We start from the raw sequence: 53,669 nt of genomic DNA, 5'->3' as shown, positions 1-53,669 counted from the left end.
TCACCATCGCAATCCCCACGAGAAAACCCGTGGGAAGAGGCACTGATCGCTGCCCCCCGAGTTGGAGCGTGTGGCGATCCTGAAGGTTCTGGGCTCCAAGGCAGAGCAGCAGCAGCAGCAGCAGGCCACCGCCAAAGCTGATCAGCAGAAGACGCAGGCGAATCAACACAGCACAACCGTCGACGGGCTCAGTTTGACGTGCCCTGGTGCAAGAGGGCATACAGGCGTCGTCTGGACAGCCCTGTGGTCTGGGCCAGTTGACGTGCAGCGTCACTGGCGCTTGCACCCTCGTCCTGCAACGCCTGCAGCTGCCTGAGCAGCTCATCGTCGTTGGGTTCTTCCACGTTCTGCGACGGTGCTCCCCCCAGCACAATCGTGCATTCCCCCTGGGGTTGGTGCTGCTGAAAGTGCAGCAGGGCGCGATCCACCGTCGGCCCCACCTGCTCTTCATGGCGTTTGGTCAGTTCCCGTGCCACCTGCAGAGGACGTTCTCCTCCGCAGTGGTGCTGGAGTTCTTCGAGCAACGTGATCAGGCGGTGCGGCGCTTCGTACAGCACCGTTGTGCGGGGTTCATGGCTGATGGCTTCGAGGCGGGCCCGCCGTTCCTTGCCTTTGGCCGGCAGAAATCCTTCGAAGCAGAAGCGTCCGCTGGGCAGGCCACTGCTCACCAGAGCAGTGGTGGCGGCGCAGGGGCCAGGGATGCAGATCACGGGATGGCCGGCCTGGTGCGCTGCGGCCACCAGCTCTTCACCGGGGTCGCTGATGCCCGGCAGCCCGGCATCACTGATCACCGCCAGGCTTTGCCCCTCCGCCAGCAGATCCAGCAGTTGGGGCACGCGGGTGCGGGTGTTGTGCTGATGAAAGGACAGCTTGCGGCCGCCCGCTCCAAGGCTGCTGAGCAGCTGTCCGCTATGCCGGGTGTCTTCACAGGCGATCACATCGACGCTGCGGAGCAAGTCACGGGCGCGTGGTGACAGGTCCCCCAGATGACCAATGGGAGTGCCCACCAGATAAAGGCTGCCGCCGCTTGGTTCATCCCGCTGCATCACAATGGCGAGCGCCTCTGTTGATCATGATGCCCAGCTCTGCCGTCCTCCCCGCTGGCGTTGACAAGGAGGCTCTGCTGACGGAATTGCGTCGCTTGAGTTGGGGTGCCGCCGACATCCTGCGGGCCTATGCCCGCGGCGAGCAGCCTCCGCATGGTTTCCCCAAGGCGTTAAGTGTCGATGAAGGCGGAGAGGGCCCCGTCTCTGCAGCTGATCTGGCCGTGAACAAGTGGTTGCTGGATGGGCTGTCGGCCGCGTTCCCCAAGGCCGACTGGACGCTGCTCAGCGAGGAGACCGCCAAGGAGCAGCTCACGGAAGGCCAACCGCTGCCGGCGGAGTGGCTGTGGATTCTCGATCCCCTGGATGGCACCAAGGATTTCCTGCAGGGCACAGGCGAATACGCCGTTCATCTGGCCCTGGTGCGCGACAAGCGACCGGTGATGGGCGTTGTGCTTCTGCCGGAAGCCGATGAACTTTGGATCGGCATCGTTGGTGAGGGTGCCTGGTGTGAAGACCGTCAGGGTGAGCGGTCGCCGGTTCGCTTCAGCGACAGAACCGAGGTTTCAGATCTGATCCTGGTGGCCAGCCGCAGCCACCGCGATGACCGTTTGGTCAAGCTCATTGATGCCCTCAATCTCGGCGGTTCCAAAGCCGTGGGCAGCGTTGGCTTCAAGGTGGCCACGATCCTGAGAGGCGAAACCGACCTCTACGTTTCCCTCTCCGGCAAGAGCGCTCCCAAGGATTGGGACATGGCTGCTCCGGAGGCGGTGTTGCTGGCGGCCGGTGGTCGTTTCACCCATGCCGATCAAGCCGACCTCACGTACAACACCGGCGATGTGCGTCAGGCGGGCTGTCTGATCGCCAGTCATGGAAAAGCCCACGCCGAGCTCGGAGAGCGTGCGACGCGGGTCATGGCCGAGATCGATCCCGGCTTTCAGGTCTGAGACCTGATCAGCTGAGCGGTGCCACCGGGGTGGGTTGAGGCTCCACTTCGGCGGCATCGCCGGCCTGGGGCACGCCCCGCAGGGTGAGGTTGATGCGGCCGCGGTTGTCGATTTCGCGCACCCGCACGGTCACCTCGTCGCCCACCTTCACCACGTCTTCGACCTTCTCGACGCGAGCTTCGGAGAGCTGCGAGATGTGGATCATGCCTTCCTTGCCAGGGAGGATCTCCACGAAGGCGCCGATCGGGATGATCCGGGTGATCGAACCGGAGAACACCTCACCCTCGTTCACCTTGCGGGTCAGGCCTTCGATGATCTTCTGGGCTTCTTCAGCCGCAGCACCATCGTGGGACGCGATGGTCACGATGCCACCGTCCTCGATGTCGATCTTGGTGTTGGTGCGCTCGGTGATGCCCTTGATCGTGCGTCCACCGGGGCCAATCACGGTGCCGATCAGCTCGGGATCAATCCGGAAACTGAGCAGACGTGGGGCATGGGGAGACAGGTTGTCGCGAGGGGTGTCGATCGCCTCGAGCATCTTCTCGAGGATGTGGAGCCGTGCCGGACGTGCCTGGTTGACGGCTTCAGCCACCGTCTTCACCGAGAGGCCGGTGATCTTCATGTCCATCTGCAGGGCGGTGATGCCCTTTTCGCTGCCGGCCACCTTGAAGTCCATGTCGCCGAGGAAGTCCTCGATGCCTTGGATGTCGGTGAGGATCCGCACCTCATCGCCCTCTTTGATCAGACCCATGGCTGCGCCACTCACCGGAGCCTTCAGAGGCACACCGGCATCCATCAGCGACAGGGTGCTGCCGCAGACGGAACCCATCGAGGTGGAGCCATTGGAGCTGAGCACTTCGCTCACAACACGCACCACGTAGGGGAAGGTGTCCTTCTCGGGAAGCACCGGAAGAATGGCGCGTTCGGCCAGGGCGCCATGGCCGATCTCACGACGACCGGGAGAGCGCATCGGCCGCGTTTCACCGACGGAGTAGGGAGGGAAGTTGTAGTGGTGCAGGTACAGCTTCTCGGTGTTGGGATGGAGGTCGTCCATCTCCTGGGCATCGCTGGGGGTGCCCAGGGTTGCGGTGGAGAGCACCTGGGTGAGTCCGCGTTGGAACAGACCTGAACCATGCACCCGGCGCGGCAGGACGCCGGCCATGGCGCTGATCTGGCGAACCTCGTCGAGGCCGCGTCCATCCACACGCTTGCCGTCTTTGAGAATCTGCTGGCGCATCAACTTCTTGGTCAGCGCCTTGAAGCTGTTGCCGAGCAGTTTCGGGCTGCTGGCCAGGGCTTGGCGAACGGCATGGTCGTCCTTCAGACCTGCGATGGTCTCGGACACTTCGCCCTTCACGGTTTCCAGGGCTGTGTCCCGCTCGTCCTTGCTCTGATCAAATTTGCTGAGGACAGCGCTGATCGCCTTGGTGCACTGCTTCTCGAGATAGGCAGGAACAGTGCTGTCTTCCTCCGGCTTCTCCGGCTTCACCTGGGTGATGCCCAGATCCTTTAGCAGCTGTTCCTGTGCCTTGATCAGTTCGCAGATCGCTTCGTAGCCGAAATCAATCGCCTCGATCACGTCTTGCTCAGGCAGCTGGTTGGCGCCGGCCTCAACCATCACCACGCCGTCAGGGGTGCCGGCGACCACCAGGTCCAGATCACCCCGTTCGATCTCGCGATAACTCGGGTTCAGCACGAAGTCATCCCCGAGCAGACCCACCCGCACGGCGGCCATCGGGCCGTTGAAGGGGATGCCCGCCAGCAGCGTGGCAATCGATGCGCCCGTCACCGCAAGAACATCAGCGGGGACCCGCTCATCAAGGGACAGGCAGGTGGCCACCACTTGCAGGTCGTCGCGCAGCCAGCTGGGGAACAGTGGCCGCATCGGGCGGTCAATCAGTCGGGCCGTGAGCGTGGCCCGTTCGGGGGGGCGGCTCTCACGACGCATGTAGCTGCCGGGAATGCGGCCAGCTGCATAAAGCCGCTCCTCGTAATCGCAGATCAGCGGCAGGAAATCAATGCCTTCTCGTCCGCCTGAACGGGTTGCGGTCACAAGCACGGCGGTGTCGCCACACTCCACCAAGACGGATCCTCCCGCCTGAGGGGCGAAGCGCCCGGTGGTCAGTCGAATCTCGCGTCCGTCAAAGGAGATCGACTGGGTTTGTCCTTGCACGACGTCTTATGTCCTTTTGTCAATCCCAAGTCTGACATTTCATGGCTGCTCTTCACAAGAAAGGGGAGGCCAAGCCTCCCCCTCACGACGCCATGGCGACAAGCTGATCACCAGCTGGACTTGACCACGCCGGGCAGTTCACCTTTGTGGGCGCGCTCACGCAGCTGGTTACGGCAGAGACCGAAATCGCGATAGACGCCGCGGGGCTTGCCGGTGGCCCAGCAGCGGTTGCGCACACGGATGCGTGCGCTGTTGCGGGGCAGAGCCTGAATCTTGCGATGGATTTCCAGGCGATCCATCGGATCTTCGGCTGCGTTGAAGGCTGCCATCAGTGCTGCGCGCTTGGCCGCATAGCGCTCAACCGTTTTCTTGCGCTTCACATCGCGAGCGATCATCGACTTCTTGGCCATGCAGCTGAGGGCAGCGAGTGAACGAATCGTCAACGATACATGGGCGCCATCACCTTCCTACCGACCCATCAATTGCTGGACCACCGGTAGCTGGCTGGTGTCACGCACGATCAGCACAAGCGTGAGCCCCACCAACAAAAGAAAACCGGATTGCACGAAGGCCATTTGGATCCGTTCGGACACCGGACGCCCCCGAACGGATTGAATCGCCAGCATCATCATCTGCCAGCCATCGAGCAGCGGCAGCGGCAGTGAATTGAGCACCGCCAGATTGATGGAGATCAGGGCTGAGAAGAGCACCAACCCGGATCCCCCCTGCTGGCTGAGCTGAGCTCCCATCTCAACGATCTTGACGGGGCCACTCACCTGCCCCGCCGTGGCGCGGAAGTTGGTCAGGAGGCCGGCGTAGCCACGCACGGTTTGCTGCAGCATTTGGCTGAATTGCGAGCCGGTGGTGAGCACCAGTTCACCGGGATTGCGCACGGGGCGCATCTCCCCACTGATGTTGGCCTGCAGCTGGGCGCCGATTTTTCCTGTGCCCTCTTGATCGTCGGGGATGAGTTCAAGGGTGGACGTCTTGTCTCCTCGCTTTCGCTCCACAAGGATGGCTCGCTCGGGTGCTGCTTTCACATCCCGAACCATCGCTTCAACGCCCCGTTGTCCTGCAGCAATGGGTTGGGCATTCAGGCTGAGGATCTGGTCACCGGCACGAAGCCCGGAGCGGGCGGCAGCGCCACCCGGTTGCACCTGCACCACCAGAACCCCCGGATCCGGCGCAGCGGGAACGCCCACAAACGCTGCCTGAGCGAACAGCACCACCAGTGCCAAGGCCAGGTTGGCCAACACCCCCGCAGCCACCACCAGGGCTTGCTGGGGGATGGGCCGGTTGCGCAGCAGATCCGGATCATCAGCCGGGATCGTGCTCTCCTTATCGTCGTCAGGGAAGGCGACGAAACCACCCAGGGGCAGCAGCCGCAGGGCATAGGTCACCCCACGCCGTTGACGCTTGATCAGGGCCGGGCCAAAGCCAATGGAAAAACCGCTGACGCGGATGCCCTGGAGAGTGGCAGCGAGGAAATGGCCGGCCTCATGCACCACGATCAGCAGGGCGAGCACCAGAAGGGCGGCCAACACGTTCATATGTCCGTCAGGAGTCCAGTCGGATCATTCTGGCTGGAGTCGCTCGCGGCCGACGTAGGGCACCAGCGCTTTGGGCAGCAGGACGCTGCCGTCGGGCTGTTGGCCGTTCTCCAACAGGGCCGCCATGGTTCTGCCGACGGCCAGGCCACTGCCGTTCAGGGTGTGAACCAACTTTGTGGCCTTGCCCTCCTTGGTGCGAATGGAGGACCGTCGCGCCTGGAAATCGCCACAGACGCTGCAACTGGAGATTTCCCGGTAAGCCCCCGCCCCCGGCAGCCACACCTCCAGGTCGTAGGTCCGGCGGGCGGAAAAGCCGAGGTCGGCGGTGCAGAGGTCCAAGACCCGATAGGGCAGCTCCAGCGCCTGAAGCACGGCCTCTGCATCGGCCGTGATCTGTTGGTGCGCCTCTTCGGAGTGATCGGGGTGCACAAACCAGTACAGCTCCACCTTGTTGAATTGGTGCAGGCGGATCAGGCCACGGGTGTCGCGGCCGTAGCTGCCGGCCTCACGGCGGAAGCAGGGGCTGTAGGCGGCATAGCGCAGGGGCAGTTGATCTGCCGGGATGATTTCATCCCGGTGCAGGGAGGTCACGGGCACCTCAGCGGTCGGTGTCAGCCAGAGGTCGTCCTCCGCGCAACGGAAGCTTTCCTCGGCGAACTTGGGCAGTTGTCCTGATCCGGTGAGGCTGGCGCTGTTCACCAGCACAGGGGGCAGCACCTCGCGGTAGCCCTTGCTCGTGTGGAGGTCGAGCATGAAATTGATCAGGCCACGCTCCAGCCGTGCCCCCTGGCCCATCAGCGTGACAAAACGGCTCTGCGCGATGCGGACGGAGCGCTCGGTGTCGAACAGCTGTAACCGCTCAGCGATCTGCCAGTGCTCGTCGAGGTTGTCATCAACCCGAGGGGTTCCCCAGCGGCGCACTTCAACGTTGTCGTCTTCGCTGCGTCCATCAGGGCAGGCCTCTGAAGGGAGGTTGGGGAACCCCAGCAGCTGCTGCTTGAGCTCACTGGAGAGCTGCTTTTCCTCCTCCTCCAGCACCGCCACCTTCTGCTTGATGGCATTGCCCTGTTGGCGGAGTTCGGCGACCTCGTCGCCCTTGGGATCAGCGCCCGACTTGATGCGTTGGCCAACCTCCTTGCCGATCCGGTTGCCTTCCGCCTGCAAGCCGCTGCGTTGTTGCTCCAGATCGCGCTGCTGCTGGGCAATCAGCTGCAGTTTGCTGAGATCAACAGCCTTACCTCGTCGCCCCAGTTGCTGGGCGATCGTTTCGGGGTTGTCACGCACAAGGCGCTGATCGAGCACGGTTTCAGGGGCGTCAGCGCCGGCAGCCTATGGCAGTCCGTTTCAGAGCACCTGGCCGACCATCACCGCCGCGATGCCCGAGAACAGGGTGATGCCAAGGGCGGTGAGGGGGCTTTGCCCCTGGGCCACGGCCATGGTCGTGATCACACCGGCACCAAGGCAGGCCACGCAGAGCTGAGTGGCGATGTCGTTGCGGCTCTCCACGTTGGTCCTGCTGTTGTTGGGACCGTAGGGAGCGCGCCGGCCAGCGCCTTACTCAAGGCGGGCGTTCGTTACGCCGCGTCAGGCTTCGTTACCTGCAGCAATAGAGGCGGGGCGGGCACGGCCGCCGGCAGCCCACTGCTTCAGCCGCTCGAGCTGTTCGCTGGCGGTGCGGGAGAGGGGGATGAGCTGGGAGGCCGCTCCAATCAGATCAGGCTCCGTCAACTCACGGTTGTCGGCGAAGGCCAGGTGCATCGCTTCGATCACGGTCTGCTCCAGCTCGGCACCTGAAAAGCCCTCACTGCGACTCACCACCGTGTCCAGGGGAAGCTTCAGCCCCGGTCGTCTCCGTTCCAGATGCAGCTCAAGAATGCTGTGGCGCTCAGCGCTGCTGGGCAGATCGAGCATGAAGATCTCATCGAAACGTCCCTTGCGCAGCAGCTCCGGTGGCAGCTTCTCAACGCCGTTGGCGGTGGCCACCACGAACACCGGTGACTGTTTCTCCGCCATCCAGGTGAGCACGTTGGCCAGAACCCTCTGGGTTGTGCCGCCGTCACTGCGGCCATCCCCGCCGAAGCCCTTGTCGATCTCATCGATCCAGAGCACGCAGGGTGCCATGGCTTCAGCCCGTTGGATCATCTCGCGGGTGCGTGCCTCGCTGGCCCCCACCAAGCCCGCGAACAGCCGCCCCACATCCAGCCGTAACAAGGGCATTGACCAACTGCAGGCAATGGCCTTGGCCGTGAGTGATTTGCCGGTGCCTTGAGGACCCACGAGCAGGACGCCACGGGGCAGAGGCAGTCCGAAACGCCGGGCATCTTCCGAGAAGGCCCGGTGCCGTTGGTTCAGCCAGGTCTTGAGACCATCGAGGCCTCCGATGGCTTCGGTGCCCGCATCGCTGCGACAGAACTCCAGCACCTCACTGCGGGCAATCGTCTGGCGTTTTTCGTCCAGAACGTCCTGCAGATCCTCAGATCCCAACTGGCCGCGGCGGGCCAGGGCCCGGGCGGCCACCTGGCGTACACGCATCTCGCTGAGCCCGCTGCAGGCCTGAGCCAATTCATCCAGGACAGGAGCTGGCAGGGGGCTGCCGCTGCTGGTGCCGATGCTGCTGATCAGCCGACGCAGGTCGTTGTTGTCGGGAAGGGGGAGATCGAGAAGCGTGAGGCTTTCTTCCAGATCACCGGGGGGGGTCCATTGCCCGCAGCACAACACCAGGGTGTGCGGTGTGCTGCGCAGCGATCCTTCGAGATTGCGCAGCATCCGGGCAACGCCCGGGTCATCGCAGAAACGATGAAAATCCTTGGCCAGCAAAAGGGTTGGGCTGCCCGCATCCCGTTGCTGGAGCCACTGCAGCATGGCCATCGGTTGACGGCTCCCCTGGCCGTCGGCATTCACCGGACCGCTGATGCCATCGATGAAATTCCAGCAGACCAGCTGGCGTGCAAGCCGCTGAGCGGCTTCTCCCAGCAGGCTCTCCACCCGGGCTTCTTCATTGCTCCGCACCCAGATCAGGGGTGTGCGCGCACGCACCAGAAGGTCGATCTGATGTCCCCACGTGGCACTGCTCATGGCTGATCGATCTGCTGCTGAAGCTGCTGCAGGGCCTGCCAGCGGGGATCCACAGCCTTTGTCTTGGTGTCTGGGATCACGGGCTGCTGCTGGAGGCCTGGTGGGCCTGGGCAGTGGTCACCGCAGTGGTTGACGACCGGCAACAGCAGGTTGAGCTGTTCGAAGGCCCATTGCTGGGGGTCAAATTGACCGCGTGGATCGAGAACATCCACCAGCCCTTCCATTTCGGCCACCTCTCCGGAAAGCTCCAGCTCGTCGGCCGTCGGTTGCTCGTTTCCCAGCCAGATCAGCTCGGAAGGCGTGCAGCTGAGCTTCTGATTGAACTGATTCAGGCAGCGATCGCAGCAGAGGGTGACGATCGTGTTGAGTCTCCCCTCAACCGCCAAGACGTTGCCGCGGTGCTCTGCGGAAACATGGCCTCGCACTGGTGTGAGCGAGGGCAGCTCATCGAGCTCACCCTCAACCTCCCAGACTTTCGCGGTGCCGAGGGCCCGGAGCTCCTGGAGGGGAACAGGCTCCAGTGCCTCGATCACTTGCCCTTCGGTTCAAAGGGCAGGCGTGAGCCGCCTGAGGTGGCAGAGACCGTGACTGTTTTCTGGGCCATTTGCTGATCCAGAATTTTCTGCAGGTTGTCGGGCAATGCCTCTTTCGTGAGGATGAAGGTTTGCAGGCCTTGGAAGATGTTGGCGATCAGCATGTAGAGCAGAACGCCGGCGGGGAGTGGGAAGAACAAGAACATCCCCGTGATCATCACCGGGGTGATTTTGTTGGCCGTGGCCTGCTGAGGGTTGGCAGGCATACCCATGCCCGACAGCAGTTGGGAGATGAACAGGGTGATGCCGAAGCCGGCAACGAGAATGGCGATGTCCCAGTTGATGGCACCGTCGGCATAGAAGCCGACCTGGCCCAGGGCTTTGATGAACAGGAAGCCGCTGCGGGCTGCCAGGCCCGGAATCTTCGCTTCAACGGTGGCATCACCAGCGGCGAGGGCCGTGATCGTGCCGTCCTTGCTGACGCTGACGATGTCATCACCTTTGGTCACGGCCCATGTGGGGGCGAAGCGTCCAGGGTTCTCAACATCCGTGAGCACGTCGCTGAAAGCGCGGCCGTCCTTCGTATGAAGGTTCACGGTGGCGCTGTCGCCAACGCCGATCTTGGTGCCCCGCGGCAGGCTGGCGATCACCGGCACATGGTCGGTTTCACCAATGAAGATGGAATGGCTGGCGCTGTTGAACGGTTTGGGTTCAACGGCAGCGATCTGGTCTGCCGGCAACACCTTCATGTTCAAGGTGTAGGGGACGTCGGCGAACGGTGACCCCCGCAGGGTTGCAAACAGTGCAAACAGGATCGGCATCTGCACCAGCAGCGGCAGGCATCCCGCCAGGGGGCTGCCGAATTCCTTCATCACATTGCCCAGCTCCTCCTGCTGTTTCTGAGGATTGTTGGCATACCGGCTTTTGATCTCAGCCTGACGTTTCTGAATCACCGGTTGGGCGATGCGCATGCGCCGAGCGCTGCGAATCGATCCTGCGCTCAGGGGGTAGAGCGCGATCCGGATCACGAGGGTGAGGGCGACGATGGCCAGGCCATAGCTCGGAACCAATCCGTAGAAGAAGTCCAGGATTGGAATCAGCAGGTTGTCGGAGATGTATCCGATCACGTTGAAGAAACGGGGGGGCGGGACGTTGTGAGGCCAGTGTGCATGAACAGCTGCAATCAGGCGGCGAAACCTTCAGTGCTTTTCTCTTGGGCTTTGGTCCCGCGGCTGCTGATGCGTTCGAGGATGTAGGCCTCAACTTCCCGGAATCGGGGCATCGAGCGCAGTTCGAGCCTGGCGCCGTCCTTGAGCACCAACACCATGTCTCCCCAGGCACCAAAGCCCCGGGGCACGGTGCGCACTTCGCTGATCTGTGAATACACCACCTGGGTTTTGTCTTTGCCCATCCAGCCCCCCGTCACCGAGATGCGGCGACTGGTGATGCGGAAGCGCAGCCAAAGGGCCCGAACAACAGCTCCGATGGTGAAGGGAAGGCCGATCAGCGTGAAGCCAAGCAGGATGTTGAAGATCAGATCCCCGCGGGCTGGTCCACCGTCGTAGTGGACATCTTCCTGAATGCTGGTCATGGATCCAGTCCGGCGCTTCTCAGAAGACTGTCGCATTCTTCGAGCAACTGTGTGGGTTCGGCTTCCGCGGCTTCCGGGCGAAGACTGATCAACAACCACCGTCCCGCCAGGTCGTTTCGCTGTTCAAAACGAAGACGCAGGTGATCGTGCAGAAGCCGCCTGAGGCGGTTCCGCTTGACGGAACGCTTGCTCACCTTGTTGCTGATCACCAGGGCGCAGCGGCAGGTTCTTTCCTGGATGCCCCGCAACTCCCGGCGAAGCAAGTTGGAATCACCTGCAGCAACGCGCAGAACCATCAAGGTTCCGTGTTGGCGCTTGGAAGACCGGTGCAAACGGTTGAAGCATCGATGCCCGCGCAATCGCATGGAGGCGGGAAGGACCATCAACCAATCCTGTTTGGGGATGCCGAGGCTGGGATGAATCCTCTGGATTCATCCCACACCATCAAGCGGCGAGGCGAGCGCGGCCACGCTTGCGGCGCGTGCGGATCACGCGACGGCCGGTGTGGGAGCGCATCCGTACACGGAAACCCGAGACGCGCTTCCTCTTGCGGTTTGTTCCCCCGAGGGTGCGCTTGGTCATGGACGTCTCCTGGCTACCGGCCGATCTGAGTCTGGGATTTTATCAGTCAGTCCACATCGATCAGCCAGCTGCCGCGGTAGCCGGACATCGGCACATCGCCGGGGGCCTGCACCAGGGCGTTGAACTGATACATGCGCTTCCCCTGGGGGTTGAACAGCTTGATGTGAAGCGAGTAGTCCCCGTCTGAAGGCAGCGGCGTGTCGGGGAAGACCACGATTTCTGTTTGGTCTTTGTTGACCTCGATCACCGCCGGGATCTCTTCGAGGCACTTGCTGCGGCGCATCATGCTGCCAACGCTGGTGCGGCAAATGCGCATGCGGTGGGGCTTGAGCTTGGCGTCGAAGTAGTCCGGAACGGTGACGGTGAGTTTGAGAATCGCGGTCTTGCGATCCTTTTCGCGCAGGGTGAGGTACCACTCCGAGCGGTCGTTTTCGATGCTGGAGGTTTGGTAGTAGTACAGCTTCCGGTAGTCCCGGTCGTTGTCCCAGCGGAATTCCATCAGCCCCGGTGTGCCCTGGGCGTGGGCGATCTGCTCGGGAGTTCCGGTGAGTGCTGAGCCCATCAACAGAGCTGCAGCGGTGCCGGCTCCAGCAAGCAAGCGTCTGATGGTGGAACGGGCCATGGGAAGGATCTTGATGATGGGATTCTCCTGAGTCCAACCAGTGGGGGGTGATCTCAGGGGTCGGAGGCTGATCTGTCAGTTGTGACCAGATCTGTCTGGACGGAGCCGCTGTGCGTCGCCCTGATAAGGATGCACGGGTAGCCGGTCCTGTGGGATCCAGGCGTGGGCCAGAACACGGATGCAGCGGGGGAGGTCGCCTTGAACAGCCATTTGCTGGCAATCCAGCAAAGCCACCGTGTCCCAGCCGGGCCGCCGTCGTGCAATGGCCGCCGGAAAACAGGCGTCGAGATCGGCGGTGACCGAGAAGGTCACCGACACCAGCTGATCGGGGGTCAGATCATTGCGATCGACAAGGGCGTCAATCAGGGCACTGACCGCCGCATGGATGGCCTCCGTGCTGTTCTCCGTGCAGGTGGTGGCCCCGCGCAGGCCTCTCAGAACAAGGGGTGAGCTGGTCATGGGCGGTATAGCCAAAGCACCTGACCGCTCCCCATCAATTCAATCGAGAGTCGCTGCTGCAGTTGATGCAGGAGCTGGGACCCAGGCAGCAAGCCACTGAGCTTGCGGCGTTGCTTGCCCAGGGTGACGGGGCGAATGTCGTCCGCGTCGAGATCGGCCAGTTGCGCCGCGAGGCGACGGGCATGGTCTTCGTCGCCGAGTTCATCCACCAAGCCCAGCGCCTGTGCCTGTTCTCCGCTGAACACCCGTCCATCGGCGAAGCGCTTCACCGTTTCCAGCTCAAGGTTTCGTCCCTGCGCCACAACACCAACGAACTGGCCATAGCTGCTGTCGATCAGCTCCTGAAGCAATGCACGTTCGGCATCGCTCAGCGGACGATCCGGGGAAAGGATGTCCTTGAACGGACCGCTCTTCACCGTGTCGAAGCGAATCCCGATCTTTTCGAACACCCGTGAGAGGTCGTTGCCCCGCAGGATCACCCCGATGGAACCGGTGATCGTGCCGGGATTGGCGACGATTTTCTCCGCAGCCACACCGATGTAGACGCCGCCGGAGGCGGAGATGTTGCCGAAGCTGGCCACCACGCGACAGCCCTGTTCCCGGAGCCGCAGCAGGGCTGAATGAATTTCCTGGCTGTCTCCAACCGTGCCGCCGGGGCTGTCAATGCGCAGCAGCAGTGCTGGAAATTCCCTTTGCTTCACTTCCCGCAGCGCTTTGAGCACCCGCTTCCGCGTGGCACCGGTGATGGGGCCATCAACAACGATGCGCGCCATCCGTCGTCGGGATTTTCGCCGCCAGGGCCAGATCATGTTGCGCATCTGCATCGCTCCAGATCTTAAAAAGAGCACCCCAGCGCCCATCCATGCCGTCGTTGCGACTCTGGTTTCTGATGGTGTTGCCCTTCGCGCTCTGGGGAACGGCGATGACCGCCATGGCGCCATTGCTCGCCAGTGCAGGGCCTTGGCTGGTTGCTGGCTTACGCCTTGTGCCCGCCGGTTTGGCTCTTCTGATCTGGGGGCAGTGCACCGGCCGAGGCCTGGCGATCGATTCCCGTGATCGGCCTTGGTTCCTCCTGTTCACCCTGGTGGATGCCACCTTGTTTCAAGGCCTGTTGGCGCGGGGGTTGGAGGGCACAGGCGCGGGTCTCGGTTCCGTCCTGATTGATTGCCAACCTCTGTTGGTGGCCCTGATGGCACGCGCGTTGTTCATGGAGTCGATCAATCCCATCGGCTGGATGGGGCTGGCCATCGGTTTGGCTGGAATCGTCTGCATCGGACTGCCCGCCGAGCTTCTGGGGCACTGGTGGTTGCTGGCGGATCCGCCGGTACTGCAGCAGTTGTTTCAGCCCGGTGAGGGCTGGATGTTGCTGGCGGCCGTCGCCATGGCAGCTGGGACGGTGTTGATTCGCTTTGCCTCACGCCACAGTGATCCGGTCAGCGTTACGGCCTGGCACATGGTGCTGGGGGGACTTCCCTTGCTTGGGGTTCATGCCCTGCAGCGCACGGATGCCGGCTTGGCCTGGACGGCAACGGACTGGGCGCGCATGGGGTACGCAAGTTTGCTCGGAAGCGCCCTGGCCTACGGATTGTTCTTCTGGTTCGCCAATCAGCGCGATCTCACCAGTTTCAGCAGCCTTGGATTTCTCACCCCTGTGTTTGCCTTGGCCACCGGAGGTTGGTTGCTGGGAGAGCGCCTTGATCTGCTCCAGTGGATTGGTGTTGTGATGGTGCTCGTGTCGGTGATCTTCGTGAGTCAACGTCGCCGGTTCTGGGAGCCGCTGCCGCTTGCGGACCCCTCCTCATGACGGAGTCCCCGCTTCACCTCGTCATCGTCAATACGCCCATCGGGGCCCTCGGTAGTGGTGAGGGTGGAGGTGTGGAGCTCACCCTCCGATCCTTGGTGCAGGGATTGGTGCGGCGTGGCCACAGGCTCACGGTTGTGGCCGCCAAGGGCTCCACACTCCCCGTCGACTGCAGCGGAGTTGAGTTGCTGGAGGTGGAGGGTGTGAACCAGCCCAGCTGGCAGCACGCCGCCGAGCATGCGCCGGTCGAAATTCCCCGTAATGGGCTTCTGCCGGCTCTCTGGGAGGCCGCGCTCGATGTGGGTCAGTCCGCCGACGCCGTGATCAACGGTGGCTACGACTGGTTGCCGCTGTGGCTGACGCAACGGGTCAGCGCCAGGCTCTTTCATCTCGTGAGCATGGGGGATGTGGCTGCGGTGATGCGCGATGTGATCGAAGCCGTCGCCGCCTGGGATCCCCGTCGCCTTGCTTTTCACACCCACCGCCAGGCCGCTGATTTCCGGCTGCCTTCTCTGCCCAGTGTTGTGGGCAACGGATTTGATCTCAGCAACTACACCTTCCAAGGGCAGACCAATGGCCCATTGGGTTGGGCGGGCCGCATCGCTCCGGAAAAGGGGCTGGAGGATGCTGCTGCTGCCGCTGCCGCCCTGGGTGAACAGCTTCTGGTTTGGGGGCTGCGTGAGGACGACGCCTATGCGCGGCAGGTCGAGTCGAGTGTTCCCAAGGGCACGATCGACTGGCGTGGATTTCGATCCACCCGGGAGCTGCAGCAGGAGATGGGCCACTGCCGCGCTCTGATCAACACACCGAAATGGAATGAGGCTTACGGCAATGTTGTGGTTGAAGCCCTTGCCTGTGGTGTTCCGGTCGTCGCCTATGACCGTGGTGGACCAGGGGAGCTGATCTGTTCCGGTCGCACAGGCTGGTTGGTGCCGCCCGACGATGTTGCTGCCCTCACGGAGGCGCTTCGGCGCGTCGACAGCATTGAGCGCTCCCTCTGCCGCAGCTGGGCTGAAGAGCACGCCTCCTGTCAGGTCTTCAGTCAGCGTGTGGAAGCGTGGGTTCGAACAGGACTGACGGCGGATGTCAGCATCAACCGCAGGAGCTGAGGGTCCCTTGCCGGTCAATGTTTCAGGACGCCAGCGACGCCAGGTTCTGGCACTTGTGCTGACCCTGGGACTCTTTATCACCTTTTGGCGGTTGGGATCCACCGGTGTGGTGGATGAAACTCCGCCGTTGTTTGCCGCAGCCGGACGGGCCATGGCTGACACCGGCGATTGGCTGACGCCTCGGGTGAACGGCTTGCCCCGTTACGACAAACCGCCCCTGGTGTACTGGCTGATGGGGTTCGGTTATGCCTGGCCCGGACGCGAGGTTTGGGATCCTCTCGGCAGTTGGGCGGCACGGCTTCCTTCCGCCCTGGCCACGCTCGGACTGATGCTTGGCCTCGCCGATACGGTGCTGCGCTGGCCGTTCTCCGGCGATGCCCGTCCGCGTTTGACGGCACTGATTGCACCGCTGGCCTTTGCCTTCTCGCCGCTGGTGCTCGTCTGGAGCCGCACCGCGGTGAGTGATGCCCTGCTGTGTGGCCTGCTGAGTCTCAGCCTGTTGCTGCAGTGGAGGCGTTTTGCCGCCCCCCAAGAGGTGGCCTGGTGGCCAGCCTGGGTGATCCTCGGATTCGCAGTGCTGGCCAAGGGGCCTGTTGCTGTGGTGCTGTCAGGTCTCGCTCTGCTGATGTTTGGAGCGTTGCGACGGGATCTTGTTCAACCCTGGCGGCGGTTGCGCCCGCTGCCCGGGTTGCTGATCACCGCTCTGATCAGCCTTCCCTGGTATGCCCTGGAGTTGCTGGTGGAAGGACAGCCCTTCTGGGACAGCTTTTTCGGCTACCACAACCTTCAACGCTTCACCTCCGTGGTGAACGATCACCTGCAGCCCTGGTGGTTTTTCGGCCCGGTGATGCTCGTGGCTGCCTTGCCCTTCACGCCCTACCTGCTGATTGGCCTGGCACGGGTGCCCCGATCTCGGATCGCTCCGGAGCATTCGTTGCATCAATTCGCAGCGTGCTGGCTGTTGGCGGTGCTGCTGCTGTTCACCACCGCAGCCACCAAGCTCCCCAGTTATTGGTTGCCCGCCACCCCCGCGGCGGCCCTGTTGGTGGCCCAGGCCACGGTCAGCTCCACGGTGGGCTCTTCGCGCTGGCAACGGATGGCCTGGGCAACTTGCCTGGCCTTGATCGCCGTCCTGGCTGCTGGGTTCTGGCTGGGATCGCTCTGGGTTCCCTTGATCGAGGATCCAGAGATGCCGACGCTGTCGGTGGATTTGCTCGCCAGCGGTTTGTTGAAGTGGGCTGCGGTCTGGTTCGGCGCTGCAGCCGTGCTTGGAGCCGGTCTGTTGCTTCAGCGTCGTGCTGCCGCCCAGGCCATGCTGGCCATGCAGGGCTGTCTGCTCGGATTTCATCTCACGGCTCTGGTTCCCATCGCTGAACTCGCCGATCGTCTGCGTCAGCAGCCCGTGCGTGACGCGGCCTCGCTGATGCTGTCGCAACAGCGCCGTGGAGAGCCCATGGTCATGGTTGGCGCCATGAAGCCATCCCTGCACTTCTATACAGGCCAAGTGATCCTCTACGAAGGCCAATCCGATGGTGCATTGGTCAACATTGCGGATCGCCTGGCCCATGAACAGCGCCGCGGCTGGAGTGGATATCCCCTCGGGAGCCCCGGTGCCTCCAGAACCGTGCTGGTGCTGATCGACCGCGGCACGGCAGAACGGGATCATTGGAGGAACCTGCAGCCTGAGCTGCTGGGACAGATCGGGATCTACGATGTGTGGCGTCTGGACCGCAATCGCCTTGAGCAACGGGCACAAACCCTAATGGCTGATGGCGTCGATGCCGATTGGTGGGAGCCGCGTCCGGAGCGCTATTGAGTTATGGAGCCCTAAGAGGGCGACAAGGTCTGGCGATGGCAAAAACCGCAGTGCCCCCAGAGCTTGATTTCTCCGTTGGGCGCTGGTCGGCCACAGTCCGGGCACGTCCCCATGCCGTGCACATCGGTGCGGCTCGGATGTTTGGCCCAAATGCTGGCTTCGCTCTCCAGCACAGGGGATTGGAGGGAGTGGTGTTGCTGAATGCGCAGATCACGCACCGCGTGGCCGGCTTGGTGCAGGGCGCTGATCAGTTGAGGCTTGTTGTAGAGGAGAGCCTGGCGCCATTGAGGATGGCTGGCTCCCACGGTCAGCACCCCGCGTTGCAGCGATAAGGGGCGACAGTGCGGTGCCAGTTGCGCTCCCGCAACTCTCGGCCAGTCCTGCCAGAGCGCTGCCAGATGGTCGTCCTTGCGCCACTCCCCCTGAAGTGCGCCGAGGCAGGTTTTCAAGGGTTCTGCCGGTGTTGGCGCAGCTGACTGCAGCAGCTCCAGGCCCGGAAGGCGACGCCGTTGGGATTCAGGTGCAACCGCCATGGGTTGATCCTAGGCAGAACTGCTGCAGGAACCTCGCTAATCTCAGCGCGTCTGAGGCCAAGTCATGGGTTTCTTTGATCGGCTGAGCAGGCTGGTTCGTGCTAACGCCAACGCTGCCGTCAGCAGCATGGAGGACCCGGCCAAGATCCTCGATCAATCCGTCGCTGACATGCAGGCGGATCTGGTCAAGTTGCGTCAGGCGGTTGCCCTGGCGATCGCGAGTCAGAAGCGACTGACCAGCCAGGCTGAGCAGGCTGCAGCTCAATCCAAGACCTGGTACGAGCGTGCTGAGCTGGCGTTGAAGAAGGGTGAGGAATCCCTGGCTCGGGAAGCATTGACCCGCCGCAAGACGTTCCAGGAGACAGCAACCTCGCTGACGGCCCAGGTGCAGGCCCAAGACGGCCAGGTGGAATCGCTCAAGAAGAGTCTGGTTGCCCTCGAAGGAAAGATCGCTGAGGCCAAGACCAAGAAGGACATGCTCAAGGCCAGGGCCCAGGCGGCCAAGGCCCAGCAGCAGTTGCAAAGTGCCGTCGGCAGCATCGGCACTGATTCCGCCATGGCGGCCTTCGAGCGAATGGAGGAAAAGGTGGAGGCCCTGGAGGCCACCGGCCAGGCTGCGGCTGAGCTGGCTGGATCTGATCTGGAGAGTCAGTTCGCGGCTTTGGAAAGCGTTGGCGGTGTTGATGATGATCTCGAGGCGTTGCGCGCTCAGCTGAAGGGAGGCCCGGAAGCCGTTGCTCTTCCTGCGTCTGAGACCTCCGAGGCCGTGAAGCCCGTGCAGGTGGAAGAGGTGGATGCTGAACTCGAAGACTTGAAACGATCCATCGACAAGCTCTGATCAACCCAGGAAAGTCGTCCGGCTTTCCATAGGATCAGTTCAGTCATTTGAGTGCCTTGGCTGGAGCTGTTGCCGATTTCACCGACGCTGGTTTTGAACGTGAAGTTCTCAAGGCTTCCGGCACGGTCCTCGTCGATTTCTGGGCTGCCTGGTGCGGCCCCTGCCGACTGATCGCACCGTTGATGGATTGGGTGGCGAGCGACTACGGCGATCGCGTCAGCGTCGGCAAGCTCGAGGTGGATTCCAATCCTCAGACCCGTGACGCTTACCAGGTTCAGGGCATCCCCACACTGATCCTCTTCCGCAACGGTGAAGTGGTGGCGCGGCATGAAGGTGCCATCGCCAAACCGCAACTGCAGTCCTTCCTGGATGCCAACCTCTAAGCGGCTTGCCTCACTGGGCAGCGCTGTTTTTGCCCGTGTTGATGCCGCCAAACAGGCTTATTGGCTCGAGGCGTCCTCTTCGGTCCGTCCGGATCTGGTGGATCTCTCCATCGGATCCTCTGATCTTCGGCCTCCCACGGCGTTGTTGGACTCCATGGCCTCAGCGGTCATGGAGTCCAGCAGCAGCTCCTATTGCCTTCAAGCCGGACTGAGGCCTTTTCATGCCGCCGTCGCGGACTGGTGTCGGCATCGCTTCGACGTTGCCGTGGATCCTGATCATGAGGTCCAGTTGTTGGTGGGATCCCAGGAAGGAACCGCCCATCTGCCGCTGGCGGTGCTGGATCCGGGTGACGCCGCCCTGCATCTGGACCCCTGTTATCCGTCCCATACCGGTGGATTGCACCTGGCGGGAGCCCGGACCAAGGCGCTGGCCCTTTCCCCTGAAAACGACTGGCGGCCAGACCTGACGACCATCAGCCCCCAGCTCTGGGATCAACTGAAGTTGTTCGTTTTGGGGTACCCCCACAACCCTTCAGCCCGGGTGGGGGATCAGGAGGATCTCAATCGCATCACGGCTATCGCAGCTCGGCACGACGTGGTGATCGCTCACGACAATCCCTATGTGGATCTTGCCCTGGATGGAGAGCCTCCCTCGCTGTTGCAGGCTCCGAACTGGAGGGAGTGCGGCATTGAATTCTTCTCCCTTTCGAAGGGCTGGTGCCTTGGGGGATTCAGACTCGGTTTTGCAGTTGGTGCGGCACCGCTGATTGCCGCCCTGCGTAGCGCCAAGGCCGTCATCGATTTCAACCAGAGCCTGGCTCTGCAACAGGGTGCGATTCAGGCCTTGCAACGCTTCCCCGATTGGCCGCGGCAACTGCATCCGACCTATCGCGAACGACGGGATCGTGTGGTCGAGACCCTCAGGGCACGCGGTTGGTCGGTTCCCTGTCCAGAGATGGCGATGTACCTCTGGTTCCCCTTGCCTGATGCGGCCCATCGTCGGGGCTGGAGTGATGAAGATGCCGCGAGTGAACTGCTTCAGCGCAGTGGTGTCGCCTTGACCCCTGGGTCTGGGTTTGGTGGCGGCGGTCGCCAGTGGCTGCGCATGGCGCTTGTACGGCCAGTGAATGAATTGGTGGACGCTGCATCGCGTCTCGCGGATGCGATGGATGACTGATCCACGCATGCCGCAACATCGATTCCCACACTTCGGTGGTGGTCGGTTGATGGCGACGTATCGCCGCCTCGCTGGTGCCTCGGCACGGCACTGGTCCATCCGTCATGTGCCTGTGTGCAGCAGCACGGAGGAGCTGCTGGGGGCCTGGTTGCGCGATCAGCCTTCATTGATGGGACCTCGCGCCGTCATTGCCACCCACCAGCGCCGGGGAGTCGGCCAATGGGGGCGCGCCTGGGTTTCTCCGCCAGGTGGTGTCTGGATCAGTGCTGCTTTGCCTTGGCGGAGCCAAGGGTCCGGTCAGGCCGGCTTGCTTGGCTTGGCGCTGGCCCTTTCGGTGGTGCAACGGCTTGAGCAGCAGGGCCTTTCGGTTCAGATCAAATGGCCCAACGACCTGTTCGTGAACGGCCGCAAATTGGCGGGCCTTCTACCAGGTGTGGTGCAGCGGGGCTCCCAGCTGCGTTTGCTACGCATCGGCCTGGGCCTGAATGTGCGGAATGCAGTTCCTGGCCATGCCATTGCCCTGAGAAGGCTTCAAGGGCAGCAGGCTGCGGATCCGATCCGATGGACGGCGGAGGTTTTGCTGGCCTTCGATCATTGTCACGACGAAGGAGGCGATGGGGCCTGGTGCCTCGATGGCGTTCAGGCCAGGCTCTGGTCGGATCAGCTGGTCCATCCTCAAGACGGTCAGATCTGGCGGATTGCTGGCCTTGAACGCGATGGAGGGCTGCGGTTGCGTCAGGGTTCAAGGACTGAAACTTGGCGCCGCTGGCCCTGAGTTGGTGTCCCATCCATAGGATTCCTGAGCACAGCCGTCTTGTCCGTTGCTGGCTTGGTTCGCGCTGATCTGGATGTTGGTTCCAGCCGCGGCTGCGCAGGGTTTTGATCAGTCGCTCGATGGTCTGGTTCGCCAACGGGTGATCACGTCCCAGGAGCGCAAGCTGCTTCGGGGCGGTGGCGCGGCGGTTCCCATCGAACGAAGCCGTTTTAAGGAGGCCTGTCGCACCGGTGCTCTGTCCAGGCAGGACTGTGCTTCCGGGGTGGCCAGGCGTCCGCCGGGGGCACCGGCCTTAGCACGGGTTCGCATGATCCCCTCCCGCCAACCGTTGCGTGTTCCCGTGTCAGCGCTTCTCGCCCCCGATGGCGGCACCTTTCGGCTGGAATCCGTCTTTGCGGTCACGCCCCGTCCGCTGCCAACTCCTGGCAATGGCGACAGTCAACTGCTCTTCCCGGTGGCTGGAGACGCTTTGAAAAGCAGTGGGTTTGGTTGGCGTCTGCATCCGATCCTGGGGAGCTGGCTGATGCATGCCGGGCGGGACTTTGCGGCACCGGAGGGCACACCGGTGGTGGCTGCTCTCTCGGGGCAGGTCTTAAGCAGTGGTCTTGCCGGTGGGTATAGCGTCGCCATCGAACTGGAACACGCCGAGCCATTGCGCCGCACCCTCTATGGCCAGCTCTCGGAGATCTACGTGCGACCCGGTCAACCGGTGCGCCAGGGAGAGGTGATTGGCCGCGTCGGCAGCACAGGTCTCAGCACAGGGCCGCACCTGCATTTCGAGTTGCGCACACCCTCGCGGGCCGGTTGGCAGGCCGTTGATCCAGGGGATCTGGATCTTTCCGCCGTGATGCGTGCCAACAACGATCCTGTTTCGCTCCTGTTCGGCCAGGTGTTGCGCAGCCTTGAACGGGATCAGCCCTAGCCCAGAGCGATGCCGAGCGAAACAGAGACGTCAGTTCGTCTGTTCCCGGAAGATGAATCCAACACCGCGCACGGTGTGGATGAGGGTTGGCGCGTCCTCCAGTTCGACTTTTTGACGCAGGTAGCGGATATAGACATCGAGAAGATTGTCGTCCCCATAAAAATTTTCTCCCCAAACACCGTGCATGATTCCCTGGCGTTCAAGCACGCGGCCTGCACCCCGCATCGGTGATTTCAGCACTTATCAGCTGCTGAATGCGCGGATCATCCTCCACGACTGCAACACGAAGAGCCTTGGGGGTCTCCTCCATTAGCGCAGGGGCACTGCACTCATTGTGGGCATCCAGTGAGCGCGCGACCATCCTGGAATCGAGCAATGCGTTGTGCTCGGGCCGCCACATCGTCCTCATGGGTCACCATCACCAGGGTGATGCCCTGTTGGTGGAGTTCATCAAACAGTTCCAGCACCTCGGCGGTGGTGCTGGAGTCCAGAGCCCCTGTGGGTTCGTCCGCCAGCAGCAGACTGGGGCGGTTGATGATGGCCCGGGCGATCGCCACTCGTTGTTGCTGCCCTCCGGAGAGCTGATTGGGCTTGTTCTCCAAACGCTGCGCTAGACCAACGCGGCGCAGGGCCGATTGGGCACGCTCGATCCGTTCCTCCCTGGGCACCCCCGCATAGATCATCGGCAGCATCACGTTCTCCATGGCGCTGGCGTGGCCGAGCAGATGGAACTGCTGAAAGACAAACCCGAGCGAGCGGTTGCGAACGTCGGCTAAGGCATCGTCATCCAACAGTTCAACGGCCGTGCCATTGAGCCGGTAGGTGCCACTGGTGGGCCGGTCGAGGCAGCCAAGGATGTTCATCGCCGTGCTCTTGCCTGAGCCGCTGGCCCCCATCACCGCCAGGTAATCCCCCTCCTGAACGGTGAGATTCAGTTGGTCAAGGGCTTTGACTTCGAGATCACCAGATCCGTAGATCTTGCTGATCCCCCTGAGCTCAGCAACCGGCTGCTGCACAGCCTCAGCCAAGACCCTTCAGACTTGACAGGGCGATGGCCTGCTGAAGCAATGGCGTTCCTGCAACCGCTGTGTTGGCCCACTGGAACAGGGGATTGGAGAGGATCCCGCCAACGGCGGTGATCGCCACACATCCAATCAGGGCAACCCGAAGCGGCTGCATCCCCATCAACGACCAATTCACCTCGGGGTAGGCCTTGACCACATCGGAGGCCTCCTGGGGTTCCTTCACCACCATCATTTTGATGACGGAGATGTAGTAGTAGATCGACACCACGGAGGTGACCAGGCCAACCACTACCAGCAGGTATTCGTGGTTCGCCCAGCCGGCAAAGAACAGATAGATCTTTCCGAAGAAACCCAGCATTGGCGGAATGCCACCAAGAGAAAGCAGGCAAAGACTCAGGCCGAGGGTGATCAGGGGATCCTTTTGGTAAAGCCCCGCGTAATCAGAAATTCGATCGCTTCCTGTGCGGATCGAGAAGAGGATGATGCAGGCGAAGGCGCCCAGGTTCATGAACAGGTAGGCCGCCATGTACAGAACCATGGCCGCGAAACCGTCCTCGGTGCCGCAGACCATGCCGATCATCACGAAGCCGGCCTGGCCGATCGAGCTGTAGGCCAGCATGCGCTTCATCGAGGTTTGGGCGAGGGCAACAACGTTGCCCAGGGTCATGCTCAACACCGCCAGAACGGTGAACAGCAATTTCCATTGATCGTCAAAGGCACCAAAGCAACCCACCAGGATGCGAAGGGCCAGGGCGAATCCGGCCGCTTTGGAACCCACGGAAAGGAACGCCACCACAGGGGTTGGTGAGCCTTCGTAGACGTCAGGCGTCCACTGGTGAAAGGGAACGGCTGCGATCTTGAACGCAACGGTGGCCAAGACGAACACCAGGGCCAAAGCAGCCAGAGGTGTGTTGCTGGTTTGCAGAGCCAGGCCGATGGTGTCGAGGCTGGTGCTGCCGCTCAGGCCGTACAGCAGGGAAGAGCCGTACAGGAAAACAGCAGCGGCTGCCGATCCCACGAGCAGATATTTGAGTGCTGCTTCCGAGCTGCGGGCATCCCGCTTCATGTAGCCCGACAGCAGATAGCTGGCGACGGAGAGCGTCTCCAGCGAGATGAACACACTCACCAGATCCGTTGCCCCGCAAAGGAGCATGGCGCCGAGGGTTGCGGCGAGGAGGATGGCGGCGTACTCGCCAACGGGTGTGCCGCTCTTCTCCGCGTAACGCCAGCTGATCAGCAGCGACAGAAGCGTGGACAAGGCAATCACAGCCCGGAACGCCACCGCCAGGTTGTCGGCGAGGAAGGCTCCAAGGAACGAGGGCTCCAGCGGTGCGTTCCACTGCAGTGCCAGCAGCACCAGGGAGGTCCCCAGGCCCACATAACAAATCGGCGGCACCCAACGTGTGGCGACCTTTTCGCCGGCCAGGTCCACCAAGAGGGTGGCGATCATCGCCAGCAGAACTGCAGCTTCGGGCAGTACGGCGGAGGCGTTGAGAGAGAGATTCAGCAGCTCACCAGGGGCAGCCGTGGCCTGGGTGGCGAGAAGGAAAGCACCCATGTCGGGCATGGCAGCCTGGAACCGTTGCGCTGGGGCGACTGTAGCGGCGCTTGACGCGCCGACGGTCATGCAGAGCGCTGCTCGGTGCGATAAAGAAGGGGAACGGTTTACCTGCCGCTAGTGGCGCACACCCTCGTCATCGTTGAGAGCCCCACGAAGGCCAAGACCATCCGTGGCTTCCTTCCCAAGGGATTCAAGGTCGAAGCCTCCATGGGGCATGTCCGCGACCTTCCCAACAACGCCAGCGAGATTCCGGCATCGGCCAAGGGGCAGAAATGGGCCAACCTCGGTGTGAACACCGACGCGGATTTCGAGCCGCTGTACGTGGTTCCGAAGGACAAGAAGAAGACGGTTCGCGAACTCAAGGACGCCCTCAAGGGTGCTGATCAGTTGCTCCTGGCGACGGACGAAGACCGTGAAGGCGAAAGCATCAGTTGGCACCTCCTCCAGCTGCTGGCGCCGAAGGTGCCGGTGAAGCGCATGGTGTTTCACGAGATCACCAAGGAGGCCATCGGCAAGGCCCTGGATCAGACCCGCGACCTGGACATGGAGCTGGTCCATGCCCAGGAAACCCGGCGGATTTTGGATCGCCTTGTGGGGTACACCCTGTCCCCTCTCCTCTGGAAAAAGGTGGCCTGGGGACTCTCCGCCGGGCGGGTGCAGTCCGTTGCGGTTCGGCTCCTGGTTCAACGGGAACGGGCCCGCCGCGCCTTCCGCAGCGGCAGTTACTGGGACCTCAAGGCCCAGCTTGAGCAGTCGGGCAGTGCCTTTGAGGCCAAGCTGACCCATGTGGGTGGCCAGCGGATCGCCACCGGTAACGACTTCGACGAGAGCACCGGCGGGCTGAAGGCGGGCAGTGCCGTGCGGCTGCTCAGCGAGAGCGAGGCCAAGGCGTTGGCTGAATCCGTGCGAACCAGCGCCTGGACTGTGGATGCGGTGGAGGAGAAGCCCACCGTGCGCAAGCCGGTGCCTCCCTTCACCACCAGCACCCTCCAACAGGAGGCGAATCGCAAGCTGCGCCTCTCAGCCAGGGAAACCATGCGCTGTGCCCAGGGGCTCTACGAACGCGGTTTCATCACCTACATGCGGACCGACTCGGTTCACTTGTCGGATCAGGCGATCAACGCATCCCGCAACTGCGTGGAGAGCCTTTACGGCAAGGAGTATCTGAGCAAAGGGCCGCGGCAGTTCAGCACCAAAGCCCGCAATGCCCAGGAGGCCCATGAAGCGATTCGTCCATCGGGCGAAAGCTTCCGAACCCCCGGTGAAACCGGTCTGGATGGGCGAGATCTGGCGGTGTATGAGCTGATCTGGAAGCGCACCGTGGCCAGCCAGATGGCTGAAGCCAGGCTCACGATGCTCTCGGTGGATCTCAGCTCAGGCGAGGCCAGTTTCCGGGCCAGCGGCAAGCGCATCGACTTCCCCGGTTTCTTCCGCGCCTACGTGGAAGGCAGCGATGATCCCGATGCGGCCCTTGAGGGTCAGGAAGTGTTGCTGCCGGCGTTGAGCGTTGGCGATGCACCGGAGCCGAAGACCGTTGAGCCCCTTGGCCATCAGACCCAGCCGCCGGCACGGTTCAGCGAGGCATCGCTGGTGAAGATGCTGGAAAAGGAGGGCATCGGCCGGCCGTCGACCTACGCCTCGATCATTGGAACGATCGTGGATCGCGGCTACGCCACGCTGTTGGGCAACGCCCTTACCCCCAGCTTCACCGCCTTTGCTGTGACGGCGTTGCTCGAGGAGCATTTCCCTGAACTGGTGGACACCAGCTTCACCGCTCGAATGGAGAACACCCTCGATGAGATCTCCCACGGCAAGGTGCAGTGGTTGCCTTACCTGGAGGGCTTCTTCAAGGGTGATGAAGGCCTGGAAAACCAGGTGCAGCAACGGGAAGGGGATATTGACCCCGGTGCATCCCGCACCATCGATCTGGAGGGCTTGTCCTCCGTGGTTCGCATCGGCCGCTTTGGCGCCTACCTGGAGGCCAAACGGGTCAGCGACGACGGTGAGGAAGAGCTGATCAAGGCCACCTTGCCCCGGGAGATCACTCCGGCTGATCTGGATGAAGAGCAGGCCGAACTGATCCTCAAACAGAAGGCCGACGGCCCCGAAGCCATCGGTGAGGATCCGGAAACGGGGGATTTGGTCTACCTGCTCTTCGGCCAGTACGGGCCTTATGTGCAGCGGGGCCAGGTGAGTGATGAGAACCCAAAGCCCAAACGTGCCTCTCTGCCCAAGGGGCAGAAGCCGGAGGATCTCACCCTGGAGGATGCCCTCGGATTGCTCCGCTTGCCGCGTCTTCTCGGCGAACATCCTGATGGTGGGCGCATTCAGGCGGGGCTGGGCCGCTTTGGCCCTTACGTCGTCTGGGACAAGGGCAAGGGCGAAAAGGATTACCGATCGCTCAAGGGGGATGACGATGTTCTGGCGGTGGGGCTGAGCCGTGCCCTTGAGCTGCTGGCCATGCCCAAACGGGGTCGGGGTGGACGCACCGCCCTCAAGGACCTCGGTAAGCCGGAGGGCAGTGATGAAACGATTCAGGTCTATGACGGTCCTTACGGCCTGTATGTCAAACAGGGCAAGGTGAATGCCTCGCTGCCGGAAGGCAAGGGCGCTGACGATGTGACCCTTGAGGAGGCGGTGGAACTGCTTGCCGCCAAGGCAGCATCGAAGAAGGGCGGTCGTAAAACCGCCGCGAAAAAACCAGCTGCCAAGAAACCAGCCGCCAAGAAACCCCCCGCCACCACCAAGACCGGTCGGCTCAGAGCCAGTGCGGTGCGGGTGATCAAGCCGGCTGACAACTGATGGCCCGTCTGCTTTGGCTGCTGCCTGTGGGGCTCCTGCAGGCCTGTGCCGGCACACCGGTCGCTGAACAGTTGGAGCGCTCCTTCGCGGTGCCTGAAGCCAGGCCGGCCCAGGCAGCTGCGCCCGTACCGGTTGTGAAGACCAGCCCAGCAGTTGTCAGCCCATCGGTTGCCAGCCCTACTGCTGAGGGCCTCTCAACGCCGGCGGCCGAGGCTGTTTCCCTGCCTGAGGCAACGGATGCTCCTGATCCCGTTCCACAGCCAAAACCGCGGACGGTGTCATCCCAAGGTCTGCCCCAGGCGCCCTACCGGATCACCATCCGTTTGGCCGGAGCCGACCCTGCCGCTCCTGCTGAAGCCGTCACCCGCGCCCTGCGTGAGGCGGATGTTGGCTTTGCGGTGGAACGGATTGAGCGGGTTGAACCATGACCGACGTGACCCCCCGGTTGAGCCGCCAGCAGGCTCTGAGGCTGGTTGAGGGGGCATATCTCGCGGCAGCGACTGGGCTGATCTGGTTGGCTCTGTACTACTTGCCGGTGGGTGGTGCGCTGTTCCGTCTGGCCCTTCCCTTGCCCCTGATCCTGCTGCAGTTGCGTCGTGGCAACCGTTCCGGTGCAGAGGGTCTGCTGCTCTCTGTGCTTCTGCTCACCGCCTTGATGGGCCCTTTGCGTGGACCTCTGCTGCTGTTTCCCTACGGCCTTTTGTCGCTCTGGCTGGGCTGGAGCTGGTGCCGGGGGATCAGCTGGTGGCTGAGCTGGTCAGGGGGCGTTGTTCTGGGAACAGCAGGGTTTTTGGTGCGCGTTCTGGTGCTTTCGTTGCTGGTGGGAGAAAACCTCTGGGTCGTGATCACCCGGGCCGGTTCCGCTCTGCTCGAGCGCTTGATCGCGGTACTGCATCTGCCGATCACACCGGATCTCACCCAGGTGCAGTTGATGGCGTTGCTGTTGGTGGTGGTTCAGGAGGTCATCTATGTGCTGTCTCTTCATGCTTTGGCGTACTGGATCTTTCCCCGCCTGAAATCACCGATTCCGGAGCCCCCGAGGCTGCTGCATGGACTCATTGCCCTCGATCCCCTCTGAAGCCTCGGTGTTGCCTGAGGGCTGCCAGCAGCTGGGAGGTCTCGGTGCACGAACGTTGGACGCAGCGGCACTTCGTCCCTGGACCTCCAACGATCAACCGCTGGATCTTTTGCTCGTTCTGGCGGCCACACATACGGCTGAGCATGAAGGGATTTCAGCCGCTGGCTCCACCGTGGCTTCGCGGCGCTACACCGCCCTGGCTGATGCGGAGCTACTGATTCACGGGCCGGCGCGGCAGCGCCGTTGGCCTCTGCCGCCTCTGCCCGCTGGCGTCTCCCCCGCCCTGCTCAGCCATGTCGCGGCGCGACGCTTGACGTTGAGGCCGCAGGTGGCGGCCCTCGGCTTGGCTCAGAAACCCGATTTCCCTCACCTGCACATCGAGCCCCTGGACCAAGGCCCCTCGGCCTGCCTGTCCAGTGGTGCGGCGATGCCATTGCCGCGTGTGCAGCATTTGTGGCGACAGGGAGAGCTGCTGGGGCGGGGGTTGCAACGCCCCTTGGTGGTGGCGGAGTGTGTTCCAGGGGGCACCACAACCGCTCAAGCGGTGTTGACGGCCCTCGGCGTGGAGGTTGCCCATCTGATCAGCGGTAGTGCTCTTCATCCGCCGCAGCAACTCAAGAAAGATCTCGTTGTCCGAGGGCTTCAGCGGGCCTCGCTTGGTGCGCATCCTTCGGCCGAGCAGATCCTGGCCGCTGTTGGTGACCCTTTTCAGGCCTTCACTGCAGGGGTGGTGGTGGGTGCGGTGTCCGCGGGACAACCGTTGTTGCTGGGGGGCGGTTGCCAGATGCTGGCTGTTCTGGCCTTGGCGATGCAGGCTTTGCCCGCCCGTCAGCGGGACCAGCTGGCGGCCCAGGTGCTGATCGGCACCACCGGTTGGCTTGCTGATGAGGGTGCGGATCTGGCAGGTCAGTCCCCCTTCGGCGGGCTGGTGGATGCCACTGCGAGCCACCTGGCTGCTGCCCTCTCCGTTCTGGCCTGCGGCGTGCGTTTTCACAGCAGCACCCATCAACCCTTACGGGACTACGAACGGGGCTATGTGAAAGAAGGCGTGGGGGCCGGCGCTCTTTTGCTGCTTGCCCAGTTGCGTGGATGCTCGTGTGCCGATCTGGTGCTGGATTGTGAGCACGCCCTGGAGCAGCTGCTCAGCCGCCCCGTAACGTCAAGCCCATGAACGTCTGGAGAGAGCGGTTGGGTCCCCTGCGCCGGCGCCAAGTGCTCCAGATGATCGGGGCGACGGGAACCGTGCTGCTGGCGGGCTGTCGTCCGGCGACATCCGCGCCAACCCTGATGGCTCCGGCTGGGGTTTTGCCGAAAGCGTGGGCTGATGCCTTGCCCAAGCCATGGAGCCTGACGCTGGCTCCAGCCCAGCAGGACTGGAGGCCGGCGGATCAGGCGCGTGCCGATGTGTTGGTGATCGGTGATGGATGGCTTGATGCCCATCCAGCGGACACGCTCCAGCCCATTGCCTCTGAACCGCTCCTGAGCCAGTTGGATGGTCAGGCCAAGGCTCTGCTGGCCAGCCTCGGTGCTCTTCAGGATCGGGTGTTGCCGCTGGCCGTCAGCCCCTGGGTGATGCTGCTGCGGGATGACGCGGCCATGACCCAGGCGGGGTGGCCCCTGTTGCTGGATTCCGCCATGGCAGGGCGTGTGGTGCTTCCCGCCAGCCCCCGCTTGGTCATGAGCCTGGCGGACCATTTGGGCGGAGGCCAGGCTTTGCCTGCGCTGCGTCGCCAGGCCCTCACCTATGACGACCGTCAAGCCACCAACTGGTTGCTTAAGGGTGAGGCCAAGGTGGTGGTTCTTCCCCTGAGCCGCTGCATCGCTCTGTTGGGGCGTGATCCCCGTCTTCGGGCGATCCTGCCTGCCTCCGGCGCCCCCTTGCACTGGACTGTTCTGCTTAGGCCGGAGGCCAGTCGTGAACCTGTTCCCCAGCGCTGGGTCGAGCAGGGATGGCGGGATCCCCTGCGTCGCCGCTTGGTGCAGCAGGGATGGCGGGCTCCGATTGCATCGCCGGGGCTGATGGTGGATCAGAACGCCCTATCGGCGCGTCTGCGGCCTCTGCTCTTTCCTTCCGCAGACACCTGGTCGCGTTGCTGGTCGCTGCCACCGCTGTTGCCCGAAGATCGGAGCGCCCTGGAAGAGCGCTGGCGTGATTCAGCTCCAGAGCCGCCGTCGCGGTGAAGCCTTCAATCGTTGGTGGGTGTCCGCCAGCAAATCAGGAATGGGCAAGTGATGCGGGCAACGGGGAAGGCACTCCCCACAGCGTTCACAGGCGGAGGCGTCGTGCTCTTCCCACCAGTGGCCGGCACGGCCAATGAGGTTGTAGCGCTCCTGCGCAAATTCGGTGAGCCCATGGCCAATGGCCAGATTGCGCAGCCGCAAGAGTTCGGGGATCGGAACCTCGTTCGGACAGGGAAGGCAGGCCTGGCACTGCTTGCAATGCTCCTGGCCAAGCCGTTCCTGCTGCCGAAGCTCTGCCGTGATCAGAGCCTGTTGCTCGGCCTGGCTGAGGGGCCCATCCCCCTGCGCCAGGGTTGCGGCGAGTTGAAGATCCCCTGCAGCTGCGGCGCCAACGGTCAGGGTGCTGATGCCCTGTGCCAGCAGGAACCGGTAGGCCAGCTCGAGGGGGGCAAAGGGGGTGCAGTCCTCCACCAGTGTTGGGCTGGGGGCCTGGAGGCGACCGCCTTTGTCGGCAGGGGAGATCGCCATCACACCGAGGCCGTGCGCCAGGGCCCAACGGGCCAGGGGCAGACGCTGGGGATCCAGCCAATGCAGGTGCAGGCTGCAGAACCTGAAGCGCTGGCTGCGCAGCGCCCGATCGATCAGCGGGTTGCTGCCATGGCTGCTGAAGCCCACCTGGCTGACGCGTCCACTGCTGAGAGCCCAGTTCAGAAGCCTGGACCCATCACCCACCAGGGCCCAGTCCAGGTGCTCCTCCCGGTTGATGCCATGGATGGCGAGGTTGTCGAGCTGTGGACAGCCCAGGCGCTCCAGAATCTGATCAAGGCGGCGTTGTCCTTCCTCGAAGCTCAGCCCTGGCAGCAGTTTGCTGGTGATCACCCAGTGGTCAGAGTCTGTGCGGCTGTTCTGGCGAAGGGCCTCTCCCAGAAAACGTTCCGCAGGTCCGTAGGCCGGGGCGGTTTCCAGATGGTTGATCCCAGCTGCCGCTGCCGCGTCAAGCACCTCGGCCATCTGGGCCGCCGAGTTCAGGGCACGCATCGTGCCGAGGGTGAACAGGCTGACGGGGCGGCCGCTGCCGAAGGCGCGGGTGTTCACTCCTCCGAGGGTGTCTCGCTGTCTTGGTTGCGCAGATGGCGCACCAAGGCCGCAGGGCTGAGGTCGTCGACGAAACGGCTGAAGGCACTTTGATCTTCCGCATCCGCCTCCGCATCCACCGGTATCGAGGCTTCCGCCACCACCTCTTCCAGCATCCAGATGCCGCTGCCCGTGCGGATCGCCAGCGCAATGGCGTCGCTGGGTCGGGCATCCACTTCGATCAGTTCCAGCACTTCGTTTTCAGCCAACTCGGCTTCGTCCAGATCGGGTCGCAGCTTCAACACCGCATGAAAGGTGCTGTCTTCAATCGCGTGGACGATCACGCGTTCCAGTTCGAGCCCCCCAGCCACCAACAGTGCTGCCATCAGGTCATGGCTGAGGGGGCGTGGTGGTTCTCCCCCCTGTAGTCCGGCCATGATGTTGTGGGCTTGCGCCTGATCGATCCAGATCGGCACCTGACGGCGGCCACTGGGATCCCGCAGCAGCACCATGGGTGTGCGGCTGGCGGCATCGAGGGCGATTCCGGCGACGCTCATTTCGACCATGTCGGCGGCGCAGCTCTATCCGATTATGGCCAGAGAGCCGCTGCGGGCGATGTTCACGGGGCTGGTGCAGTCAGTTGGAAGGATCGAGCGCCGTGCCGGGGCGGTGGTGGTTTGGGGCTGCGCTCCTTTTGCCCCGTTGGCCCTTGGCGACAGCGTTGCTGTGGATGGCGTTTGCCTCACGGCAGCAGAGCTGATCGCGGATGGTTTCCGCGCTGATGTGAGTGAGGAAACCCTGCGCCGCACCACGTTGGGACGCAAAGCGGACCGTGGTGGTGCGGTGAACCTCGAGCCAGCGCTTCGACTGAGCGACCGCCTTGGAGGTCATCTGGTGAGCGGTCATGTGGATGCCACCGGTGAAGTCACCCATCTGGAGAGCCTCCCTCACTCCTGGGCCGTGTCGATCCGCTGGTCGGAGCCCCGATTCGGCCGTTACGTCTGTGAGAAGGCCAGCATCGCGGTGGATGGGATCAGTCTCACGGTGGCTGACTGTTCAGCCGATGGAACGACGTTCAGCCTCGCCGTCATCCCCCACACCTGGGAGGAGACGACCCTGAAACATCTGGCGGTCGGGGACATCGTGAACCTGGAGGCCGATCAATTGGCCCGTTACGCCGAGCGGCTGCTGCATGCCGCCGCTGCCGATGACGGAAACACCGATGGCCAAGACAAGACCGAGAGTCTTTCAGCCAGCTGGCTGGCGGATCACGGCTGGTCTTGATCCATCTGCTGCAGAACGATCATTCCGGAGTCCCGCTGCAGCTCGATTTTGAACTCCTGCCCGGGTTCCAGGCCGAGCCGACGGGTGTAAGCGTGGCCGATCAGCAGGTTGCCGTTGCCATGCACACGGGTTCGGAATTCGGCCTGGCGACCTCGGCTTCCGCCTGAGGAACTGCTGCTGCTTTTCGGCAATTGCCATCCCTGGGCCGCCGCTTTGGCCTCCACCAGAGCCCGATAGAAACTCTTTTTCAGCAGTCGTCCGCTGGGGCCGACGTAGCCGCAGCCGCGGGCGATGTCATCTTCCGGCCGATTGCTGAGCGATCTGGCCTTGTCCAGCAGTTCCTTGCCGACCAGCATTTCAGGAATTAATTCAACTGAATTCTGGCCACGCTCGCCAATCAAGGCAAGGGATCAGAGCAGATAAAGGATCAAGAAAAGAATCACCCAGATCCCATCAACAAAGTGCCAGTACAACTCCGCTGCTTCCAGGGGGAAGTGGTCGGCTGCAGTCACACGGCCCTGCGGCTGCCTCGCCTGCCACCAGACGATCAGGATCATCAGGGCGCCGAGGGTCACGTGGAGACCATGAAATCCCGTGGCGGCGAAGAAGGTGCTGGCGTAAAGGTTGTCGGTGAGACCGAAGGGGAGTGTGAAGTACTCCACCATCTGGCTCACCAGAAAGGCCAGGCCCAGGCCTGCGGTGATCAGCAGCCAGCGTCGACAGCGGCCGTGGTCGTCCTGTCGGATCGCCTGGCCGGCCCGGTGGAAGGTGGCACTGCTCACCAGGAGCAGAACGGTGTTGAGGATGGGCAGGGGGAGCTCCAGTTCATAGATGGCTCCATCCGGTAGGGGATTGACCGCTTTGAAGGTGAGGTAGGCCGCAAAGAAGCCGGCGAAGGTCATGGCGTCCGCCACAAGAAATGTGGCCAGGCCGAACATGCGGTGATCGGGATGCTCGGCATGCTCCCCGTGGCTGTGGTTCTGATCCTTAGTGGGAACTGTGGTGGTCATTTGCCGCTGCTCCAGAGATCACGACCGCTGGTTGCGGTCAGGTCCAGCTCGTCCGGTGGGATGCCGTAGCCGTAGGGCTCTTCCACAAGAGGGGCCTCACCAATCCAGTTTTCAACCGGTGGCGGAGAACTGGTCAGCCATTCGGGCGTGAGTGCTTTCCAGGGGTTGTCGCCTGCGACAGGACCGCTGAGGGCGCTGTGGATCACATTCCAGAGGAAAGGCAGGGTGCTGATGGCCATCAGCAGGGCTCCGACGGAGCTGATCTGATTGATCAGGGTGAATTGGGGGTCGTATTCAGCAACGCGTCGCGGCATCCCATTGAGGCCCAGCCAGTGCTGGGGGCCGAAGCACAGGTTGAAGCCGATGAACGTGAGGGCACAGTGCAGGCGGCCGAGATCTTCATTGAGCATCCGGCCGGTGAACTTGGGATACCAGTGGTAGATCGAGGCGAAGATCACGAACACCGATCCACCGAAGACGATGTAGTGGAAGTGCGCGACGACGAAGTAGGTGTCGTGCACATGAATGTCGAATGGCACCTGCGCCAGGGCGACCCCTGTGATGCCTCCGAGCACGAAGTTCACGATGAAACCGCAGGAAAACAGCATGGCGCTGTTGAGGCTGATGCGGCCGCCCCAGAGTGTTGCCAACCAGTTGAAGAATTTGATGCCGGTGGGAACGGCGATGAATGCGGTTGCAATGGTGAAGAACAGGCGCATCCAGGGAGGTGTGCCGCTGGTGAACATGTGGTGCGCCCACACGACCAGGCCCAACACAACGATGGCCATGATCGAATACACCATCGTCACGTAGCCGAATAGCGGCTTGCGGGCATGAACCGGCAGGATTTCGCTCACCAAGCCGAAGGCCGGCAAGACCATGATGTAAACGGCTGGGTGCGAGTAGAACCAGAACAGATGCTGGTAAACCACCACGTTTCCCCCAAGGGTGGGGTTGAAGAAGCCTGTATGGGCAACGATGTCGAAACTCAGCAACACCAACGTTCCTGCCAGAACCGGTGTTGAGAGAACCACAAGAATGCTGGTGCCCAGCATCGCCCAGCAATACATGGGGAGCTGCATTAGTTTCAAGCCGGGCCGCCGCAGTTTGAGAATGGTGGCGATGAAGTTGATGCCTCCGAAGATCGAACTTCCGCCCAAGAGCAGCACGCTCAAGATCCAGATGATTTGGCCCGTTGCTGGTGTGGTGATGCTCAGAGGTGGATAGGCCGTCCAGCCCGATTGCGCAGCCCCCGTGAGGAAATAGCTGGTGATCAGCATCAAACCTGCTGGAGGAATCAGCCAGAACGCCACGGCGTTCAGGCGCGGGAAGGCCATGTCCCTTGCACCCACATAAAAGGGGATCAAATAGTTCCCAAAAGCACCATTCACCACGGGGACAATCCAGAGAAAGATCATCACCGTGCCGTGGAGCGTCAGAACCTGGTTGTAGACATCACGTGCCATGAAGTCGGACACGGGGCTGGTGAGTTCCGTGCGAATGGCACCGGCTAGGGCGCCGCCAATCAGATAAAAAACAAAGCCGCAGACGAGGTACTGCAGCCCGATCACCTTGTGATCAACGCTGAAGCTGAAATACCGCAACCAGCCGCTGGGTTGAAGCCGTGGAGGGCTGGAAGTTTCCGGGGGCAAACTGATGGTCATCTCAGGCGTTCGCGATGGTGAGGGTTTCGTTTTCAGGTGCGGCTTTGGCGTTGTCCCTGTACCAGCTGTCCCAGTCCTCCGGGCTTTCCACCACAACGGTGGAGCGCATTCCACCGTGGTAGGGCCCACAGAGTTCGGCGCACACGATTGGATAACGGCCGGTGCGTGTGGGTGTGAAACTCAGCTGGGTTGGTTGGCCGGGAATAACGTCCTGCTTCAAGCGAAATTCAGGCACCCAGAAGGCGTGAATCACATCTTTGGCTTCCATCCGAAGAGTGATCGGCCGATCGGCCGGAACATGCAGTTCACCTGATGTGATGTCTCCCTCTGGGTAATGAAAGAGGAAGGCAAATTGCATGGCTGTCACTTCAACGGGTAAAGCATTTGTTGCGGCTGCTGATTCAATCGAGCCTGAACTGATGCCTCCCCAGATCTGTTCGTCGTGGGCTCCGCCCATGTGGTCATGGGCCAGAGGCACCATGCCCCCCATCCGGTCGTAAATGTCGTAGCTGTACAGACCAACAAACAGCACCACAACAGCAGGAACAGCTGTCCAGAAGATTTCAAGGGGCAGGTTTCCTTCGATGGCCAGGCCGTCGCCGAGCTGGCCGCTGCGTCGCCGAAAGCGAATCAGGCTGAACACGAGAAGGCCAACAATTCCGATAAACAGAATGCTGCCAATCGTGAATAGAACCTTAAAAAGCTCGTCGTAAATCGGCGCGTTGGCGCTCGCATCGATGGGGAGAAGGTTGATGTTCTGGCCGATCCATAGGCCGCCCAGAGCAAGGACCATCCCGATCACCAACGTGAGAATGGCGGATGGGATCTGCACCTGATCAATCCCAGGTTTTCAACAGCGTATGGGGTTGGCTGCGGTTCTCCATGAAGTGATTGTTAAGGCCTCATTTCTGTCAGGGAAAGGGGATGACTTTTTGATCTTTTCTGTTGCAGACGTCCACACAGCGTGACGTCATCTTCTGCATCGCTACGGTCCAAGCAATCCCTTTTGGGTGCATCGGATGGAGCTTGTTCGATGATGCTTTCCTCAATGTCGACATTGCGTCGACGTCTTGGGTTGTTGTCGGCTCACCTTGTGGTTGCCGTGATCGCTTTGGTGGTGATCGGTGGAGCAACCCGGGTGATGGAAGCCGGCTTGGCCTGCCCGGACTGGCCCCTGTGCTTCGGCTCGTTGTTGCCGGGTCGCCAGATGAATGTTCAGGTGTTCCTTGAGTGGTTCCACCGCCTCGATGCCTTCGTCATCGGCATTGCACTGGTGGTGATGGCTGTGGCGACGACGCTTCAGCGCCGCCAACTGCCGCGATGGCTGCCCTGGCTGGCCATCGGTCTGATGGTTTTGGTGGCGATGCAGGGAGGTTTGGGTGCGCTGACGGTGACCCAGCTGCTCCCCTCTGCCGTGGTGACAGCCCACCTGGCACTCGCACTCACCCTCGTGGCGCTCCTGAGTGGGCTGACCCAACGCCTGCTTCATCCCGCTGCTGCCGTCGCTCCGCTCTGGTGGCGCATCGGGGCATCGCTTGGCCTGTTGTCGGTCTTTGTGCAGTGCCTGCTCGGTGGTCGCATGGCCACCGCGTGGGCAGGGCAGCGATGCCTTGCTGGAGGAGAGGCCTGCCAACTGGTGCTGTCCCATCGCCTGACGGCGATGCCGGTGGCCGTTGTTGTGCTCGGCTTCGCCGGGGCAGCAGTTCTGGCGGGTGGTTGGGCTCGTCAGCAGTGGCCCTGGCTGGGTGGGGTCGTGCTTCTGGTGCTGGTTCAGGTGGCCCTTGGCGTCCTCACCCTTCGTCTTGGTTTGTCGCAACCGGCAGTGACTGTTGCGCATCAACTCGTGGCTGCACTGCTGATTGCTCTGCTGGCGGCGCTTCTGGTTCGCTCTCCGGACCTCCCCTCACCGTCCCGTTCCGTCGTCCTCGACGACACCTCGTTGGAGGCCTGTCATGGCTGAAATCACTGCAACCGTTCGTCCGACCCGTGAGGAGGTCGTTCCCTCCCGCAAGCGGGTGAAACTTCCGGCTTGGCTGGAAGTCGCCAAGCCCCGCCTTATCCCTCTGTTGCTGGCTACCACCCTGGGTGGAATGGCTCTCAGTGAAGGCTGGCCTCTTGCATCGCCTCGGCTCGTCTGCACTCTGGGGGGAGGGGCGCTTGCCTCTGCTGCTGCAGGGGTTCTGAACTGCTTGTGGGAGCAGGATCTCGATGGCCGGATGGCCCGCACCAGCGGTCGTGCACTCCCCTCCGGTCGGCTGTCTCCCACCAGTGCATTCATCGGCGCCATCGCCTGCACCCTGGCGGCGGCGATGCTTCTCGTCAGCGGTGTGAACTGTCTCGCCGCTGGATTGTCCCTGCTCGGCCTCTGCAGTTACGTGCTGCTCTACACAGCCTTGCTCAAGCCGCGGACGTCCCAGAACATCGTCATCGGTGGGGTCGCCGGGGCCATTCCGCCCCTGGTTGGGGCGGCGGCCGCCACGGGCCATGTTGGCCTTGGGGGCTGGTGGTTGTTCGCTCTGGTGATGGTCTGGACGCCAGCCCATTTCTGGGCTTTGGCCCTGCTGTTGCGCGAGGACTATCGCGCTGTCGGGATCCCGATGCTGCCCGTGGTGAAGGGTCCGGTGGTGACGGCACGGGCGATCAAGACCTACGGCTGGATCACTGTTCTGCTCAGCGGTTTGGGCGTTTTTGCTTTGCCTTCAGGTGGCGCCTTCTATGGCGTGATGCTGCTGCCCTACAACGGTCGATTCCTGCAGCTCGTCGATCGGCTGTCCCTGGATCCCGACAGCCTTGTGAATGCCATGGCCCTGTTCCGTTGGTCGATCCTTTATATGTTTGGTCTTTGCCTGCTTCTCATTCTCAGCCGGACGGATCTGGCCTCAGGCTTTGCTCACCAGGTGATGCAACTTCTCTCCCTGCCAACGGCGGTGCAATGAGCACTCTCTAGATTCCCTGAATTGGCCGAGCAAGTCACTGACGGTGCCTGATGGCGTTGATTGAACTGCGCAAGATCTCCAAGGCCTACGGCTCGGTACCGGCTCTGCGTGAGCTTGATCTCACCGTTCCTGAAGGATGCCTGTACGGGCTGCTTGGCCCGAACGGTGCCGGCAAAACAACGGCCATGCGCATTCTGGCCACCCTGCTCTCCCCCGACAGCGGCTCCGTTGTTGTTGGGGGTGTTGACGGTTTGGTACAGCCACGAGAAGTGCGCCAGCTCATGGGTTATGTGGCCCAGGAGGTGGCCATCGACAAGATCCTGAGTGGCCGGGAACTGCTGCAATTGCAAGGTGATCTTTACCACCTGCCGCGGAACGATCGCGATAGCCGCATCGCCGATCTGATTGACCGCCTCGCGATGGGCGACTGGATTGACCGCCGCTGCGGCACCTACTCCGGTGGCATGAGGCGGCGTCTGGATCTAGCCGCCGGTCTGCTGCACCGCCCCCGGTTGCTCGTGCTTGATGAACCCACCGTGGGACTGGATATCGAGAGCCGCAGTGCCATTTGGCAGCTGCTGCGTCAGCTGGTTGATGAGGGCACCACTGTTCTGCTGAGCAGTCACTACCTCGAAGAAGTGGAGGCTCTGGCGGATCAGTTGGCGATCATCGACGCCGGCCGTGTGATTGCCGAGGGCAGCCCTGATCAGCTCAAACAACGGCTTGGGGGTGATCGCGTGACTCTGCGAATCCGAGAGTTCAGCAATGCCGATGAGGCCACCCAGGTGCGTGCCCTTCTCGAACCCTTGGATGGGGTGCGTCAGGTGGTGGTGAACCGCTCCCAGGGTTTTTCCCTCAACTTGGTGATTGAGGGAGGGGCCGTGATCGATCAGCTGCGTCAGACCCTCGAAGCTGCAGGTTTGCCTGTGTTTGCCCTGGCCCAGAGTCGTCCCAGCTTGGATGATGTCTACCTTCAGGCCACAGGACGCACCCTGATGGACGCTGAACTGGCCATCGCAGGCCAGCGCGACGTCAAACAGGAAAAGCGTCAATCCATGCGTTGAGTGCCAACGATGACTACCCCAACAGCATCTGTTGTTCTCCAGCAGCAGCAATCCGGAGCCCTCGCCGAGCTCAGCCAGGAAACGTTGGCCCTCACCCGGCGCTTGTTTCTTCAGTTGATGCGTCGCCCTTCAACCTTGATCGCCGGGGTTCTGCAACCCCTGATCTGGTTGATTCTCTTCGGTGCACTGTTCGCCAATGCCCCCGAGGGGCTGTTGCCAGGGGGCATGAGCTACGGCCGTTTTCTTGGTGCTGGAGTGATTGTCTTCACAGCCTTCAGCGGTGCTTTGAATGCCGGCTTGCCAGTGATGTTTGATCGCGAATTCGGTTTCCTCAATCGGCTGCTGGTGGCACCGCTGCGAAGCCGCAGTTCCATCGTGCTGGCGTCGGTGATCTACATCACGGCGCTGAGCCTTTTGCAGAGTCTGGCGATCATGGGCACGGCAGCAGTGCTCGGTTACGGATGGCCCGGCATCAGCGGCCTCGCCCTGGTGCTGGTGACGCTGCTGCTTCTGGTTTTTGCTGTGACGGCCCTCAGCCTCGGACTGGCCTTCGCTTTGCCGGGGCACATCGAGTTGATCGCTGTGATTTTTGTGGCCAACTTGCCATTGCTGTTTGCCAGCACGGCCTTGGCCCCGTTGTCATTCATGCCCACCTGGCTGGGCTGGCTTGCGGCCTTGAATCCCCTTACCTTCGCGATAGAACCCATTCGAGCGGCTTACCAGGGTCCTCTGGACCTTTCGGCCGTTCTGCTGGAGGCCCCCTATGGGGATGTCACCGGCACCAGTTGCCTGCTGATCCTTCTGTTCCTCACCATCGGGCTGTTTCTTGCGATTCGCCCTCTGCTCAACCGCAAACTTTCCTGAATCCGTGCTCTCTTCTCCGTTCCAGCAGCCATCACCTCGACAGAACGCTCTAGCCCAACAGATCCAGGAGGCCCGAACCTCAGGTGATGAGGCCTTGCTCGCGGGTCTGATCAGTCAGTGGGTTCACCGTTACGGCTTTGACGGAGCAGCTGAGCTTGATCTGAGTTTGCCGGAACCTTCAGCTTCGAAGCATGAGTTCAGTTCCGCGCCGATGCCTGTCGCGGAGGAGGAGATTGCTCCTGAAGACGACGTTTTGGTTGAGAACGAGGTGGATGGTCAGGTCGAAGTGGTTGCTGAGGACGAGGTGGTCGTTGAAGAAGAGGAGCAGATTGCGGCTGAAGACGACGTGTTGATTGAGAGCGAGGGGATGCCGAACGGGGTGGTCGCTGAAGAAGAACCGATCGTCGAAGAGGACGAGAGTGCAGCTGAAGAAAAGCCGCTTCAACGCAGCTTTGCGGCGGCACCTGTGCCTGCCCCGCCGATCAGCACGCCCCGTTCGCTGCGGCGTTGGCTTCCCCGCCGGGAGGATGACGCTTTCCCGAAGGCGTCCTGAACAGCATGATTCCCAACCCTGAATCCCTGGATCAGGGGCTGATCGTTTCGGTGCAGGCCCCCCAGGGTTCGCCCATGCGCGATCCCGATGTGATCGCAGCCATGGCGGATGCAGCCCTGCGCAATGGGGCTGTGGGTGTGCGCTTGGAAAGCCCTGAACACATCGGTGCTGTGCGTCGGCGCTGTCCGGATGCCTTGATCATCGGCCTCTGGAAATGCACATTCCCGGACAGTTCGGTGTACATCACCCCGGGCTGGAAAGAAATTCAGGCTGTGTGGTCTGCGGGGGCCGATGTGATCGCGATTGATGCCACAGCCCGTCCGCGGCCTGCAGGGCAGGACCTGGCCGCGTTGATCCAGCGCAGCCGTGATGAGCTGAGGGCCCCGCTGATGGCTGATGTGGATTCGCTGGAGAACGGTCTGCGCGCAGCTGAACTGGGCTGTGACTGGGTTGGGACCACGCTCTACGGCTACACGGAAGACACGGCACAGCAGCGCCCCCCTGCGTTTGATCTGCTCCCCCCACTTCGCGCTGAACTTCCCAGCTCGGTTCGTCTGATCTGTGAGGGGGGAATTGCTTCTCCAGTGGATGCACGCTTGGCATTGCAGGCCGGAGCCGACACCGTTGTGGTGGGGACGGCGATCACCGGAGTGGACCTCCAGGTGATCGCCTATCGCCAGGGAATGATCAGCTGATCACATCATCCCGGGCATACCCATGCCGCCCATTCCGGGCATGCCCATGCCACCCATTCCGCCCATGCCACCCATGGGGTCTCCGTCTCCGGCGGGAGCTGGTGCAGGGGGTTCCGGCTTGTCGGCAATCACAACCTCGGTGGTGATCAGGAGAGAAGCGATCGAAATCGAATCCTGCACGGCCAAGCGCACCACCTTGGCGGCATCAACGATGCCAGCAGCCATCAGGTCCTCGTAGGCGCCACTGAGGGCATTGAATCCCTGGCCGCTGCTGCGCATGCCCGCGATCACAACATCACCGTTCTGACCGGCATTGGTGGCGATCTGATGAATCGGCGCCGTCAGTGCCCGCTGCACGATCTCAACGCCGGTGCGCTGGTCGCCGTTCAGGGATGAAGCCAGGGCGTCCAGGCTGTCGGAGAGTTGCAGCAACGTGCTGCCGCCTCCGACAACGATGCCCTCCTCGACGGCGGCACGGGTGGCATTCAGGGCATCCTCGATCCGCAGTTTGCGGTTCTTCAGTTCTGTTTCCGTCGGTGCACCGACCTTGATCACAGCCACGCCGCCGGCCAGCTTGGCGATTCTCTCCTGGAGTTTTTCGCGGTCGTAGTCGGATTCAGTGGCCTCCAGCTCACGTCGGATCGCGCCGACGCGCTCGCTCACCGCCTGGCGATGGTCGTCGGTGGCGACGATCGTGGTGCTCTCCTTGCTGATGGTGACGCGGCGGGCTTTGCCGAGATCCTCAAGGGTCACTTTGTCGAGGGTCATTGCCTTGTCTTCGCTGATCAGCGTCCCGCCCGTGAGGATGGCGATATCGGCGAGGGCTGCCTTGCGGCGTTCGCCAAAGGAGGGTGCCCGAACAGCTGCCACCTGCAGAACCCCACGGCTCTTGTTCATCACCAGGGTGGCGAGGGCTTCGCCTTCCACTTCCTCAGAGAGGATCAGCAGGGGGGAACCGCTCTTCTGAACGGTTTCCAGCACGGGGACCAGATCCGTGATCGTGCTGATCTTGCGATCCGTCAGCAGGATCAGGGGGTTTTCAAATTCACAGACCTGACGGTCGGCATCCGTCACGAAGTAGGGGGAGCTGTAGCCCCGGTCGAAGGCCATGCCTTCGGTGATTTCCAGTTCCGTTGCCAGAGACTTCGATTCCTCAACCGTGATCACCCCATCGGTGCTCACCTTGTCCATCGCCTCCGCGATCATCCGACCGACTTCGTCGTCACCCCCGGAGCTCACTGTGGCCACCTGACGAATGGCATCGCCGGCGACGGGTTGGCTCCGCTCGCCCAGTCCCGCCACGATCTGTGCTGCGGCTTTCTCGATGCCACGGCGAAGTTCCACGGGGCTTGCTCCCGCAGCGGTGTTGCGCAGACCTTCCTTCACCATGGCCTGAGCCAAAATGGTTGCGGTCGTGGTGCCGTCACCGGCCTTGTCCTTGGTCTTCGAGGACACCTGCTGCATCAGCTTGGCGCCGAGGTTTTCGAACGGGTCGTCCAGTTCGATGACGCGTGCGATTGAGTCGCCGTCATTGACGATGTCGGGTGCGCCGAATTTCTGCTCGAGCACAACGTTGCGACCGCGGGGGCCGATCGTGACGCGCACCGCATTGGCGAGTGCGTCAACACCCCGCTCGAGGGCGCTGCGGGATTCGTCAGAGAAGGAAAGGAGTTTGGCCATAGTCGCGGGCACGCCGTTGGTCACTGTCCCACAGCGATGTGGCCCTCGTGGAGAGGCGTTGTGGTGGGGAAAGCCGAATGGTTGGGGGCTGCCGGGATGCCGCTCTCAAATGAACTGATTAGGGTCCGGTTATGGGTGAATCTGGAGCGCTCTTTTTTGTTCTGATGGCGGGGCTGGCCGGTTCGATGGCCCTGGTTTACGTGCCCCTGCGCATCTTTCTCACCGCCACTGCCCGCAGCCGTCGGTTACGCCTGCTTCAGCGCATCCGCCGCCTGCGGGATGAGTTGGCCCAACCTCTTGATTCCTGATCCTGAGGGTCAGGCCATCACCATGCCGCCATCCACCTGCAGCACCTGGCCTGTGATGTAGGCCGCGGCCGGGTCGGCGGCAAGGAAGCGCACGGCACCGGCCACTTGCTCCTGGGTGCCAAAGGTTCCCAGGGGGATGTCTTTGAGGATGGCCTCCGCATCGAGGTCCTTGGTCATGTCTGTGGCAATGAAACCCGGAGCCACAGCGTTCACGGTGATGCCACGGCTGGCGAGCTCTTTGGCGGTGCTGCGGGTGAGACCGATGACGCCCGCTTTGGCGGCGGCGTAGTTGGCCTGTCCTGCGTTGCCCATCAGCCCCACAACGGAGGTGATGTTGATGATCCGACCGCTCTTCTGTTTGAGCATCGGGCGTGCCACGGCTCGCGTGCAGAGGAACACACCACTGAGGTTGAGGTCGATCACCGATTGCCAATCGTCGGTTTTCATCCGCATCAGCAGGCCGTCCCGCGTGATGCCGGCGTTGTTCACCAACACATCCAAACGGCCGCTGCGCTCGAGCACCGTCTTGATCAGGCCATCCACCTCGGCTTCAACCGACACGTTGGCTTGCAGGGCATAGGCCTTGCCCCCAGCTGTGGTGATGGCGGCGACAACTTCATCGGCTGCGGCAGCGGAACTGGAGTAGTTCACAACCACCTCTGCACCGGCTTCGCCCAGGGCCAGGGCGATGGCCCGGCCGATGCCGCGACCTCCTCCCGTCACCAGGGCGGTCTGTCCGGCAAGAGAAGCGCTGGGAGACATGGAGGCACCGTTGATCGGAGGATCGTACGGAGCCGTCGTCATCCAACTCAACCCGGCATAGTTTCAATTGTGTCGACGGCCTCCCCAAGCAACGACTGAAATGTGGCGAGTTGGGTTTTGCTTCCAAGCACGATCAGGAGTTGTCCCGGCGCCATCTGGGTGTCGCCGCCTGGATTGGCGATCAGCTTTCCGTTCTCCCGGATTGCCAGCACCATGGCCCCGCTGCGACGCCCCAGCTCCAGTTCCGCCAGGCTGCGCCCACGGATCTCCATCAGGTGCCGAGGGTCGTGACTCAGCTGGAATTCCTCGATTTCATAGTCGGAACCCGCCAACAGCTCCATGAAGTTGAGGGCCAGTGGTCGCAGCGCCGAAGCGGCCATCACCCGACCACCAGCCACATAGGGACTGACCACCACCGTGGCGCCCGCCAGCCGCAGCTTTGAGGCGGCTTCATCGCTGTTGGCGCGGGCAATCAAGCGGCAATCCGGTCGTAGGTCCTTGGCGCTGAGGATCACGTACAGGTTGGAGGCATCGCTGGGCAGGGCTGCCACGAGGCTGCAGCAGCGTTCCAGACCTGCGTCCAGCAGGGTTTCATCGAGGGTTGCATCGGCCTGAAGCACCCAAAGGCCATTCTCGTCTGCCACGGCCTTTCGTTCTGGATCGGTTTCGATCACCACGAGGGGCACCGCGTCCCGTTGCAGTTGGGCTGCAATCTCCTGTCCGATCCGGCCGTAGCCGCAAAGAATCACGTGGTCGTGAAGGCCTTCCAGCATGCGGAGAAAGCGGAACTCCCGCAGTCTGCGGAAATATCCCGACTCCTTCAGCCCGAGAACGCGTTGGATGGCCAGTTGCACAACCACCAAGCCACCCACCACGATCAAGACGGTGACCAGGCGGCCTGGAGGTGAAAGCGGGGCGACTTCTCCAAAACCGATGGTGCTGATGGTGATCAGCACCATCCAGAGGCAATCGCCCCAGTCCCATCCCTCCGTGATCCGATAACCGAGGGCACCCGCGAAGATCACAGCACTGAGGGCACTGATGGGCCCCCGCCATGGAGCCGTGATCAGCTTCAGCTGTCCCCTTGCACGGCGACGCCTCATCGGACGTCTCCTCAGAAACCGAGGGCCGTCAGCACATCACTGCTCTGCAGCGTGGCGAGCTCCTGCGGGCGGCTGAGGCAGCGGATCTCCTGGCGCTCGGGAAGGTCTGCGGCCTCGGCTCCTAGGGCAACCAGTGGGGTTCCGCAATAGGTCGCCAGGCGCTGGGACACCGGGCAGCTGCTGAGCACGACATCGGCATTGGCCACCAAAGCCGCCCGTTTGGGCAGGCTGAGCTTGGCTGGCAGCACCATGCTGCGCAGCGCCGGTAGGCGGCTTTTGATCGTCTCAGGCAGCTGGTGCCATTCCGCTGCAGGCCAGTCATTCCCCTGGCCGGATGGCGACAGCAACAGCAGGGGGCCGTCACCGCTGGGCAGTGCTTCACGGGCTTCCTCAAGAGCCTCTGCCGCCAGGGGCAGGCGGAACTGATCGGCCTTGAGATCAAGGCCCAGGGCTTGAAGAAAGGGGTTGAGACGCTGCGCCGTCCAGCCTGCACCGACGCCGACCTGGTCGGTGCAGGCAAATCCCTCAACCGCCAACCGTTTGGGGATATGGCTCATCGACAGCATCAGATTCACCTGCTGCCCTTCAGCGAAGTTGATGCAGATCTGAAAGTCGGGTTCGCGCACACAACCGAGCAGGTTGGCCCAGTCCGCAAGGGTGGGGTTGGCCTCGAAGCTGAACGGCAACAGCTTGTCCAGGCACGGCAGAAGCTTCCATGGAGCTGCCTGCTGGGGGTCACAGGCCACCTGCAGGCTGGCGTTGAGCTTCTGGCAGATGTCGGCCAGAGCCGGTAGACGGTCCAGCTGGTCTTCGAGCGAACCCGGGCTCAGGGCAAGAACTCGCATGCAGCGCCGCCATCCATGGTGCGAGCTGATTGTATGGAGGTCGTTTACGCCTGTCTGGGGCAGGAGTCGATTGTGCATCTGTTGATTGCTGCGGCGGGAAGCGGTCGGCGCATGGGTGCGGATCGCAACAAGCTGCTGCTGCCGTTGGCTGGACGCCCCGTCATTGCCTGGACTCTGGAGGCGGCCCTGCGTTCCGAGCGGATCGAATGGATCGGGATCGTCGGCCAGGAGGTCGATCGAGAGGCCATCCTTGCGGTGCTGGATGCACCCAGCAAGCCGGTGCACTGGATCCAGGGCGGCAGCACGCGGCAGGAGTCGGTGCTTTGTGGTCTGGCGGGGTTGCCGGAGCAGGCTCGGCACGTCTTGATTCATGACGGAGCCCGCTGTTTGGCTGAACCGGAGTTGTTTGATCGCTGTGCAGCTGTAGTGGAGGCCGGCACGGCGCTGATTGCTGCAACGCCGGTGAGCGACACGATCAAGCGCGTGGGATCTGATGGTGTGATTTGTGAGACGCCGGATCGATCGGAGCTTTGGGCTGCGCAGACGCCGCAGGGCTTTGCCGTTGATCAGCTGCGTCGCGGCCACGCTGAGGCGGTTGCCCAGGGCTGGACGGTCACCGACGATGCGTCGTTGTACGAGCGTCTGGGGTGGCCTGTGCAGGTCTTGGATGCCGGCCCCGCCAACATCAAGGTCACCACACCGTTTGACCTCACCGTGGCGGAGGCAGTGCTCGCCCTCAGGTCAGCAGGCTGAGCCGGCCGTTTTCGCCGTCCAGGCGTGCCATCGCCCCCATGGGCAGGGCTGCGTTCCCGGATCGGTGACCAACGGGCAGGTCCATCACTCTGGGAATGCCGAGATCGGCCGTGCGTTCCTCAAGAACCTGCTCAAGGTTGAAGCTTTCGGAGGCGTCTCTGGTTTCATCGGCGCACCCTTCGAAATTGCCAAATGCCAGACCCGCCAGGCCCTGCAAGCTGCCATTCAGCCTCCACTGAGTGAGCATCCGATCAATGCGGTAAGGCGCTTCACCCACGTCCTCCAGCACCAGAACGGCTCCCTTGAGGGGGGGCACGAAACGGCTTCCCAACAGGTGGGTGGCCACGGTCAGATTGGCCACGAGCAGGGGACCGCTTCCCACCCCGCCGCCGCCACCCCGACCTTGTAGGTCAGGAATGGTGTTGCCGAAGAGCAGGTTGCGCAAGCGGTCACGGCTCCATTGCGGCTCCTCCGCAAGTGTTGTGAGCAAGGGGCCATGGATGCCCCCCGCAAACCCTGCTGCCTGGCGGGCCCAGAGCAGAGCTGTCACGTCGGAAAAGCCCAACAGCCAGCCGCTCTGCCAGCGGATGGGCTGCTCTAGCAGCCGAGCAGCGCCCCATCCACCGCGGGCACAGGCGAGCAGCGCTGCCGGTTCTGCCGGATGCAGATCGGCATGGCGCGTGTCATCGCGCCCTGCGAAGTAGCCCCAACGTCGGCTGGCCAAGGTCTGGGGTTGAACATCGAGGCCCCAGCTCTGCAGGACCGCAATGCCCTCCTGCAGCTTGATGTCGTCCTGCAGGGCTGAACTGGCGGCCACACAGGTCACACGGTCTCCAGTGCGGAGAGGAGGAGCCGGGGTGATGCGCATCAGGCTCCCCATCCCCTGGCCAGAACCAGGCCGAGCCAGAGCAGCGTCCCTGCCTGCACCTGCTGGGCAAAGTGCTTCCCATAGGTGCCCATGGAGGCATCCTTTTGGTTCAAGGGGTTGCAGCTGAGCTGCATGAAGACGGCGGCAAGCAACCAGAGAGGCCAGAACGGTGCTGGGATCTGAGCCGACCATGCCGCTATGGCAAGGGTGATGGCTGTCAGGAGGTAGCAGCCCCGAACCACAGGAACCACGCGGGATCCGAGGCTCAGGGCGCTGCTGCGCAGGCCGAGGCTGGCATCGTCACGTCGGTCGGCCATGGCATAGACCGTGTCGAAGCCGAAGGTCCAGACCACGGTTGCCAGCCAACTGCACACCAGGGCAGGACTCCCGCTCAAGGAGGCCGTTGCTGCGGCCCAGGGGATCAGCACCGCGAAGCCCCAGCACAGCGCCAAGACCGCCTGGGGGAAGGCGAACCACCGCTTTGCCGATGGATAGCCGAGGATCGGCAGCACGGCCGTGCAGGCCAAGGTGAGACAGAGCCCGAGGCTGGCGGCCGGCAGACTCAGCACAACAGCCAGGCTGAGGCCCAGCAAGATCAGCAGCAGAGCGAAGGCTGGCCCTCGCTGCAGCGCACCTCTGGCCAGAGGCCGATGTTGTGTGCGTTCCACCTGGCCGTCGAAGCGCTGGTCCCACAGGTCATTGGCGATGCAGCCTGCTCCGCTCACCGCAAGGCCCCCCAGCAGGATCTGCAGGATCAGCACAACACTGGGGGGAGCGCTTGGATTCAGCCAGAGGGCCCAGCCTGCTGGGATCAGCAGAATCAGCCGGCCGGTGGGTTTGTTCCAGCGGAGCAGTTCGATCCAGGGCTGAAGACGGGCAGAGCTGCTGATCACAATCAACGGGATTTGAAGAACCCTAGTCAGGGCCTGATGGCCTCGGCCGTCAGTGGCAGAGTGGATTTCATTGCCGCTCTGACGTTGATGCTGGATGCCAAGGCCCCAGCCCAGCCAACGGAACAGAACAACGGCGCGTCGCAGGCAGTGAACGCTGATCAGCGTCGGATCGCCGCCATCGATATCGGGACCAATTCCTTTCATCTTCTGGTGGCAGCCGTTGATCCGAAGCTGCGCACGTTTCGAATCATCCAGGCCGAAAAGGCCACCACGCGTCTGGGGGATCGTGATCCTGAGACCGGTGAGCTAACCGCGGCGGCGATGCAACGGGGGCTGGAAACCCTTCGCCAGTTCAGAGATCTCGCCGCCAGTCACCGGGTTGAGCAGATCGTCACAGCGGCGACGAGTGCCGTTCGAGAAGCACCCAATGGTCGCGATTTCCTCCAGACCATCCTCGACGATCTGGGGATGGAGGTGGATTTGGTCAGCGGCCCCGAGGAGGCACGGTTGATCTATCTGGGCGTCCTCTCAGGAATGCCGTTTGGAGACCGTCCGCATCTTCTGCTCGATATCGGCGGTGGCTCCACCGAACTGATCCTTGCCGATGGTCGTGATGCCCGCGCACTGACCAGCACCCGTGTGGGGGCTGTGCGACTCCAGCGGGACTTTGTTCGGGATGATCCGATGCCCCCTCAACGGCGGTCATTCCTGCAGGCCTTCATTCAGGGGTCGCTTGAACCTGCGGTCGACAAAGTGCGTCGCAGGATCAAACCCGGTGAAACTCCTGTTTTAGTAGCCACCAGCGGCACGGCGATGGCGATTGGCTCCCTTGCGGCGAGTGAAGAGGAGCGCCCACCCCGCAAATTGCATGGGTACCGCGTCACCCGGCAGAGCCTGAATCAGGTGGTTGATCGTTTGATCACGATGACCCCTGCGCAGCGACGGGAGTTGGCTCCTATCAACGATCGTCGGGCCGAAATCATCGTTCCCGGTGCGCTGATTCTGCAAACCACCATGAAGATGCTGGGTGTGGAGGAGTTCGTGCTCAGTGAGCGGGCGCTCAGGGAAGGTTTGATCGTTGATTGGATGCTTCGCCAGGGTCTTCTGGAAGACCGCTTCAGCTTTCAGAGCAGCATTCGGCAGCGCACTGTGCTCCATCAGGTGCAGCGCTTTGCGGTGAACCAGAGCAGGGCTGAACGGGTTGCCAGCCATGCCCTAAGCCTCTACGACGCCACGCGAGGCGTGATGCATGACGACAGTGGCGAAGGGCGTGAACTGCTTTGGGCTGCCGCCATGCTTCATACCTGTGGCCAGCACATCAACATCAGCGCTTACCACAAGCACACCTGGTACTTGATTCGTCATGGTGAGCTGCTGGGCTATTCCGAGGCGGAGCACTTGATGGTGGCGGCCATTGCCCGCTATCACCGCCGCAGCCTGCCGAAGAAACGCCATGAGTCCTGGCAGCTTGTGGCCACCCGAGACAACCGTCGTTGTGTTCATCAGATGGCCCTGCTGCTGCGCTTGGCCGCGGCTCTGGATCGCAGGCCTGAGCCGGTGATCTCAGCACTCCGCATTCATGCGGTGAAGGGAAGTCTGGATCTGGAGATCGTCCCTGAGCGGGTCAACCAGAACGTCAGCCTTGAACAGTGGAGTTTGGAAGGCTGCGCTGAGGTGGTGAAGGAGGCGGTTGGCGTGAATCTGCGCGTCAGGGTGCAGGGCTGAGCGGGATCCAGCGGATGTCATCCACAGCGCCAAGGGTGCGTGTCTCGGCGTCGGGAGAACTGAGCTGCACCAGATCAGGCCGGCCGGCGTAGATCTCCACCAGTTCGGGATTGTCAATCCTGCGCTCACCGTTCAGCAGCCCTTCGAATTCCACAACTCCCTCACGCCGTAGGGCGATCCAGCTGGGTTCGCTGCTGCTGATCGTGAGGCCCAGGTCTCCGGTTGGTGGCGCTGGAACGATGAGGGCATCGCGCTCATCTGCAACCTTGGTCACCTCCAGATCGGTTTCGCTTGGCTCAAGGGTTGGATTGGCAGGCTTCAACCCCTGGGCGAAGCGCATCAACTCGGAGGCGTTGCTCCACACAACAAAGCCAAGGCCAGCAAGCCCGGCGAGAGCCACGAGGGGAAGTGGATTGAATGTTCTCCGGTTCTGAGGAGCGATGCCCCGCGGTGTTGCCCCGGGAGTCGCCCGTTTGGGCGGTTTGGTGGTGAGGGGGCCGAGGGTTTGAACCATGGCATCAGCATCCAAACCGAGATGCGAACTGATCCGGCGCACCATGGCCTTGATGAACACGGGTTCAGGCAGTTCGGTTTGATCGCCCCGTTCCAGTGCTGCCAGTTGCTCCTCGCCCATGTGCAGCTGGCCGGCGAGCTGGTTCTGGCTCAGGCCCGCAGCAGCCCGTGCCTCGGCCAACTGTCGCCCTGCTTCAACCAGGCCCGTGGCTTTGCCCTGGTCGTCCGCAAGACGCCGCTCGTTCATCAATGGGTCGATCGACCTCGTTCAAAGCTGAACTTAGGCCGATCCAACAGTGCAGTCAGCACCAAAAGGATTAAATCCCATCAAAAAATATGGGCGATACTGGATTCGAACCAGTGACCCCTTCCGTGTGAAGGAAGTGCGCTACCACTGTGCTAATCGCCCGCACAAATCGATCTTAAACCACCGCCTATTGGGCTTTCGGACGGAACAGGTGGTCGTGGTCAGGCGAGTAAAGCCGTGAACGCTGAGGACCACCGGCAAGGGCCGGACTCACCACATAAAGCGTTGTGCGAATCAGATTGCGTTCCCGACTCACCGCAGCCATCTCCCTGAGAGGGACAACGGTGAGCATCTGATCAGGCCAGCTCACCCGATGTCCGATGGCCACGGGCGTGTCGGCGGGGTAGTGCTCCAGAAGGGTGGTTTGCACCTCTTCAACGTGTCGTGCACTCAGATAGATGCAAAGGCTGGCGCGCAAGGCGGCCAGCCGATCCAGCTGTTCCCGTTCCGGCACGCCGGTGCGACCCCCAGCGCGACTGAGAACAATGGTTTGCACCACGCCTGGAAGGGTGAGTTCGCTGGCGAGTCCGGCGGCTGCCGCTTGGTAGGCGCTGATCCCGGGAATCACTTCCACAGGGATTTCGGCGTCGCTCAGGGCGCAGATCTGTTCATTGATGGCGCTGTAGAGCGCCGTGTCTCCATCGTGGAGCCGCACCACCCGTTTGCCCTGGCGCTGCCGGTCGATAAGCAGCGGGATCAGCTCTTCGAGCGTGGTCGTGCTGGTGCGGATGCGTTCGCAATACGCCGGCGCGAGATCGGCGATGGCTGGACAGACCAGGGAATCCGTCCAGATCAGCACGTCGGCCTTGTTCAGACGGTCAGCCGCGCGAAGAGTGAGCAGGTCTGGAGCACCGGGGCCTGCGCCGACGAAACTGACAACGTGACTCAACTGCGTTGGCCTGATGGATCAGGCAGGGGTCGCTTCCGTTGATATAGCCACCAAAGCCCCAGTACGCCGAGCGCAACCAGGGTGCAACTCATCAATTGAGCGATGCGGATTCCCCCGTCGCAAGCCGGTGGAAGCGAACCGATGCAGAGAGGATCAATGCGCAGACCTTCGATCCAGACACGGCCAAGGCTGTAGCCCACCAAATACACACAACTCATGGCGCCCGATGGGAGCATCCCAGGAGTTTTGAGTCCGCGGCGAAAGAGCAGCATCAACAGTCCGAAGAGCAGCAGGTTCCAGATCGATTCGTAGAGGAACGTCGGGTGGAAAAATTCCGACGTGCTGTACATCACAGGGCGGCTCTGCGCCGGGATGAACAGCTTCCACGGCAGGTCAGTTGGAACCCCGAAGGCCTCGGAATTGAAGAAATTTCCCCAGCGACCGATGGCCTGTCCCAAGGCCACGGAGGGAACCAACACATCCAGCACATCCCAGAAGGGTTGCCGGCGCCAGCGGCAGAACAGGATCAGCGTGATTGTTCCCGCCAGCAAAGCACCGTGGATGGCGATCCCTCCTTCCCAGATGGCCAGGGCCTTGAGCGGGTTGGAGACGTAGTTGTGCCACTCGAAGGCCACGTAGTAGATCCGTGCTCCGATCACGGCAAACAGCACAAGCACGGGCAGGAGATCGCTGACCAGGCCGTTCTCCAGCTGTCGAAGCTTGGCCAGTCGGCTGGAGAGGTTCAGTCCAATCAAGACGGCTGTTGCAATCAGCAGCCCGTACCAACGCAGCGGAAGGAACCAGTTTTGGGTGTGAGGCAAAAATTCCCCTGGCGACTGGAAGGTCGCCAGGGGAAACAGGGCTTCAACAGCCATAGCAATCAGAAGTTGCCTTCAGCGGCCTGAACCTTTTCGATCTGCTTCTTCTTCAGCACCAGCATGATCTGAGCCAGAGCCACCGCTGCGAAGAAGGCGAGCAGGCCGTAGATCCGAACGGGGTTCTGCAGAACAATCTCTGCGTCCACTTGGCCGAAGCCGCCCACGTTGGGGTCGTTGGTCAGGGCAGCACCGGCTTCGATGCTGTCACCAACGCCGACCAGAACTTCAGGACCAACCGGAATGGTCTCGCTCACGCTGCTGCCGTCAGCAGCCTTGATGCTGACCACGCTGGCACCATTGTCGCCGGGTTCGATGGAGGCAATGGTGCCGCTGGCAGGAGCCGTGTAGACGGTGTTGTTGCTCTTCTCACCGGTGGGATACACCTGGCCACGGCCGCGGTTGCCACCCACGTGGATTTGGTACTT

59 protein-coding genes, 1 tRNA gene and 1 pseudogene (2 of these 61 running past the window's edge) are annotated in these 53,669 nt (G+C 62.4%); 24 read left to right on the top strand and 37 right to left on the bottom strand.

From position 1 onward, the window contains the following. On the bottom strand, positions 1–169 hold the 5' portion of the coding sequence (locus tag NCN05_RS05885; protein ID WP_115081645.1) for a hypothetical protein. Its footprint begins 68 nt before the window's first position; the window shows 169 of its 237 coding nt (coding positions 1–169); it begins with the start codon at positions 167–169; its stop codon lies off the left edge, out of view. Between the two features lie 19 nt (positions 170–188). After that, a complete protein-coding gene (gene rsmI, locus NCN05_RS05880) occupies positions 189–1,046 on the bottom strand; it encodes a 16S rRNA (cytidine(1402)-2'-O)-methyltransferase (RefSeq protein WP_250397363.1) in 858 nt (285 codons plus the stop codon). A gap of 26 nt (positions 1,047–1,072) precedes the next feature. Here rsmI and NCN05_RS05875 point away from each other — a divergent pair, with 26 nt between their 5' ends. After that, positions 1,073–1,990: a 3'(2'),5'-bisphosphate nucleotidase CysQ family protein gene (locus NCN05_RS05875; RefSeq protein WP_250397386.1), complete on the top strand. Its 918-nt coding sequence runs from the start codon at positions 1,073–1,075 to the stop codon at positions 1,988–1,990. Positions 1,991–1,997: 7 nt separating this feature from the next. Here NCN05_RS05875 and NCN05_RS05870 read toward each other — a convergent pair whose 3' ends face one another. From NCN05_RS05870 to sppA, 14 genes are all read right to left on the bottom strand, one after another. Then, on the bottom strand, positions 1,998–4,163 hold the full coding sequence (locus tag NCN05_RS05870) for a polyribonucleotide nucleotidyltransferase (RefSeq protein WP_188021730.1): 2,166 nt from the start codon (positions 4,161–4,163) through the stop codon (positions 1,998–2,000). A gap of 107 nt (positions 4,164–4,270) precedes the next feature. Continuing rightward, positions 4,271–4,573 (bottom strand): 30S ribosomal protein S14, encoded by a 303-nt coding sequence (gene rpsN / locus NCN05_RS05865; protein WP_011363576.1) that lies wholly within the window; start codon positions 4,571–4,573, stop codon positions 4,271–4,273. A 57-nt stretch (positions 4,574–4,630) separates the two neighbouring features. After that, positions 4,631–5,713 carry a M50 family metallopeptidase gene (locus tag NCN05_RS05860; RefSeq protein WP_250397362.1) on the bottom strand — a complete coding sequence of 361 codons (1,083 nt, stop codon included), beginning with the start codon at positions 5,711–5,713 and terminating at the stop codon, positions 4,631–4,633. A gap of 24 nt (positions 5,714–5,737) precedes the next feature. After that, positions 5,738–7,015, bottom strand: a complete 1,278-nt coding sequence (gene serS / locus NCN05_RS05855; RefSeq protein WP_250397361.1) for a serine--tRNA ligase — start codon at positions 7,013–7,015, stop codon at positions 5,738–5,740. Between the two features lie 42 nt (positions 7,016–7,057). Next, positions 7,058–7,219, bottom strand: a complete 162-nt coding sequence (locus NCN05_RS05850; RefSeq protein ID WP_006852120.1) for a hypothetical protein — start codon at positions 7,217–7,219, stop codon at positions 7,058–7,060. A 78-nt stretch (positions 7,220–7,297) separates the two neighbouring features. Then, positions 7,298–8,788, bottom strand: a complete 1,491-nt coding sequence (locus NCN05_RS05845) for a Ycf46 family AAA ATPase (protein WP_250397360.1) — start codon at positions 8,786–8,788, stop codon at positions 7,298–7,300. Continuing rightward, positions 8,785–9,321, bottom strand: a complete 537-nt coding sequence (locus tag NCN05_RS05840) for a YceD family protein (protein WP_250397359.1) — start codon at positions 9,319–9,321, stop codon at positions 8,785–8,787. The genes NCN05_RS05845 and NCN05_RS05840 overlap by 4 nt, the downstream gene beginning before the upstream one ends. Beyond that, positions 9,318–10,448 (bottom strand): membrane protein insertase YidC, encoded by a 1,131-nt coding sequence (gene yidC, locus NCN05_RS05835; protein ID WP_250397358.1) that lies wholly within the window; start codon positions 10,446–10,448, stop codon positions 9,318–9,320. The genes NCN05_RS05840 and yidC overlap by 4 nt, the downstream gene beginning before the upstream one ends. Before the next feature lie 56 nt (positions 10,449–10,504). Then, positions 10,505–10,912 carry a PH domain-containing protein gene (locus tag NCN05_RS05830; protein WP_250397357.1) on the bottom strand — a complete coding sequence of 136 codons (408 nt, stop codon included), beginning with the start codon at positions 10,910–10,912 and terminating at the stop codon, positions 10,505–10,507. Next, positions 10,909–11,295, bottom strand: a complete 387-nt coding sequence (locus NCN05_RS05825; protein ID WP_250397356.1) for a ribonuclease P protein component — start codon at positions 11,293–11,295, stop codon at positions 10,909–10,911. Before NCN05_RS05825 ends, NCN05_RS05830 begins: the two co-directional genes overlap by 4 nt. Positions 11,296–11,356: 61 nt before the next feature. After that, positions 11,357–11,494 carry a 50S ribosomal protein L34 gene (rpmH, locus tag NCN05_RS05820; RefSeq protein ID WP_011363584.1) on the bottom strand — a complete coding sequence of 46 codons (138 nt, stop codon included), beginning with the start codon at positions 11,492–11,494 and terminating at the stop codon, positions 11,357–11,359. 46 nt (positions 11,495–11,540) lie between these two features. Then, entirely contained in the window at positions 11,541–12,116 is a 576-nt protein-coding gene (locus NCN05_RS05815) for a DUF2808 domain-containing protein (RefSeq protein ID WP_250397355.1), read from the bottom strand. A 75-nt stretch (positions 12,117–12,191) separates the two neighbouring features. Next, positions 12,192–12,575: a chorismate mutase gene (gene aroH, locus NCN05_RS05810; protein ID WP_250397354.1), complete on the bottom strand. Its 384-nt coding sequence runs from the start codon at positions 12,573–12,575 to the stop codon at positions 12,192–12,194. Continuing rightward, positions 12,572–13,384, bottom strand: coding sequence for a signal peptide peptidase SppA (gene sppA / locus NCN05_RS05805; protein WP_250397385.1), 813 nt, complete (start codon positions 13,382–13,384; stop codon positions 12,572–12,574). The genes aroH and sppA overlap by 4 nt, the downstream gene beginning before the upstream one ends. A gap of 53 nt (positions 13,385–13,437) precedes the next feature. Here sppA and NCN05_RS05800 point away from each other — a divergent pair, with 53 nt between their 5' ends. Genes NCN05_RS05800 through NCN05_RS05790 form a run of 3 tightly spaced genes read left to right on the top strand, consistent with a single transcriptional unit; the run spans position 13,438 to position 17,301 of the window. Continuing rightward, positions 13,438–14,379 carry a DMT family transporter gene (locus NCN05_RS05800; RefSeq protein ID WP_250397353.1) on the top strand — a complete coding sequence of 314 codons (942 nt, stop codon included), beginning with the start codon at positions 13,438–13,440 and terminating at the stop codon, positions 14,377–14,379. Continuing rightward, complete coding sequence (locus tag NCN05_RS05795) at positions 14,376–15,485, top strand: glycosyltransferase (protein WP_250397352.1); 1,110 nt, start codon at positions 14,376–14,378, stop codon at positions 15,483–15,485. The genes NCN05_RS05800 and NCN05_RS05795 overlap by 4 nt, the downstream gene beginning before the upstream one ends. Continuing rightward, positions 15,460–17,301, top strand: coding sequence for an ArnT family glycosyltransferase (locus NCN05_RS05790; protein WP_250397351.1), 1,842 nt, complete (start codon positions 15,460–15,462; stop codon positions 17,299–17,301). The genes NCN05_RS05795 and NCN05_RS05790 overlap by 26 nt, the downstream gene beginning before the upstream one ends. An 11-nt stretch (positions 17,302–17,312) precedes the next feature. On the opposite strand, the gene NCN05_RS05785 is transcribed toward NCN05_RS05790, so the two are convergent. Continuing rightward, positions 17,313–17,834 carry a DciA family protein gene (locus NCN05_RS05785; protein WP_250397350.1) on the bottom strand — a complete coding sequence of 174 codons (522 nt, stop codon included), beginning with the start codon at positions 17,832–17,834 and terminating at the stop codon, positions 17,313–17,315. A gap of 64 nt (positions 17,835–17,898) precedes the next feature. Here NCN05_RS05785 and NCN05_RS05780 point away from each other — a divergent pair, with 64 nt between their 5' ends. The 5 genes from NCN05_RS05780 to NCN05_RS05760 all read left to right on the top strand — a co-directional run bounded on the left by NCN05_RS05780 (position 17,899) and on the right by NCN05_RS05760 (position 21,929). Next, the gene (locus tag NCN05_RS05780) at positions 17,899–18,672 is read left to right on the top strand and encodes a PspA/IM30 family protein (RefSeq protein ID WP_250397349.1); all 774 of its coding nucleotides are present in this window, start codon (positions 17,899–17,901) and stop codon (positions 18,670–18,672) included. 56 nt (positions 18,673–18,728) lie between these two features. Next, a complete protein-coding gene (gene trxA / locus NCN05_RS05775) occupies positions 18,729–19,055 on the top strand; it encodes a thioredoxin (protein WP_170950537.1) in 327 nt (108 codons plus the stop codon). Beyond that, entirely contained in the window at positions 19,042–20,232 is a 1,191-nt protein-coding gene (locus NCN05_RS05770; protein WP_250397348.1) for an aminotransferase class I/II-fold pyridoxal phosphate-dependent enzyme, read from the top strand. Before trxA ends, NCN05_RS05770 begins: the two co-directional genes overlap by 14 nt. Positions 20,233–20,239: 7 nt before the next feature. Then, positions 20,240–21,007 (top strand): biotin--[acetyl-CoA-carboxylase] ligase, encoded by a 768-nt coding sequence (locus NCN05_RS05765; protein WP_250397384.1) that lies wholly within the window; start codon positions 20,240–20,242, stop codon positions 21,005–21,007. A gap of 73 nt (positions 21,008–21,080) precedes the next feature. Then, positions 21,081–21,929 (top strand): M23 family metallopeptidase, encoded by an 849-nt coding sequence (locus tag NCN05_RS05760; RefSeq protein ID WP_250397383.1) that lies wholly within the window; start codon positions 21,081–21,083, stop codon positions 21,927–21,929. A gap of 30 nt (positions 21,930–21,959) precedes the next feature. Here NCN05_RS05760 and NCN05_RS05755 read toward each other — a convergent pair. From NCN05_RS05755 to NCN05_RS05745, 3 genes and pseudogenes are all read right to left on the bottom strand, one after another. Continuing rightward, positions 21,960–22,154, bottom strand: a pseudogene (locus NCN05_RS05755) (helix-turn-helix domain-containing protein); the annotation flags it as partial. A 104-nt stretch (positions 22,155–22,258) separates the two neighbouring features. Beyond that, positions 22,259–22,957, bottom strand: coding sequence for an ABC transporter ATP-binding protein (locus tag NCN05_RS05750; RefSeq protein ID WP_186541918.1), 699 nt, complete (start codon positions 22,955–22,957; stop codon positions 22,259–22,261). Further along, complete coding sequence (locus tag NCN05_RS05745) at positions 22,950–24,521, bottom strand: NAD(P)H-quinone oxidoreductase subunit N (protein ID WP_250397382.1); 1,572 nt, start codon at positions 24,519–24,521, stop codon at positions 22,950–22,952. Before NCN05_RS05745 ends, NCN05_RS05750 begins: the two co-directional genes overlap by 8 nt. Positions 24,522–24,632: 111 nt before the next feature. Between NCN05_RS05745 and topA the strand changes: the two genes are divergently transcribed. From topA to NCN05_RS05720, 5 genes are read left to right on the top strand one after another with little or no spacing between them, the layout of a single operon-like run. Beyond that, positions 24,633–27,317 (top strand): type I DNA topoisomerase, encoded by a 2,685-nt coding sequence (topA, locus tag NCN05_RS05740; protein WP_250397347.1) that lies wholly within the window; start codon positions 24,633–24,635, stop codon positions 27,315–27,317. After that, complete coding sequence (locus NCN05_RS05735) at positions 27,317–27,745, top strand: hypothetical protein (RefSeq protein ID WP_250397346.1); 429 nt, start codon at positions 27,317–27,319, stop codon at positions 27,743–27,745. Before topA ends, NCN05_RS05735 begins: the two co-directional genes overlap by 1 nt. After that, positions 27,742–28,395 (top strand): DUF2232 domain-containing protein, encoded by a 654-nt coding sequence (locus NCN05_RS05730; RefSeq protein ID WP_115010362.1) that lies wholly within the window; start codon positions 27,742–27,744, stop codon positions 28,393–28,395. Before NCN05_RS05735 ends, NCN05_RS05730 begins: the two co-directional genes overlap by 4 nt. Further along, positions 28,367–29,566, top strand: a complete 1,200-nt coding sequence (locus tag NCN05_RS05725) for a nicotinate-nucleotide--dimethylbenzimidazole phosphoribosyltransferase (protein ID WP_250397345.1) — start codon at positions 28,367–28,369, stop codon at positions 29,564–29,566. The genes NCN05_RS05730 and NCN05_RS05725 overlap by 29 nt, the downstream gene beginning before the upstream one ends. Next, entirely contained in the window at positions 29,563–30,576 is a 1,014-nt protein-coding gene (locus NCN05_RS05720) for a type 2 periplasmic-binding domain-containing protein (RefSeq protein ID WP_250397344.1), read from the top strand. Before NCN05_RS05725 ends, NCN05_RS05720 begins: the two co-directional genes overlap by 4 nt. Here NCN05_RS05720 and NCN05_RS05715 read toward each other — a convergent pair. Together NCN05_RS05715 and NCN05_RS05710 are read right to left on the bottom strand one after the other, a co-directional pair. Then, positions 30,550–31,671 (bottom strand): aldo/keto reductase, encoded by a 1,122-nt coding sequence (locus tag NCN05_RS05715; RefSeq protein WP_250397343.1) that lies wholly within the window; start codon positions 31,669–31,671, stop codon positions 30,550–30,552. The genes NCN05_RS05720 and NCN05_RS05715 overlap by 27 nt on opposite strands. Next, positions 31,668–32,216 (bottom strand): bifunctional nuclease family protein, encoded by a 549-nt coding sequence (locus NCN05_RS05710; protein ID WP_114988245.1) that lies wholly within the window; start codon positions 32,214–32,216, stop codon positions 31,668–31,670. The genes NCN05_RS05715 and NCN05_RS05710 overlap by 4 nt, the downstream gene beginning before the upstream one ends. 49 nt (positions 32,217–32,265) lie before the next feature. On the opposite strand from NCN05_RS05710, the gene NCN05_RS05705 reads away from it, so the two are divergent. Beyond that, entirely contained in the window at positions 32,266–32,934 is a 669-nt protein-coding gene (locus NCN05_RS05705; protein WP_250397381.1) for a riboflavin synthase, read from the top strand. Here the strand turns inward: NCN05_RS05705 and NCN05_RS05700 are convergent. Genes NCN05_RS05700 through NCN05_RS05685 form a run of 4 tightly spaced genes read right to left on the bottom strand, consistent with a single transcriptional unit; the run spans position 32,919 to position 36,440 of the window. Next, complete coding sequence (locus tag NCN05_RS05700; protein WP_011363609.1) at positions 32,919–33,290, bottom strand: AbrB-like transcriptional regulator; 372 nt, start codon at positions 33,288–33,290, stop codon at positions 32,919–32,921. The genes NCN05_RS05705 and NCN05_RS05700 overlap by 16 nt on opposite strands. Before the next feature lie 54 nt (positions 33,291–33,344). Beyond that, on the bottom strand, positions 33,345–33,944 hold the full coding sequence (locus tag NCN05_RS05695) for a cytochrome c oxidase subunit 3 (protein WP_250397342.1): 600 nt from the start codon (positions 33,942–33,944) through the stop codon (positions 33,345–33,347). Further along, positions 33,941–35,608, bottom strand: a complete 1,668-nt coding sequence (ctaD, locus tag NCN05_RS05690; RefSeq protein ID WP_250397341.1) for a cytochrome c oxidase subunit I — start codon at positions 35,606–35,608, stop codon at positions 33,941–33,943. Before ctaD ends, NCN05_RS05695 begins: the two co-directional genes overlap by 4 nt. 1 nt (position 35,609) lies before the next feature. Further along, positions 35,610–36,440 carry a cytochrome c oxidase subunit II gene (locus NCN05_RS05685; protein ID WP_250397340.1) on the bottom strand — a complete coding sequence of 277 codons (831 nt, stop codon included), beginning with the start codon at positions 36,438–36,440 and terminating at the stop codon, positions 35,610–35,612. A gap of 201 nt (positions 36,441–36,641) precedes the next feature. Here NCN05_RS05685 and NCN05_RS05680 point away from each other — a divergent pair, with 201 nt between their 5' ends. The 6 genes from NCN05_RS05680 to NCN05_RS05655 are packed head-to-tail and all read left to right on the top strand — an operon-like array spanning position 36,642 to position 41,720. After that, on the top strand, positions 36,642–37,568 hold the full coding sequence (locus NCN05_RS05680) for a COX15/CtaA family protein (RefSeq protein ID WP_250397339.1): 927 nt from the start codon (positions 36,642–36,644) through the stop codon (positions 37,566–37,568). Then, positions 37,561–38,544: a heme o synthase gene (locus tag NCN05_RS05675; protein WP_250397338.1), complete on the top strand. Its 984-nt coding sequence runs from the start codon at positions 37,561–37,563 to the stop codon at positions 38,542–38,544. Before NCN05_RS05680 ends, NCN05_RS05675 begins: the two co-directional genes overlap by 8 nt. Positions 38,545–38,594: 50 nt before the next feature. After that, positions 38,595–39,608, top strand: a complete 1,014-nt coding sequence (locus NCN05_RS05670; protein WP_250397337.1) for an ABC transporter ATP-binding protein — start codon at positions 38,595–38,597, stop codon at positions 39,606–39,608. A gap of 9 nt (positions 39,609–39,617) precedes the next feature. Then, complete coding sequence (locus NCN05_RS05665; RefSeq protein WP_250397336.1) at positions 39,618–40,472, top strand: ABC transporter permease; 855 nt, start codon at positions 39,618–39,620, stop codon at positions 40,470–40,472. A gap of 4 nt (positions 40,473–40,476) precedes the next feature. Next, positions 40,477–41,025, top strand: coding sequence for a hypothetical protein (locus NCN05_RS05660; RefSeq protein ID WP_250397335.1), 549 nt, complete (start codon positions 40,477–40,479; stop codon positions 41,023–41,025). Between the two features lie 5 nt (positions 41,026–41,030). Then, positions 41,031–41,720: an N-acetylmannosamine-6-phosphate 2-epimerase gene (locus NCN05_RS05655; protein ID WP_250397334.1), complete on the top strand. Its 690-nt coding sequence runs from the start codon at positions 41,031–41,033 to the stop codon at positions 41,718–41,720. Here the strand turns inward: NCN05_RS05655 and groL are convergent, their stop codons facing one another. Continuing rightward, entirely contained in the window at positions 41,721–43,400 is a 1,680-nt protein-coding gene (gene groL / locus NCN05_RS05650) for a chaperonin GroEL (protein ID WP_250397333.1), read from the bottom strand. A 131-nt stretch (positions 43,401–43,531) separates the two neighbouring features. Between groL and NCN05_RS05645 the strand changes: the two genes are divergently transcribed. Next, entirely contained in the window at positions 43,532–43,708 is a 177-nt protein-coding gene (locus NCN05_RS05645; RefSeq protein WP_006850012.1) for a hypothetical protein, read from the top strand. Positions 43,709–43,717: 9 nt separating this feature from the next. On the opposite strand, the gene fabG is transcribed toward NCN05_RS05645, so the two are convergent. From fabG to NCN05_RS05630, 3 genes are read right to left on the bottom strand one after another with little or no spacing between them, the layout of a single operon-like run. Next, on the bottom strand, positions 43,718–44,470 hold the full coding sequence (gene fabG / locus NCN05_RS05640) for a 3-oxoacyl-[acyl-carrier-protein] reductase (RefSeq protein ID WP_114988294.1): 753 nt from the start codon (positions 44,468–44,470) through the stop codon (positions 43,718–43,720). A gap of 47 nt (positions 44,471–44,517) precedes the next feature. Continuing rightward, positions 44,518–45,573 carry a potassium channel family protein gene (locus NCN05_RS05635; protein ID WP_115132167.1) on the bottom strand — a complete coding sequence of 352 codons (1,056 nt, stop codon included), beginning with the start codon at positions 45,571–45,573 and terminating at the stop codon, positions 44,518–44,520. 11 nt (positions 45,574–45,584) lie between these two features. Further along, positions 45,585–46,418, bottom strand: a complete 834-nt coding sequence (locus NCN05_RS05630; protein ID WP_250397332.1) for a glycosyltransferase family 9 protein — start codon at positions 46,416–46,418, stop codon at positions 45,585–45,587. Between the two features lie 72 nt (positions 46,419–46,490). Here NCN05_RS05630 and ispD point away from each other — a divergent pair, with 72 nt between their 5' ends. Beyond that, positions 46,491–47,171: a 2-C-methyl-D-erythritol 4-phosphate cytidylyltransferase gene (ispD, locus tag NCN05_RS05625; RefSeq protein ID WP_115081720.1), complete on the top strand. Its 681-nt coding sequence runs from the start codon at positions 46,491–46,493 to the stop codon at positions 47,169–47,171. On the opposite strand, the gene NCN05_RS05620 is transcribed toward ispD, so the two are convergent. Together NCN05_RS05620 and NCN05_RS05615 are read right to left on the bottom strand one after the other, a co-directional pair. Continuing rightward, positions 47,155–48,039: a S66 peptidase family protein gene (locus tag NCN05_RS05620; protein ID WP_250397331.1), complete on the bottom strand. Its 885-nt coding sequence runs from the start codon at positions 48,037–48,039 to the stop codon at positions 47,155–47,157. The genes ispD and NCN05_RS05620 overlap by 17 nt on opposite strands. After that, the gene (locus NCN05_RS05615) at positions 48,039–48,932 is read right to left on the bottom strand and encodes a 4-hydroxybenzoate polyprenyltransferase (RefSeq protein WP_250397330.1); all 894 of its coding nucleotides are present in this window, start codon (positions 48,930–48,932) and stop codon (positions 48,039–48,041) included. Before NCN05_RS05615 ends, NCN05_RS05620 begins: the two co-directional genes overlap by 1 nt. 87 nt (positions 48,933–49,019) lie before the next feature. Between NCN05_RS05615 and NCN05_RS05610 the strand changes: the two genes are divergently transcribed. Further along, positions 49,020–50,657 carry a Ppx/GppA phosphatase family protein gene (locus tag NCN05_RS05610; RefSeq protein ID WP_250397380.1) on the top strand — a complete coding sequence of 546 codons (1,638 nt, stop codon included), beginning with the start codon at positions 49,020–49,022 and terminating at the stop codon, positions 50,655–50,657. Here the strand turns inward: NCN05_RS05610 and NCN05_RS05605 are convergent. The 5 genes from NCN05_RS05605 to petA form a co-directional block, all read right to left on the bottom strand. After that, positions 50,641–51,417, bottom strand: a complete 777-nt coding sequence (locus NCN05_RS05605) for a helix-turn-helix domain-containing protein (RefSeq protein ID WP_250397329.1) — start codon at positions 51,415–51,417, stop codon at positions 50,641–50,643. The two genes, NCN05_RS05610 and NCN05_RS05605, sit on opposite strands and share 17 nt — an antisense overlap. 90 nt (positions 51,418–51,507) lie before the next feature. Beyond that, a tRNA-Val gene (locus NCN05_RS05600) sits at positions 51,508–51,579 on the bottom strand. A 25-nt stretch (positions 51,580–51,604) separates the two neighbouring features. Next, positions 51,605–52,366: a precorrin-4 C(11)-methyltransferase gene (cobM, locus tag NCN05_RS05595; protein ID WP_250397328.1), complete on the bottom strand. Its 762-nt coding sequence runs from the start codon at positions 52,364–52,366 to the stop codon at positions 51,605–51,607. Continuing rightward, on the bottom strand, positions 52,363–53,241 hold the full coding sequence (lgt, locus tag NCN05_RS05590) for a prolipoprotein diacylglyceryl transferase (RefSeq protein WP_250397327.1): 879 nt from the start codon (positions 53,239–53,241) through the stop codon (positions 52,363–52,365). The genes cobM and lgt overlap by 4 nt, the downstream gene beginning before the upstream one ends. 5 nt (positions 53,242–53,246) lie before the next feature. Beyond that, positions 53,247–53,669, bottom strand: partial view of a cytochrome f gene (gene petA, locus NCN05_RS05585; protein WP_250397326.1) — the 3' portion only. 513 nt of this gene lie beyond the right edge of the window; 423 of the gene's 936 nt are visible here — the last part of the coding sequence; the start codon falls outside the window, past its right edge; it ends in the stop codon at positions 53,247–53,249.

Origin of the sequence: Synechococcus sp. MU1651 (assembly GCF_023630635.1) — a bacterium.
Taxonomy (GTDB): Bacteria; Cyanobacteriota; Cyanobacteriia; order PCC-6307; family Cyanobiaceae; genus Parasynechococcus.
Note: the sequence above shows the minus strand (reverse complement) of the source record. Positions and strands in the feature narration are given on the sequence as shown.

Bases quoted from the DNA above. Each gene is read 5' to 3' on its own strand.
- rsmI (WP_250397363.1), bottom strand. From the start codon at position 1,046: ATGCAGCGGGATGAACCAAGCGGCGGCAGCCTTTATCTGGTGGGCACT.
- NCN05_RS05875 (WP_250397386.1), top strand. From the start codon at position 1,073: ATGATGCCCAGCTCTGCCGTCCTCCCCGCTGGCGTTGACAAGGAGGCT.
- rpsN (WP_011363576.1), bottom strand. From the start codon at position 4,573: ATGGCCAAGAAGTCGATGATCGCTCGCGATGTGAAGCGCAAGAAAACG.
- NCN05_RS05860 (WP_250397362.1), bottom strand. From the start codon at position 5,713: ATGAACGTGTTGGCCGCCCTTCTGGTGCTCGCCCTGCTGATCGTGGTG.
- NCN05_RS05845 (WP_250397360.1), bottom strand. From the start codon at position 8,788: ATGAGCAGTGCCACGTGGGGACATCAGATCGACCTTCTGGTGCGTGCG.
- NCN05_RS05830 (WP_250397357.1), bottom strand. From the start codon at position 10,912: ATGACCAGCATTCAGGAAGATGTCCACTACGACGGTGGACCAGCCCGC.
- NCN05_RS05825 (WP_250397356.1), bottom strand. From the start codon at position 11,295: ATGGTCCTTCCCGCCTCCATGCGATTGCGCGGGCATCGATGCTTCAAC.
- rpmH (WP_011363584.1), bottom strand. From the start codon at position 11,494: ATGACCAAGCGCACCCTCGGGGGAACAAACCGCAAGAGGAAGCGCGTC.
- NCN05_RS05815 (WP_250397355.1), bottom strand. From the start codon at position 12,116: ATGGCCCGTTCCACCATCAGACGCTTGCTTGCTGGAGCCGGCACCGCT.
- aroH (WP_250397354.1), bottom strand. From the start codon at position 12,575: ATGACCAGCTCACCCCTTGTTCTGAGAGGCCTGCGCGGGGCCACCACC.
- sppA (WP_250397385.1), bottom strand. From the start codon at position 13,384: ATGATCTGGCCCTGGCGGCGAAAATCCCGACGACGGATGGCGCGCATC.
- NCN05_RS05800 (WP_250397353.1), top strand. From the start codon at position 13,438: ATGCCGTCGTTGCGACTCTGGTTTCTGATGGTGTTGCCCTTCGCGCTC.
- NCN05_RS05795 (WP_250397352.1), top strand. From the start codon at position 14,376: ATGACGGAGTCCCCGCTTCACCTCGTCATCGTCAATACGCCCATCGGG.
- NCN05_RS05790 (WP_250397351.1), top strand. From the start codon at position 15,460: ATGTCAGCATCAACCGCAGGAGCTGAGGGTCCCTTGCCGGTCAATGTT.
- NCN05_RS05785 (WP_250397350.1), bottom strand. From the start codon at position 17,834: ATGGCGGTTGCACCTGAATCCCAACGGCGTCGCCTTCCGGGCCTGGAG.
- NCN05_RS05780 (WP_250397349.1), top strand. From the start codon at position 17,899: ATGGGTTTCTTTGATCGGCTGAGCAGGCTGGTTCGTGCTAACGCCAAC.
- NCN05_RS05770 (WP_250397348.1), top strand. From the start codon at position 19,042: ATGCCAACCTCTAAGCGGCTTGCCTCACTGGGCAGCGCTGTTTTTGCC.
- NCN05_RS05765 (WP_250397384.1), top strand. From the start codon at position 20,240: ATGCCGCAACATCGATTCCCACACTTCGGTGGTGGTCGGTTGATGGCG.
- NCN05_RS05760 (WP_250397383.1), top strand. From the start codon at position 21,081: ATGTTGGTTCCAGCCGCGGCTGCGCAGGGTTTTGATCAGTCGCTCGAT.
- NCN05_RS05745 (WP_250397382.1), bottom strand. From the start codon at position 24,521: ATGCCCGACATGGGTGCTTTCCTTCTCGCCACCCAGGCCACGGCTGCC.
- NCN05_RS05735 (WP_250397346.1), top strand. From the start codon at position 27,317: ATGGCCCGTCTGCTTTGGCTGCTGCCTGTGGGGCTCCTGCAGGCCTGT.
- NCN05_RS05730 (WP_115010362.1), top strand. From the start codon at position 27,742: ATGACCGACGTGACCCCCCGGTTGAGCCGCCAGCAGGCTCTGAGGCTG.
- NCN05_RS05725 (WP_250397345.1), top strand. From the start codon at position 28,367: ATGGACTCATTGCCCTCGATCCCCTCTGAAGCCTCGGTGTTGCCTGAG.
- NCN05_RS05720 (WP_250397344.1), top strand. From the start codon at position 29,563: ATGAACGTCTGGAGAGAGCGGTTGGGTCCCCTGCGCCGGCGCCAAGTG.
- NCN05_RS05710 (WP_114988245.1), bottom strand. From the start codon at position 32,216: ATGGTCGAAATGAGCGTCGCCGGAATCGCCCTCGATGCCGCCAGCCGC.
- NCN05_RS05705 (WP_250397381.1), top strand. From the start codon at position 32,266: ATGTTCACGGGGCTGGTGCAGTCAGTTGGAAGGATCGAGCGCCGTGCC.
- NCN05_RS05700 (WP_011363609.1), bottom strand. From the start codon at position 33,290: ATGCTGGTCGGCAAGGAACTGCTGGACAAGGCCAGATCGCTCAGCAAT.
- NCN05_RS05695 (WP_250397342.1), bottom strand. From the start codon at position 33,944: ATGACCACCACAGTTCCCACTAAGGATCAGAACCACAGCCACGGGGAG.
- ctaD (WP_250397341.1), bottom strand. From the start codon at position 35,608: ATGACCATCAGTTTGCCCCCGGAAACTTCCAGCCCTCCACGGCTTCAA.
- NCN05_RS05680 (WP_250397339.1), top strand. From the start codon at position 36,642: ATGATGCTTTCCTCAATGTCGACATTGCGTCGACGTCTTGGGTTGTTG.
- NCN05_RS05675 (WP_250397338.1), top strand. From the start codon at position 37,561: ATGGCTGAAATCACTGCAACCGTTCGTCCGACCCGTGAGGAGGTCGTT.
- NCN05_RS05670 (WP_250397337.1), top strand. From the start codon at position 38,595: ATGGCGTTGATTGAACTGCGCAAGATCTCCAAGGCCTACGGCTCGGTA.
- NCN05_RS05665 (WP_250397336.1), top strand. From the start codon at position 39,618: ATGACTACCCCAACAGCATCTGTTGTTCTCCAGCAGCAGCAATCCGGA.
- NCN05_RS05655 (WP_250397334.1), top strand. From the start codon at position 41,031: ATGATTCCCAACCCTGAATCCCTGGATCAGGGGCTGATCGTTTCGGTG.
- groL (WP_250397333.1), bottom strand. From the start codon at position 43,400: ATGGCCAAACTCCTTTCCTTCTCTGACGAATCCCGCAGCGCCCTCGAG.
- NCN05_RS05645 (WP_006850012.1), top strand. From the start codon at position 43,532: ATGGGTGAATCTGGAGCGCTCTTTTTTGTTCTGATGGCGGGGCTGGCC.
- fabG (WP_114988294.1), bottom strand. From the start codon at position 44,470: ATGTCTCCCAGCGCTTCTCTTGCCGGACAGACCGCCCTGGTGACGGGA.
- NCN05_RS05635 (WP_115132167.1), bottom strand. From the start codon at position 45,573: ATGAGGCGTCGCCGTGCAAGGGGACAGCTGAAGCTGATCACGGCTCCA.
- NCN05_RS05630 (WP_250397332.1), bottom strand. From the start codon at position 46,418: ATGCGAGTTCTTGCCCTGAGCCCGGGTTCGCTCGAAGACCAGCTGGAC.
- NCN05_RS05620 (WP_250397331.1), bottom strand. From the start codon at position 48,039: ATGCGCATCACCCCGGCTCCTCCTCTCCGCACTGGAGACCGTGTGACC.
- NCN05_RS05610 (WP_250397380.1), top strand. From the start codon at position 49,020: ATGCTGGATGCCAAGGCCCCAGCCCAGCCAACGGAACAGAACAACGGC.
- NCN05_RS05605 (WP_250397329.1), bottom strand. From the start codon at position 51,417: ATGAACGAGCGGCGTCTTGCGGACGACCAGGGCAAAGCCACGGGCCTG.
- lgt (WP_250397327.1), bottom strand. From the start codon at position 53,241: ATGGCTGTTGAAGCCCTGTTTCCCCTGGCGACCTTCCAGTCGCCAGGG.